Source organism: Micromonospora sp. NPDC005553 (assembly GCF_042871765.1).
Taxonomy (GTDB): Bacteria; Actinomycetota; Actinomycetes; order Mycobacteriales; family Micromonosporaceae; genus Micromonospora.
The window spans coordinates 1-55344 of the sequence record NZ_JBIAJD010000008.1 but is presented as its reverse complement, the minus strand read 5'-3'; the positions used below and the strand labels follow the sequence as shown (position 1 = coordinate 55344).

At 69.8% G+C, this 55344-nt stretch carries 56 protein-coding genes and 1 other RNA gene (1 of these 57 only partly in view); 35 read left to right on the top strand and 22 right to left on the bottom strand.

The genetic code is table 11. From position 1 onward, the window contains the following. The 5 genes in view from ACFYPG_RS28795 to ACFYPG_RS28775 are tightly spaced (at most 49 nt apart) and all read left to right on the top strand, a layout consistent with a single transcriptional unit that may run on beyond the window. Positions 1-1023: the 3' portion of a DUF1800 family protein gene (locus ACFYPG_RS28795; RefSeq protein WP_355008841.1), read on the top strand. 1059 nt of this gene lie to the left of the window's left edge; only the last 1023 of its 2082 coding nucleotides appear in the window; its start codon lies beyond the left edge, outside the window; its stop codon occupies positions 1021-1023. Between the two features lie 8 nt (positions 1024-1031). Beyond that, the gene (locus ACFYPG_RS28790) at positions 1032-2414 is read left to right on the top strand and encodes a DUF1501 domain-containing protein (protein WP_387354457.1); all 1383 of its coding nucleotides are present in this window, start codon (positions 1032-1034) and stop codon (positions 2412-2414) included. Then, the gene (locus ACFYPG_RS28785) at positions 2411-3829 is read left to right on the top strand and encodes a ferric reductase-like transmembrane domain-containing protein (protein WP_387354456.1); all 1419 of its coding nucleotides are present in this window, start codon (positions 2411-2413) and stop codon (positions 3827-3829) included. The genes ACFYPG_RS28790 and ACFYPG_RS28785 overlap by 4 nt, the downstream gene beginning before the upstream one ends. Before the next feature lie 13 nt (positions 3830-3842). Beyond that, positions 3843-4433: an FMN-binding protein gene (locus tag ACFYPG_RS28780; RefSeq protein ID WP_387354455.1), complete on the top strand. Its 591-nt coding sequence runs from the start codon at positions 3843-3845 to the stop codon at positions 4431-4433. 49 nt (positions 4434-4482) lie between these two features. Beyond that, positions 4483-5205, top strand: a complete 723-nt coding sequence (locus ACFYPG_RS28775; protein WP_387354564.1) for an FAD:protein FMN transferase — start codon at positions 4483-4485, stop codon at positions 5203-5205. 441 nt (positions 5206-5646) lie between these two features. Here ACFYPG_RS28775 and ACFYPG_RS28770 read toward each other — a convergent pair whose 3' ends face one another. Next, on the bottom strand, positions 5647-6318 hold the full coding sequence (locus ACFYPG_RS28770; RefSeq protein WP_355008894.1) for a bifunctional DNA primase/polymerase: 672 nt from the start codon (positions 6316-6318) through the stop codon (positions 5647-5649). Positions 6319-6566: 248 nt separating this feature from the next. Here ACFYPG_RS28770 and ACFYPG_RS28765 point away from each other — a divergent pair, with 248 nt between their 5' ends. The 7 genes from ACFYPG_RS28765 (at position 6567) to mctP (ending at position 13291) form a co-directional block, all read left to right on the top strand. Then, complete coding sequence (locus ACFYPG_RS28765) at positions 6567-7796, top strand: helix-turn-helix domain-containing protein (protein WP_355008845.1); 1230 nt, start codon at positions 6567-6569, stop codon at positions 7794-7796. Positions 7797-7812: 16 nt separating this feature from the next. Beyond that, positions 7813-8385, top strand: a complete 573-nt coding sequence (locus tag ACFYPG_RS28760; protein ID WP_355008846.1) for a flavoprotein — start codon at positions 7813-7815, stop codon at positions 8383-8385. Positions 8386-8503: 118 nt separating this feature from the next. Continuing rightward, entirely contained in the window at positions 8504-9340 is an 837-nt protein-coding gene (locus ACFYPG_RS28755) for a Nif3-like dinuclear metal center hexameric protein (RefSeq protein ID WP_387354563.1), read from the top strand. Continuing rightward, entirely contained in the window at positions 9330-10067 is a 738-nt protein-coding gene (locus ACFYPG_RS28750) for a C4-type zinc ribbon domain-containing protein (protein ID WP_355008848.1), read from the top strand. Before ACFYPG_RS28755 ends, ACFYPG_RS28750 begins: the two co-directional genes overlap by 11 nt. A gap of 3 nt (positions 10068-10070) precedes the next feature. Then, positions 10071-11246, top strand: a complete 1176-nt coding sequence (locus ACFYPG_RS28745) for a bifunctional RNase H/acid phosphatase (protein ID WP_387354454.1) — start codon at positions 10071-10073, stop codon at positions 11244-11246. 153 nt (positions 11247-11399) lie between these two features. Continuing rightward, positions 11400-11642 carry a DUF3311 domain-containing protein gene (locus tag ACFYPG_RS28740; protein WP_091409411.1) on the top strand — a complete coding sequence of 81 codons (243 nt, stop codon included), beginning with the start codon at positions 11400-11402 and terminating at the stop codon, positions 11640-11642. Then, the gene (mctP, locus tag ACFYPG_RS28735) at positions 11642-13291 is read left to right on the top strand and encodes a monocarboxylate uptake permease MctP (protein ID WP_387354453.1); all 1650 of its coding nucleotides are present in this window, start codon (positions 11642-11644) and stop codon (positions 13289-13291) included. Before ACFYPG_RS28740 ends, mctP begins: the two co-directional genes overlap by 1 nt. A gap of 154 nt (positions 13292-13445) precedes the next feature. On the opposite strand, the gene ACFYPG_RS28730 is transcribed toward mctP, so the two are convergent. Continuing rightward, the gene (locus ACFYPG_RS28730; RefSeq protein ID WP_355008851.1) at positions 13446-13988 is read right to left on the bottom strand and encodes a helix-turn-helix domain-containing protein; all 543 of its coding nucleotides are present in this window, start codon (positions 13986-13988) and stop codon (positions 13446-13448) included. Positions 13989-14074: 86 nt separating this feature from the next. Between ACFYPG_RS28730 and ACFYPG_RS28725 the strand changes: the two genes are divergently transcribed. Then, positions 14075-14965 (top strand): NmrA/HSCARG family protein, encoded by an 891-nt coding sequence (locus ACFYPG_RS28725; protein ID WP_387354452.1) that lies wholly within the window; start codon positions 14075-14077, stop codon positions 14963-14965. 178 nt (positions 14966-15143) lie between these two features. Here ACFYPG_RS28725 and ACFYPG_RS28720 read toward each other — a convergent pair whose 3' ends face one another. Continuing rightward, positions 15144-15605, bottom strand: a complete 462-nt coding sequence (locus ACFYPG_RS28720) for a MarR family winged helix-turn-helix transcriptional regulator (protein WP_387354451.1) — start codon at positions 15603-15605, stop codon at positions 15144-15146. A 54-nt stretch (positions 15606-15659) separates the two neighbouring features. Here ACFYPG_RS28720 and ACFYPG_RS28715 point away from each other — a divergent pair, with 54 nt between their 5' ends. Continuing rightward, entirely contained in the window at positions 15660-16883 is a 1224-nt protein-coding gene (locus ACFYPG_RS28715; protein WP_355494128.1) for an MFS transporter, read from the top strand. A gap of 4 nt (positions 16884-16887) precedes the next feature. Here ACFYPG_RS28715 and ACFYPG_RS28710 read toward each other — a convergent pair whose 3' ends face one another. After that, positions 16888-17649: a sulfite exporter TauE/SafE family protein gene (locus tag ACFYPG_RS28710; protein ID WP_387354450.1), complete on the bottom strand. Its 762-nt coding sequence runs from the start codon at positions 17647-17649 to the stop codon at positions 16888-16890. A 92-nt stretch (positions 17650-17741) separates the two neighbouring features. Here ACFYPG_RS28710 and ACFYPG_RS28705 point away from each other — a divergent pair, with 92 nt between their 5' ends. From ACFYPG_RS28705 to rnpB, 3 genes are all read left to right on the top strand, one after another. Continuing rightward, positions 17742-18026 carry a hypothetical protein gene (locus ACFYPG_RS28705; RefSeq protein ID WP_387354449.1) on the top strand — a complete coding sequence of 95 codons (285 nt, stop codon included), beginning with the start codon at positions 17742-17744 and terminating at the stop codon, positions 18024-18026. Next, entirely contained in the window at positions 18023-18409 is a 387-nt protein-coding gene (locus ACFYPG_RS28700; RefSeq protein ID WP_387354448.1) for a hypothetical protein, read from the top strand. The genes ACFYPG_RS28705 and ACFYPG_RS28700 overlap by 4 nt, the downstream gene beginning before the upstream one ends. Positions 18410-18559: 150 nt before the next feature. Further along, positions 18560-18975, top strand: an RNA gene (rnpB, locus tag ACFYPG_RS28695) — RNase P RNA component class A. Between the two features lie 785 nt (positions 18976-19760). Here rnpB and ACFYPG_RS28690 read toward each other — a convergent pair. From ACFYPG_RS28690 to ACFYPG_RS28675, 4 genes are all read right to left on the bottom strand, one after another. Next, positions 19761-20000 carry a hypothetical protein gene (locus ACFYPG_RS28690; RefSeq protein WP_387354447.1) on the bottom strand — a complete coding sequence of 80 codons (240 nt, stop codon included), beginning with the start codon at positions 19998-20000 and terminating at the stop codon, positions 19761-19763. A 63-nt stretch (positions 20001-20063) separates the two neighbouring features. Next, positions 20064-20282, bottom strand: a complete 219-nt coding sequence (locus ACFYPG_RS28685) for a DUF397 domain-containing protein (RefSeq protein WP_387354446.1) — start codon at positions 20280-20282, stop codon at positions 20064-20066. A 122-nt stretch (positions 20283-20404) separates the two neighbouring features. Then, the gene (locus tag ACFYPG_RS28680; RefSeq protein WP_387354445.1) at positions 20405-20596 is read right to left on the bottom strand and encodes a DUF397 domain-containing protein; all 192 of its coding nucleotides are present in this window, start codon (positions 20594-20596) and stop codon (positions 20405-20407) included. Next, positions 20583-21389 (bottom strand): helix-turn-helix transcriptional regulator, encoded by an 807-nt coding sequence (locus ACFYPG_RS28675; RefSeq protein ID WP_387354444.1) that lies wholly within the window; start codon positions 21387-21389, stop codon positions 20583-20585. Before ACFYPG_RS28675 ends, ACFYPG_RS28680 begins: the two co-directional genes overlap by 14 nt. A gap of 241 nt (positions 21390-21630) precedes the next feature. Here ACFYPG_RS28675 and ACFYPG_RS28670 point away from each other — a divergent pair, with 241 nt between their 5' ends. Then, positions 21631-21930, top strand: coding sequence for a hypothetical protein (locus ACFYPG_RS28670; RefSeq protein WP_387354443.1), 300 nt, complete (start codon positions 21631-21633; stop codon positions 21928-21930). Beyond that, positions 21927-22181 (top strand): hypothetical protein, encoded by a 255-nt coding sequence (locus ACFYPG_RS28665; protein WP_387354442.1) that lies wholly within the window; start codon positions 21927-21929, stop codon positions 22179-22181. Before ACFYPG_RS28670 ends, ACFYPG_RS28665 begins: the two co-directional genes overlap by 4 nt. Positions 22182-22242: 61 nt before the next feature. On the opposite strand, the gene ACFYPG_RS28660 is transcribed toward ACFYPG_RS28665, so the two are convergent. From ACFYPG_RS28660 to ACFYPG_RS28635, 6 genes are all read right to left on the bottom strand, one after another. Continuing rightward, positions 22243-25038, bottom strand: coding sequence for a TIM-barrel domain-containing protein (locus tag ACFYPG_RS28660; protein WP_387354441.1), 2796 nt, complete (start codon positions 25036-25038; stop codon positions 22243-22245). A gap of 1011 nt (positions 25039-26049) precedes the next feature. Continuing rightward, positions 26050-26406, bottom strand: coding sequence for a hypothetical protein (locus ACFYPG_RS28655; protein WP_387354440.1), 357 nt, complete (start codon positions 26404-26406; stop codon positions 26050-26052). A gap of 32 nt (positions 26407-26438) precedes the next feature. After that, positions 26439-30944: a trypsin-like peptidase domain-containing protein gene (locus ACFYPG_RS28650; protein WP_387354439.1), complete on the bottom strand. Its 4506-nt coding sequence runs from the start codon at positions 30942-30944 to the stop codon at positions 26439-26441. 53 nt (positions 30945-30997) lie between these two features. Then, a complete protein-coding gene (locus ACFYPG_RS28645) occupies positions 30998-31276 on the bottom strand; it encodes a CU044_2847 family protein (RefSeq protein ID WP_387354438.1) in 279 nt (92 codons plus the stop codon). Positions 31277-31691: 415 nt separating this feature from the next. Continuing rightward, a complete protein-coding gene (locus tag ACFYPG_RS28640) occupies positions 31692-32162 on the bottom strand; it encodes a hypothetical protein (protein WP_387354437.1) in 471 nt (156 codons plus the stop codon). 180 nt (positions 32163-32342) lie between these two features. Continuing rightward, positions 32343-33269 (bottom strand): expansin EXLX1 family cellulose-binding protein, encoded by a 927-nt coding sequence (locus ACFYPG_RS28635; protein WP_387354436.1) that lies wholly within the window; start codon positions 33267-33269, stop codon positions 32343-32345. 316 nt (positions 33270-33585) lie between these two features. Between ACFYPG_RS28635 and ACFYPG_RS28630 the strand changes: the two genes are divergently transcribed. Next, positions 33586-34113 (top strand): cupin domain-containing protein, encoded by a 528-nt coding sequence (locus ACFYPG_RS28630; protein WP_387354435.1) that lies wholly within the window; start codon positions 33586-33588, stop codon positions 34111-34113. Positions 34114-34170: 57 nt separating this feature from the next. Here the strand turns inward: ACFYPG_RS28630 and ACFYPG_RS28625 are convergent, their stop codons facing one another. Continuing rightward, the gene (locus tag ACFYPG_RS28625) at positions 34171-34773 is read right to left on the bottom strand and encodes a TetR/AcrR family transcriptional regulator (RefSeq protein WP_387354434.1); all 603 of its coding nucleotides are present in this window, start codon (positions 34771-34773) and stop codon (positions 34171-34173) included. A gap of 118 nt (positions 34774-34891) precedes the next feature. Between ACFYPG_RS28625 and ACFYPG_RS28620 the strand changes: the two genes are divergently transcribed. Continuing rightward, entirely contained in the window at positions 34892-35725 is an 834-nt protein-coding gene (locus tag ACFYPG_RS28620) for an SDR family oxidoreductase (protein WP_387354433.1), read from the top strand. Positions 35726-35814: 89 nt separating this feature from the next. On the opposite strand, the gene ACFYPG_RS28615 is transcribed toward ACFYPG_RS28620, so the two are convergent. Continuing rightward, on the bottom strand, positions 35815-36456 hold the full coding sequence (locus tag ACFYPG_RS28615) for a TetR/AcrR family transcriptional regulator (protein WP_355008873.1): 642 nt from the start codon (positions 36454-36456) through the stop codon (positions 35815-35817). 143 nt (positions 36457-36599) lie between these two features. Between ACFYPG_RS28615 and ACFYPG_RS28610 the strand changes: the two genes are divergently transcribed. The 3 genes from ACFYPG_RS28610 (at position 36600) to ACFYPG_RS28600 (ending at position 39778) form a co-directional block, all read left to right on the top strand. Next, on the top strand, positions 36600-37379 hold the full coding sequence (locus tag ACFYPG_RS28610; protein WP_355008874.1) for an SDR family oxidoreductase: 780 nt from the start codon (positions 36600-36602) through the stop codon (positions 37377-37379). 230 nt (positions 37380-37609) lie between these two features. Further along, complete coding sequence (locus tag ACFYPG_RS28605; RefSeq protein ID WP_387354432.1) at positions 37610-38836, top strand: epoxide hydrolase family protein; 1227 nt, start codon at positions 37610-37612, stop codon at positions 38834-38836. Further along, positions 38837-39778, top strand: a complete 942-nt coding sequence (locus ACFYPG_RS28600) for a redoxin domain-containing protein (RefSeq protein ID WP_387354431.1) — start codon at positions 38837-38839, stop codon at positions 39776-39778. Here the strand turns inward: ACFYPG_RS28600 and ACFYPG_RS28595 are convergent. Next, a complete protein-coding gene (locus ACFYPG_RS28595) occupies positions 39765-40649 on the bottom strand; it encodes a transglutaminase domain-containing protein (RefSeq protein WP_357194504.1) in 885 nt (294 codons plus the stop codon). The two genes, ACFYPG_RS28600 and ACFYPG_RS28595, sit on opposite strands and share 14 nt — an antisense overlap. A 66-nt stretch (positions 40650-40715) precedes the next feature. Here ACFYPG_RS28595 and ACFYPG_RS28590 point away from each other — a divergent pair, with 66 nt between their 5' ends. Next, positions 40716-41306, top strand: a complete 591-nt coding sequence (locus ACFYPG_RS28590) for a GNAT family N-acetyltransferase (RefSeq protein WP_387354430.1) — start codon at positions 40716-40718, stop codon at positions 41304-41306. A gap of 14 nt (positions 41307-41320) precedes the next feature. Here the strand turns inward: ACFYPG_RS28590 and ACFYPG_RS28585 are convergent, their stop codons facing one another. Then, positions 41321-41839: a hypothetical protein gene (locus ACFYPG_RS28585; protein ID WP_387354429.1), complete on the bottom strand. Its 519-nt coding sequence runs from the start codon at positions 41837-41839 to the stop codon at positions 41321-41323. Positions 41840-41878: 39 nt separating this feature from the next. Further along, complete coding sequence (locus tag ACFYPG_RS28580; RefSeq protein WP_387354428.1) at positions 41879-42517, bottom strand: GrpB family protein; 639 nt, start codon at positions 42515-42517, stop codon at positions 41879-41881. A gap of 140 nt (positions 42518-42657) precedes the next feature. Between ACFYPG_RS28580 and ACFYPG_RS28575 the strand changes: the two genes are divergently transcribed. From ACFYPG_RS28575 to ACFYPG_RS28560, 4 genes are read left to right on the top strand one after another with little or no spacing between them, the layout of a single operon-like run. Then, the gene (locus ACFYPG_RS28575) at positions 42658-43530 is read left to right on the top strand and encodes a GyrI-like domain-containing protein (protein ID WP_387354427.1); all 873 of its coding nucleotides are present in this window, start codon (positions 42658-42660) and stop codon (positions 43528-43530) included. A gap of 20 nt (positions 43531-43550) precedes the next feature. Next, entirely contained in the window at positions 43551-43883 is a 333-nt protein-coding gene (locus ACFYPG_RS28570; RefSeq protein WP_355008881.1) for a helix-turn-helix transcriptional regulator, read from the top strand. Then, the gene (locus ACFYPG_RS28565; protein ID WP_387354426.1) at positions 43877-44902 is read left to right on the top strand and encodes a hypothetical protein; all 1026 of its coding nucleotides are present in this window, start codon (positions 43877-43879) and stop codon (positions 44900-44902) included. Before ACFYPG_RS28570 ends, ACFYPG_RS28565 begins: the two co-directional genes overlap by 7 nt. Before the next feature lie 28 nt (positions 44903-44930). Further along, positions 44931-45887, top strand: a complete 957-nt coding sequence (locus tag ACFYPG_RS28560) for a hypothetical protein (protein WP_387354425.1) — start codon at positions 44931-44933, stop codon at positions 45885-45887. A gap of 3 nt (positions 45888-45890) precedes the next feature. On the opposite strand, the gene ACFYPG_RS28555 is transcribed toward ACFYPG_RS28560, so the two are convergent. After that, a complete protein-coding gene (locus tag ACFYPG_RS28555; protein ID WP_355008883.1) occupies positions 45891-46388 on the bottom strand; it encodes an NUDIX domain-containing protein in 498 nt (165 codons plus the stop codon). Between the two features lie 174 nt (positions 46389-46562). Between ACFYPG_RS28555 and ACFYPG_RS28550 the strand changes: the two genes are divergently transcribed. The 4 genes from ACFYPG_RS28550 (at position 46563) to npdG (ending at position 50039) form a co-directional block, all read left to right on the top strand. Next, positions 46563-46766 carry a hypothetical protein gene (locus ACFYPG_RS28550; protein WP_091409533.1) on the top strand — a complete coding sequence of 68 codons (204 nt, stop codon included), beginning with the start codon at positions 46563-46565 and terminating at the stop codon, positions 46764-46766. Between the two features lie 82 nt (positions 46767-46848). Beyond that, on the top strand, positions 46849-47682 hold the full coding sequence (locus ACFYPG_RS28545) for a histone (protein WP_387354424.1): 834 nt from the start codon (positions 46849-46851) through the stop codon (positions 47680-47682). Between the two features lie 80 nt (positions 47683-47762). Beyond that, positions 47763-49193, top strand: a complete 1431-nt coding sequence (locus tag ACFYPG_RS28540; RefSeq protein WP_387354423.1) for an RNB domain-containing ribonuclease — start codon at positions 47763-47765, stop codon at positions 49191-49193. Positions 49194-49340: 147 nt separating this feature from the next. Next, positions 49341-50039 (top strand): NADPH-dependent F420 reductase, encoded by a 699-nt coding sequence (gene npdG, locus ACFYPG_RS28535; RefSeq protein ID WP_091409546.1) that lies wholly within the window; start codon positions 49341-49343, stop codon positions 50037-50039. A 62-nt stretch (positions 50040-50101) separates the two neighbouring features. On the opposite strand, the gene panB is transcribed toward npdG, so the two are convergent. Then, positions 50102-50947: a 3-methyl-2-oxobutanoate hydroxymethyltransferase gene (panB, locus tag ACFYPG_RS28530; protein WP_124855798.1), complete on the bottom strand. Its 846-nt coding sequence runs from the start codon at positions 50945-50947 to the stop codon at positions 50102-50104. A 209-nt stretch (positions 50948-51156) separates the two neighbouring features. Further along, positions 51157-52914, bottom strand: a complete 1758-nt coding sequence (locus ACFYPG_RS28525; RefSeq protein WP_355008886.1) for an NAD+ synthase — start codon at positions 52912-52914, stop codon at positions 51157-51159. A gap of 320 nt (positions 52915-53234) precedes the next feature. Here ACFYPG_RS28525 and glnA point away from each other — a divergent pair, with 320 nt between their 5' ends. Beyond that, the gene (glnA, locus tag ACFYPG_RS28520; RefSeq protein ID WP_355008887.1) at positions 53235-54584 is read left to right on the top strand and encodes a type I glutamate--ammonia ligase; all 1350 of its coding nucleotides are present in this window, start codon (positions 53235-53237) and stop codon (positions 54582-54584) included. A gap of 89 nt (positions 54585-54673) precedes the next feature. Next, positions 54674-55099 (top strand): DUF350 domain-containing protein, encoded by a 426-nt coding sequence (locus ACFYPG_RS28515; protein ID WP_355008888.1) that lies wholly within the window; start codon positions 54674-54676, stop codon positions 55097-55099. Positions 55100-55344: the final 245 nt, after the last annotated feature.

Genomic DNA, 55344 nt, shown 5'->3' with positions numbered 1-55344 from the left:
GAGATGCTGGTCGCCGCGAACAAGCACCCGGCGCTGCTGATCTACCTGAACCAGAAGGACTCCCGCAAGGACGCGATCAACGAGAACCTCGCCCGGGAGAACCTCGAGCTCTACTCGGTCGGCGTCGACGGCGGCTACAAGGAGCCCGACGTCCGGCAGGCCGCCATGTTGCAGACCGGCCGCGGTGTCGACGACAAGGGCAAGTACGTCTTCCGCCCCGAGCAGCACTACGTCGGCAAGGTGAAGATCCTCGGTTTCACCCACGCGAACAACTCGGCTGACCCGAAGAAGGCCGAAGCGGCGATCGACGCGTACATCACCTACATCGCGACGCACCCGTCGACGGCGAAGTACGTGGCGCAGAGCCTGGCCACCCGGTTCGTCTCGGACACCCCGCCGAAGTCCCTCGTGGACCGGCTGGCCAAGACGTACACGACGAACAAGGGCATGATCAAGCCGGTCCTGATGACGCTGTTCTGCTCCTCGGAGTTCTGGGCCGGGGTGGGCCAGAAGGTGCGCCGGCCGATGGAGTACCTGGTCGCCACGTACCGCACCCTGGGCGTCTCGCCGGAGGCGTCGCCGAAGCACAACAACGGCGACAGCAAGCGCACCGCGTACGCCCGGGGGCTGCGCCAGATCCACGACAAGATGCGCGAGCTGGGCCAGTCCCCGATGGGTCACCCGACCCCGGACGGCTACCCGGACGTCTACGTCGCCTGGACCTCGGCCGGCACGATGGTCAACGGCTGGAACGAGGCGGGCGAGATCCTCGCCGGCTACCGCACCACCTTCACGTACACGGCGCCGGAGAAGCTGGTCGCCAAGCCACCGGCGACGGCCGGGGCGTACGTGGACGCGCTCTCCCAGCGGCTGGTAGGCCAGAAGTTGAGCACGCGGGAGAAGAACCTCATCCTCGGCGTGGCCGGTGTGGCGGCGACCACCAAGGTCGACGCCACGTTCAACGGGGCCATCACCGCCGTCGCGCGGGCGATCCTCGCTTCCCCCCAGCACCACCTCCGGTGAGGCACCCGATGGAGAAGACTGTGTACAACTCTTTCCCCCTGCACCCCGAATGCCCCGACGTGCGCCGGCTGGCCGACAACCCGGCCGAGGCTCTGCTGCGCGCCGAGGCGGACATCGTCGCCGCCGAGAACGCCGCCGAGTTCGACAGGTACCGCACCCTGGAGAACCTGGAGGAGGCCCAGCAGGACGGTCGCGGCGTGACCCGGCGGACCTTCGTCGCCGGTGCCGCGGCCACCGCCACCGCGCTGGCCACCGCCCAGTTCGTCACCACCTCGGCGTCGTTCGCGGCGACCAAGACCGGCACCCTGATCCACGTCTTCCTCTACGGCGGGCTGGACGGCCTGAGCCTGATCGCGCCGGACAACGACGCGGTGCTCAACAAGGCCCGGCCCGACCTGCTGCTCGGCAACGACTCGCTGTCCCTGGGCCGCGGCTTCAAGCTGACCAGCGCGTTCAAGCCGCTGGAGAAGTGGCTCACGGCCGGTCAGCTGGGCTTCATCCCGGCGGTCTCCGACGAGCGGCTGTCCCGCAGCCACTTCCAGGCCGCCGACGCCTGCAACCTGGGCGGGCTGCCCAACGAGACCGGCGGTCGGGGTTGGCTCGACGGTCTGGTCGACAACCTGGGCAAGGGCACCGCGTTCCGCAGCGTCGGCATCGGCAGCACGCTGCCCCGCTCGCTGGTCGGCAACAACGGCGCGCTCTCCCTGAACAACGTCGGCTCCCTGCGGCTCAACGGTGACGAGCGGTTCCGGGCCGCCACCGAGAAGGCCATCAAGGGGCTCTTCACCGGGATCAACCACCCCGTCGAGGAAGCCGTGCAGGAGGGCATGGGCGCGCTGGCCACCGCCCAGAAGCTCGCCGCCAAGCCGTACCAGCCCGCCGAGGGCGTCAAGTACGAGGGCGTCGGCAACGCGTTCCAGCAACTCGCCCAGCTGATCAAGGGCGGTGCCAACGTCCGGGTCGCCACTGTCGGCATGGGTGGCTACGACACCCACGAGAACCAGGGCACCCGCGAGGGCGGCCAGCTGCACCGCCGGCTCAACGAGCTGGCCAACGCCATGGCCGCTTTCTTCACCGACCTCGGCCCGAAGGCCGCCGACGTGACGATCATGGTGTCCAGCGAGTTCGGCCGTCGGGTCGGCTCCAACAACAACGGCACCGACCACGGGCACGGCGGCGTGGTCACCCTGCTGTCCGGCAAGAAGCTGGCCGGTTCGCTGCTCGGCACCTGGAACGGTCTGGACAAGCTGGACTCCGGTGACGTGCCGGAGTACAACAACATGTTCAACGTCTACGGCGCGGTGGCGCAGGGCCGGTTCGGGCTCACCAACGCGGAGGTCGACAAGGTCTTCCCCCGCCAGAAGTACGCCCCGATGAAGCTGTACGCGTGACGTACCCGCACACCCACGCCGCCGGCCGTCGTACCGGGACCTCGTCCCGGCACGGCGGCCGGTCGGCTGCGCCCGTACCCCCGCAGATCCCGGCCCGGCGCGGGCCCGGCGGCCGACGGTTGCTGGGCGTGCTGCTCCTGGTCGGCCTGCTCGCCAGCGTGGTGCCCTGGTGGCTGGGCACCCCGGCCGGATCGCTGCGGACCACAGCGGCCACCGTCACCTCTGCCGGCCGGATCACCGGCCTGGTCGCCGGCTACCTGCTGCTGGTGCAGGTGCTGATGATGAGCCGACTGCCGGTGCTGGAACGGTGGATCGGCGGCGAGCACATGGCCCGCTGGCACCGGGACATCGGCGCCACCCTGCTGGTCACCGTGCTGGCGCACATGTCGCTGATCCTGGTCGGCTACGCCGACCTGCGTAATCAGTCGATCCTCGCCGAGGTCGGCACGTTGCTCGGCGACTACGAGGACATGGTCTCGGCGTTCGTCGCCACCGGCATCATGATGCTCGTCGGGTTCAGCAGCATCCGGGCGATCCGGCGGGCGCTGCCCTACGAGATGTGGCACCTGCTGCACCTGTCCAGCTACCTGATCCTGCTGCTCGGCTTCGGCCACCAGTTCACCCACGGCGCGCAGCTCTACCGGCCCGGCCCGGTGCGCACCGGCTGGATCGCGCTCTACCTGCTGGTGGTCGCCGCCCTGCTCTGGGGCCGCGTGATCGCACCGCTGGTGTTCAACCTGCGCTACAAGCTGCGGGTCGCCGACGTGGTAGCCGAGAGCACCGACACCATCTCCATCTACCTCACCGGGGAGCGGCTCGACCGGCTGGCGATGCTCGGCGGCCAACACTTCCGCTGGCGGTTCCTCACCCGGGGCTGCTGGTGGCAGTCGCACCCGTTCTCCGTCTCCGCCGCCGCCAACGGCCGCTGGCTGCGCGTCACCGTCAAGGTGGTCGGCACCCACACCGCCGACCTGCGCGACCTGGAACCGGGCACCCGGGTCTGGGCCGAAGGCCCGTCGGGAACCTTCACCGCCGCGCACCGGCTCGGGGAGCGGGCGCTGCTGATCGCCGGTGGCAGCGGCATCACGCCGATCCGGGCCATGCTGGAGGAGCTGCCGCCGGGCGCGGCGCTCATCTACCGGGCCCGCACACCGGCCGACGTGCTGCTCAGCCGCGAGTTGGACTGGCTGGCCCAGGAACGCGACACCTCCGTCTGGTACGTCATCGGCTCCCGCGACGACCCCGGCCCCCGCCAGCTGATGAGCCCGGACGGGCTGCGGCAACTGGTGCCCGACGTGGCCCGGCGCGACGTCTACCTGTGCGGGCCGCCCGGTCTGGTGGAACAGTCGGTGCGGGCGCTGCGGCGGGCCGGCGTCCCCCGACGGCAGATCCACCTCGCCACGTTCGAGCTGTAGGAAGGGCATCCCCATGCGTCGCGCGCTCCTCGCGATCACCGGCCTGGCCGCCAGCACCACCGCGCTCGTGGTGTTCAAGGGCTCGCCAGGCACCAGCCAGGTCGCCCAGAACCTGCCGACCGCCCAGCCGGTCAACCCCACCCCGCAGGATGTCGAGCCGAGCGCCGACCCGGCCGTGCCGGGCGGTGCGCCTACCCCGTCGAAGACCGCCGACGCGCCGGTCTCCCCCAAACCCGGCAAGACCACCGCCCGCCCGTCGTCGGGCACCAAGACGACGAAGGCCCCCAGCGCTCCGCGGACCACTACCAAGGCACCCCAGTCGACCACCCGTCGGGTCCTGGGGGACGAGGTCAAGAACGAATACGGCTATGTACGGGTGCAGATCGTCGTCTCCGGTAACCGGATCGTCGACGCCGTCGCGGTGTCGCTGCCCAGCGGGGGTGAATCCGACATCCACAGCGGCGACGTGCGCAGCTCCTACGACGGCAGCGGCGGCCAGGTGGTGCAGAAGCAGAACGCGAACCTCAACACCGTCTCCGGCGCCACCGAGACCAGCAACTCCTACAAGCAGTCGCTGCGGTCCGCCATCGAGCAGGCATTCTGACGTGCGGGCCACGCTGACCCGACCCGGGCTGTGCCGGGTCGAACAGATCATGGGTACGACGATCACACTGGACCTCGCCGACGATCTGCCACCGGCGACGCTGCGCGAGCTGGCCGACGAGGTCTTCGCCTGGATGCACGAGGTGGACGCGCGGTTCAGCACCTACCAGCCGGACAGCGAGGTCTGTCGCTTCGACCGTGGTGAGGTGCTGCTCTCCGAAGCGTCAGCTGACCTGCGGTTCGTGCTGGAGACCTGCGCCGACCTCTGGGGTGCCACCGACGGGTTCTTCGACGCGTACGCCACCGGTCGGCTCGACCCGTCCGGCTTCGTCAAGGGCTGGGCCGCCCAGGTCGCCTCGGACCGCCTCGTCGCCGCCGGTGCCGTCAACCACTGCGTGAACGCCGGCGGCGACGTACGGGTGCGGGGTCTGTCACCGTCCGGGGAACCGTGGCGCATCGGTATCCGGCACCCGTGGGACGCGATGGCGGCCTGCCTGGTGCTCAGCGGGACCGATCTGGCGGTGGCCACGTCCGGCGTGTACGAACGCGGCCGGCACGTGCTGGACCCGCGCCGGGGCGCACCGGCCAGTGGGCTGCGCTCGGTGACGGTGGTCGGCACCGACCTCGGGGTGGCCGACGCGTACGCCACCGCCGCCCTGGCCATGGGCACCCCCGGCCTCAACTGGCTGGCCCGCCTGGACGACCACACCCACGCGGCAATAACCGACAACGCCCGCGAGTACCACTCGTTCGAACTCCCCCTGACCGACTAGCCCGCGCCCCACACGCCCCCGCGCCCCCCGCACGCCCTCTCGCGCCCGCGATCTTGCATTCTCGGTTGGTGTTCTGTGCCTTTGCGTGGAGATTGTCGGGACAGCAAGTGCAAGATCGCGGTGAGCGGGGGCGGGCGGGCGGGCAGGGCTGGGGGAGAGGGTTGCGGCGGCGGACTAGCGGAGGGGGCGGTGGGTGCCGGCTGGGCGGGAGCCGGTGGGGCGTGGGCGGCCGGGGCGGGACCCGGACGGTCGGGTGCCGGCCCAGCGGCGCCCCCGGTGGCTGCGCCGGGGCGGCTCGGTGCCGCCGGGGTGAGGCGCTCTGTCGTTTGTGGACATCGTTCCCCCGTTCGTGGCGCGCGTTCGCACCGTCCCCCTGTCAACGAGGACCGACGCCTCGGCGACGCTGTCGGGCACCGGATCGAATCCTCGACCGGGCCGGTTTCACATGCCGCGTCGGGGCAGCGGCAGGTGACCGGGGAGCAGGTCGGGGGCGAGCGTCACCCCGGTGGCGCGCAGCGCCCCGATCAACGTGTTCTGCACGAGGTACGAATCCGGAAGCTGCCAGCGCGCCTGCTCCGGGGCGACCGCCCAGCGGACCGTGCCCTCCGGCAGCCGGGTGGGCGGCGCGGGGATCCACGATCCCGGCCCGTGCCGGACCACGTGGAAGCAGTGCTCCAGCTCCGGCCTGAGCGGGTCGCCGGGGCGGACCAGGAACATCCACCGCCCGGTGGGAGTGACCAGCACCGGTCCGCGTACGCCGGTGCCGGCCGGGTGGATCTGGATCGCGTCGAGCACGTGCCGGCCGAGGTGGGCGGGCACCTCCAGCACGTCGAAGGCCCGGCCGGTGGGCAGCAACACCCCGTGCGGTCGGTTCCGCCACCAGGTCGCCACCCGGGCCGGGTCGGCGCTGGCGGCCAGTTCCCAGTTCTCCAGGGCGGGGTGGCAGCCCACTGTGGGGCAGCCGGCCCGCCCGCAGACGAAGCGGCTACGGGCCAGACAGGCGCCCGGGGTGACTTCCCAGCCGTGTACCGCGTACCGGATGGCGACCCGGCGCAGCCGGACCCGTTCCAGCGGCGACAGTTCGGCAACGCGCGGTACGACATTCCCCCACATGTGTGCCAACTCCTCTCGTCGGGCCCGGCGTTCGCCAGGTCGCATGTCGAGCACCGTCACTGCCGTAACCCACGATCGTTGAGGTTGACGAACGGCCCGTGCAACTTGCACGAAAAGTACGAGGACTAGCTGTCCGGCTGACGTACATCCTGTGCGACCAGCCAAAACCTGAACACGAACGGCAGTCGCCGCACCCGCGGACATCGCCCCGACTCGATTGGTTGTCGGTGGCAGGGGAGGATGGGGAGATGGACGAGCTACCCATAGGACGGCGAGTTGCCTACTGGCGGGGGCGGCGCAAGATGTCGCAGCAGGTCTTCGCGGACCGGCTGGGCAAGTCCAAGAGCTGGGTGGACAAGGTCGAACGTGGCGTCCGCCGGTTGGACAAGTTCTCCGTCCTCTACGAGATCGCCGACATCCTCCAGATGGACGTGCAGCTGCTGATGGGCAAGGACCCGGAGCGGCGCGCCGACGCCCTCAACTGCATCGACCAGGTCGAGGTGCAGGAGATTCGGGCGGCGCTGGAACGCTACGACTCGATGAGCGCGTACTTCGACGCGGCGCCGTACCCGCCGCCGATGGACGACATGCGCAAGGCCGTCAACCACGCCTGGCTCACCTACCAGTACGGCCGCTACGGGATGCTCACCCGGGCGCTGCCGAAGCTTCTGCGCGACGCTCAGGCGGCCGACGCCGCCTACGGCGGTGAGCAGGCCGCCGAGGCGGCCCACCTGCTCGGGCAGGTCTACCAGATCGCCTCCTCGGTGCTGCGCAAGCTCGGCGAGTGCGAGCTCGCCTGGTTGGCCGCCGACCGGTCGATGGCGGTGGCCCAACGGGCCGACGACCCGCTGCTCGCCGGGATCGCCACCACCCGGGTGTGCAACGCCCTGGTCGCGATGGGGCGCGCCCGTCCCGCGCTGGAGCTGAACGTCCAGATCGCCAACCGGCTGGCACCGGGTGGAAGCAACGCGGTCTCCCCGGCCCGCCTCTCCGTCTACGGGATGCTGCTGCTCCAGGGTGCGATGGCCGCGTCCCGCATCGGTGACTCGGCCAGCGTCGACGACCTGATCAACTGCGCGCAGGAGGCCGCCACACTGCTCGGCGGCGACTACAACCACTACTGGACGTCGTTCGGCCCGACCAATGTCGAACTGCACCGGGCCGCCGCCGCCGTGGAGCTGGGCGACGGGGGGCGGGCCGTGGAGGTGCACCAGCTGCGCATCGCGGAGCCCGCCTTCAACGCGCTGCTGCCCGAGCGCCGCGCCCACCACCTGCTCGACATCGCCCGCGGTTACGCCCAGATAGGTGACGTGGCGAACGCCGGCGAGATGCTGCTGCTCGGTGATCGGCTCGCCCCGTCGGAGATCCGCTGCCGGCCGATCGCGCACGAGGTGATGTCCGACATCCTCCGTCGCACACGTGGTGCGCCGCCTTCTCCGGTAGCGGAGTTGGCTGAGCACATGGGAGTAGGGGTATGAGCGCGGAGCCGGTCTGATGGCCGGTACAGCGCACAACAGCGGGCACCGTGAGGTGCTCTACGTCATCGCCTGCGGCTCGCCGCTGGCCCGGCACGTCGGTCGTCTGGTCGACCTCGCCCAACAGGACGGTTGGGACGTCTGCGTGGTCACCACGCCGGACGGCGCGAAGTTCGTCGACCAGTCGGCCCTGATTCGGCAGACCGGTCACCCGGTGCGGACGCACTACAAGAACCCCGGTGACCCGGACGTGCTGCCGCCCGCCGACGCCATGATCGTCTGCCCGGCCACCGTCAACACGGTCAACAAGTGGGCCGCCGGGATCACCGACACGCTGGCGCTCGGGCTGCTGGTCGAGGCGCAGGGCAAGGGAGTCCCCATCGTGGCGGTGCCGTACACGAACGCGGCGATGGCCTGCCACCCGGCGTTTCGTGCCGGGGTGGCCCGGTTGGCCGAGTGGGGCGTCACGGTGCTCTTCGGCGACGATGTGATCGCCCTGCACCCGCCCGGAACGGGGGAGCAGCACCTGCACGCCTTCCCCTGGGCGATGCCGCTGGCCGCATTGCAGACCGTCTCCTGGAGCGCCGCGTAGCGCGTCCGGCAGATCTTCCACCCGACGCGGCCGGGCCGGGTGTCACCGCCCGGCCGCCCCGACGCCGGTAAGCTGGCCCGCCGTGAGCACAAGCGGATCCGCCCCCACAGTCAGCGACGTGGTGGCCGCGCTGGAACGGCGCTTTCCGCCGGTCTGGGCGGAGGAGTGGGACCGGGTGGGCCTGGTGCTCGGTGAGCCGGCCGCTCCGGTCCGCCGGGTGCTCTGCGTGGTCGACGTGGTGCCCGAGACGGTCGACGAGGCCCTGGCCGCCGAAGCGGACATGATCGTTTCGCATCACCCGCTGCTGCTGCGCGGGGTGTCGTCGGTCGCCGCGACGACGTTCAAGGGGCGGATCATCCACCGGTTGATCCGGGCCGGGACGGCGCTGTACGCGGCGCACACCAACGCCGACGTGGCCTCCCCGGGCGTCTCCGACGCCCTCGCCGCCCGCTTCGGGCTCACCGGTCTGCGCCCACTCCAACGACCCGCGCCCGGCTCGCCCGCTCACGGCGACGACAGGGGTTTCGGCCGGGTCGGCGAACTGCCCCAGCCGATGACCCTCGCCGAGCTGACCCGGCACGCGGCGGCGGTGCTCCCCGTCACGTCCTGGGGAGTTCGCGCGGCGGGGGATCCCGGGCGTATGGTTCGTACCCTCGCCGTCAGCGGCGGGTCGGGGGACAGCTTCCTCGGCGCCGCGACCGCCGCCGGGGTGGACGCGTTCCTCACCGCCGACCTGCGGCACCACCCGGCCGGCGAGCACCTCGCCGCCGATGGTCCCGCCCTGATCGACGCCGCCCACTGGGCGACCGAACGACCGTGGCTGGACGACCTGGCCGCCTTCCTCAGGGAGGCGCTGGACGTCGAGACGCTGGTGTCCGACCTGGACACCGACCCGTGGACCGTGCACGCCGCCGCACCCGTTGTGGACGACAAGGAGCCCGACCGTGAAGGCTGACCCTCAGGTGCAGCGCCGCCTGCTCGACCTCCAGGCGATCGACACCAACCTCGCCCAGCTCGCCCACCGTAGGCGAACGCTTGCCGAGCGGGCCGAGCTGGAGTCGCTGGCCCGGGAGCTGTCGTCGATGGAGGACGAGCGGGTTCGCGCCCAGGTGGCGGTGGACGACCTGGACCGGGACATCGCCCGGTTGGAGAAGGACGTCGAGCAGGTCCGGGCCCGCAAGGAGAAGGACGAGAACCGGCTGGCCGCCGGCACCGGCCCGGCCCGCGAGCTGGAGGCGCTCCAGCACGAGCTGGTCTCGCTCAAGCGCCGCCAGGGCGACCTGGAGGACGCCGAGCTGGAGCTGATGGAGCAGCGGGAGACCGCGCAGGGCGTACTGGACGGCGTGGAGCAGCGGCTGGCCGAGACCCGGGACAAGCGGGCCGCGACCGAGCAGCGCCGCGACGAGGCGCTGGCCGAGATCGCCAAGGAGGAGGAGTTCAAGCGGGGCGCCCGTCAGCCGCTCGCCGGCGATCTCCCGAGCGATCTGGTCAACCTCTACGACAAGATCCGCGAGGACACCGGGCTGGGTGCCGCGCTGCTCACCGGGGGCCGCTGCGGCGGGTGCCGCCTGGACCTGTCCGGCGCCGACCTGGCCCGGATCCGCAAGGCCGCCCCCGATGACGTGGTCCGCTGCGAGGACTGCCGACGGATCATGGTCCGTACCAACGAGTCGGGCCTGTAGGTCGTGGCGCCGCGCGTGGTCTCCATGGAGGCCGACGGTGGGTCCCGGGGCAACCCCGGCCCCGCCGGCTACGGCGCTGTGGTCCGCGACCCGGAGACCGGCGAGGTGCTCGCCGAGCGCTCCGAGTCGCTCGGCACGGCCACCAACAACGTCGCCGAGTACCAGGGCCTGATCGCTGGGTTGACCGCCGCCGCCGAGCTGGGCGCCGCCGAGGTGGACGTCCGGATGGACTCCAAGCTGGTGGTCGAGCAGATGTGCGGCCGGTGGCAGATCAAGCACCCCGGCCTACGGCCCCTCGCCGCCCAGGCAGCCGCGCTGGTGGGCCGGTTCACCGCGGTCCGGTTCAGCTGGATTCCGCGCGAGCAGAACCGGCACGCCGACGCCCTCGCCAACGCCGCCATGGACGCCGCCGCAGGTCGTCCGTCGGCGACCGCGGCCCCCGGCCGTCCCGAGACGACGCCGGCCGCCGGCCAGCCCTCGACGACGCCCGCCGCCCCGATCGTCGGCAGCGACCCGGCGACCGCGCCGGCGTCCTGGGAGCCACGGCCGACCTTCACCGCCACCCGGCTGATCCTGGTCCGGCACGGCGAGACCCCGTACACCGAGCAGGGGCGTTACTCCGGGCGCGGCGACGTGCCGCTCTCCGAGCGTGGCCGGGCCCAGGTGCAGGCGACGGCCGCCCGGGTGGCCGAGCTGGCCCCGTCCGTCGCGGCTGTGCTCAGCTCACCGTTGTCCCGGTGTACGGCCACCGCGGCGTCGATCGCCGGGGCGCTCGGTGACGTGCCGGTCCGCACCGAGGACGACCTGATCGAGTGCGACTTCGGCCAGTGGGAGGGGCGCACCTTCGCCGAGGTGCGCCAGCAGTGGCCGGGGGAGATGGACGCCTGGCTCGCCTCACCCCGGATCGCGCCGCCGGGCGGGGAGTCGTTCACCCAGGTCGCCGAACGCGCGCACCGCGTCATCAGCGGGCTGCTCACCGCGTACCCCGGTGAGACGGTGGTGGTCGTCTCGCACGTCTCGCCGATCAAGCTGGTGCTGCGTGACGCCCTCGCCGCCGGCGACGGCTTCCTGCACCGGCTCTTCCTGGACGCGGCCGGCATCTCGGTGTTCGACATGTGGCCGGACGGCGGCGTGGCGGTGCGCACTGTCAACGACACCGCCCACCTCGCGGCCCTCTGAGCCGGTAACCCTTCGGCTGGTGGCCTGCGCCGTTCGGCGCAGGCCACCAGCCGTTCGGCGCAGCACCTTCTAAACGGGTCACGTGACGCCCATCACAAAGTCATAGCCTCCGGCCGTTGCATCGAAAGCCACGACTCCCCGGAGGTGTGTCAGATGGCTGCACCCGAACCGGAGGCGCCGCCCACGGCGCCGACCAGGGCGAAGGACCACAGCCCCTGGAACTGGTTGCTCTTCATCCCCATCGTGGTGCCGCTGATCCCGGCGTTCTTCAATGGCGACTCGCCCCGGGTCTTCGGCTTCCCGCGCTTCTACTGGCTGCAACTGGCCTTCATCCTGCTCGGCGTCGGCACCACCACGTTGGTCTACCAGATGACGAAGAAGCGGGGAGGCCGCTGATGTGGCGCGACCATCTCACCGAGATCATCGTCTTCTCCCTGCTGTTCCTCCTGGTCAGCGTGATGGGCTTCGTGGCGGCCCGGTGGCGGGCACCGAAGGACATGGCGCACCTGGACGAGTGGGGGCTGGGCGGGCGCAGCTTCGGCGGCTGGATCACCTGGTTCCTGGTCGGTGGTGACCTCTACACCGCGTACACCTTCGTGGCGGTGCCGGCGTTGATGTTCGGTGCCGGCGCGGCCGGGTTCTTCGCGGTGCCGTACACCATCGTCATCTACCCGCTGGTCTTCCTGGTGCTGGTGCGGCTCTGGTCGGTGTCGCACCGGCACGGGTTCGTCACGCCGGCCGACTTCGTCCGCAACCGGTTCGACTCGCCGGTGCTGGCGCTGCTGATCGCGATCACCGGCATCGTGGCCACCATGCCGTACATCGCGCTGCAGCTGATCGGCATCGAGGCGGTGCTCAAGACGATGGGCGTCACCGGCGACAACGCGCTGGCCCGACACCTGCCGATCATCATCGCGTTCGCCATCCTGGCCGCCTACACGTACCAGTCGGGGTTGCGCGCGCCCGCGTTGATCGCGTTCGTCAAGGACAGCCTGATCTACATCGTGATCCTGGTGGCGGTCATCTACCTGCCGTACAAGCTGGGCGGCTGGGGTGACATCTTCGCCGCCGCGGACGCGAAGTTCGACGCCTCGCCCAACCCGAACGACGGCATCCTGCTCAACGGCAACAACCAGCTTCAGTACGTGACGCTGGCGCTCGGCTCGGCGTTGGCGCTCTTCCTCTACCCGCACAGCATCACCGGTGTGCTGGCCAGCCGGAACCGCGACGTGATCAAGCGGAACATGTCGGCGCTGCCCGCGTACAGCCTGCTGCTCGGGTTGATCGCGCTGCTCGGCTACATGGCCATCGCGGCCGGCGTGAAGCCACTGCCCGGCGCCAAGGAAGGCACTGTCGACAGCAACACCGTCGTGCCGTTGCTGTTCGACCAGCAGTTCCCCGACTGGTTCGCCGGTGTCGCGTACGCGGCGATCGGCATCGGTGCGCTGGTGCCCGCGGCGATCATGTCGATCGCGGCGGCGAACCTGTTCACCCGCAACATCTACAAGGAGTACCTGAAGCGGGACGCCTCCCCGGCCCAGGAGGCGAACGTCTCGAAGATCACCTCACTGGTGGTGAAGGTCGGCGCGGTGGCCTGCATCGTCTTCCTCGACCCGCAGTTCTCCATCGACCTCCAACTGATCGGTGGCGTGATCATCCTTCAGACGCTGCCGGCGGTGGCGCTGGGCCTCTACACCCGTTGGTTCCACCGCACCGGCCTGATCGTCGGCTGGGTGGCCGGCATGGGGCTGGGCATGTGGATGCTCTACCAGGTGGCCAGCCCGACCCGGAAGCACTTCGGCGGCTCCGCGTTCCCGCTGTCGGAGTTCGGTTTCGACACCACCAAGACGATCTACGTCGGCATCGTGGCGGTGGCGGTCAACCTGGCCGTGGCGGCGCTGGTGACGCTGGCACTGCGGGCTGCGAAGGTCGAGGAAGGAGTCGACGGCACCGAGCCGGACGACTACTTCGCCGACGAGGGCGACCCCCGCGTCACCCCGGGCACCGAACGCGACGCCGACCCAACCCGAGAACCAGTCGCCTAACCCCAACCCCGGGGCCCCGGGCCCGGCCCGTCTGCGGCCGGTCCGCGCTCGGTCCTTCCGCGTCGATCATGGAGTTGTGGTGCCTGGTTGATGACTGTTCACGGCAGTCGTCCCCCACCACAACTCCATGATCGACGAAGTCTGCGGCGGACAGCTACGGTCGGCCGGCTGACCCGATGCCCCTGAGGGCGAGGGTCAGCAGTTGTTCCGCCTTGGGCGCGCCCATCGGTTGCGCCGCTAGTGAGATGCCGTTGGCGAGGATCATCAGGTCGGCCATGGTGACGTCGGGCCGTACCGAACCCTCGTCGATGGCTCGGCCTAGCAGCGGTTCACCGGCGGAGACGAGCATCGCGCCGCAGGCATCGGTCTCCTCGGGGGGCTCGTTCAGGAGGGATTCCGCGAGGCCGCGGGTTGTCGTGGCGTACGCGGTGACCTCGTGCAGCCAGGTCGTCAGCCCGTCGAGGGCGTCCGGCGCGGCGAGCAGATCTCCGGCACGCGCCGCCAGGTTGCGGACGCACCCGCGGAAGACCGCCTGAAGCAGCGACCACCGGGTGGGGAAGTGCCGGTGCAGGGTCGCCGAACCGACCCCGGCGGATCGCGCGATCTCCTCCAGCGAGGCGTACGCGCCGTCGCGGGCGATCGCCTCGGAGGCTGCCGTGACGACGAGGTCGTAGTTGCGCTGCGCGTCCGCTCTCATGGCCCGCCTTGCAGAAGTGGGGTGGTCCCCCGTATCGTAGCCGACTGGAAGTGGGGGATCACCCCACTTGTTTCTCAGGAGGCATCGTGGCTGTTCTCGTCATCGGCGCGACGGGTAAGCAGGGCGGGGCTACGGCCCGAGCACTGCTCGACAAGGGCGTCCGGGTCCGTGCCCTGGTCCGCGATCCCGGCGCCGACAGCGCCCAGGCTCTGCGGGATCGGGGTGCCGAACTGGTCACCGGCGACCTGGACGACGCGGAGTCGCTGTTCGCCGCGGCCGACGGCATGGATGGCCTCTTCTCCATCCCGTACCCCGACGTGACGGACATGCAGGGCGACGCCGAGGTGACCCGCGGCCGCAACGTCGTCGAGGCGGCGCGCCGGGCCGGTGTGTCGCACGTCGTGCACAGCAGCGTCTCGGGTGCCGGCGACTACCACCGCAACCAGCCCGGATGGGCCGAGGGCCGGTGGGACCGGCACTACTGGGAGAGCAAGGCGGCCATCGACGAGATGGTGCGCTCTGCTGGCTTCGCGCACTGGACCATCCTGAAGCCCTCGACCTTCATGGAGAACCTCGTCGGCTGGTCCTACCTCTTCGGGGACTGGTCCAGCGGCACGATCATCACCGGCTTCGCCGCTGACACGCGGATGCCGTGGATCGCCGTCGACGACATCGGTGAGGCTGCGGCGATCGCGTTCACGAACCCGGGGAAGCTCGACGGCCAGGACGTCGAACTCGCTGGCGACCTGCTCACCATGACCGAGGTCGCGGCCACCCTGAGCGAGGTCACCGGCCGGGAGATCACCGCTCCCGTGCTCACCCCGCAGGAAGCCGTCGAGCGCGGCCTGCTGCCCGCCATGGTCAAAGCGGTCGAGCAGATCAACGAGAACGGAAGCCCGGCCCGTCCGGAGATGACCCGCGCCCTCGACCTGCCCACCACCGACTTCCGCACGTGGGCGCGGCGAACGTTCGCCTGAGAACCGGTCGGGCCGGCTCGGCGGGTTCACCGCCAAGATCGTGCTCGATCATTGTTGTAGTGGTGTCAGGCCGCGCGGCAGGCCACTACAACAAGGATCCTGCGCGATCTTGGTTGTAGAAGAGCTTCTCGGGCGGCCCGACCGGCGCGGTGAGCCAGACGACGAGACCGCCGCGCGCTCAGCGGCGGCGGTTGCGATCCACCAGGGCCTGGTTGAGGCGGCCCAGCAGCCGTGCCAGGGTCTCCCGGTCATCGGTGGTCCAGTCGGCGAGCATGTCCCCGTAGAGCCGGGTGCGGGCGGCCTGGACGGCCGCCATCCGTTGCAGACCGGTCGAGGTGGGGGAGATGACGGTGCCGCGGCCGTCGGACGGGTCCGGGGTACGGGTGATCAGGCCGTCGCGCTGAAGCGCGGAGACCTGTCGGGTGACTGTCGAGCCGTCCAGGTTGAGGCGGGAGGCGAGCGCCGAGACGTTCTGCGGGCCGGCGTCGGCCAGGTGGCGCAGGATGACGTACGCCGCGCGGTCCAGCACCCGGTGCTCGGCGGTGCCGGTGGCCCGTCGGGTGGCCTCGCCGAAGCGCATCAGCAGGGCCACCTCGGTCTCGATCTGGCCGAGGGTGCTCTCGTCACTGCCATCGCTCATAGCTGTATCATACAGAATAAATACCTGTACGATACAGCTATCTGAGGAGTCGGAGTGGATCGGCGTTCCGAACCGAACCGCAGTGCCATCTACGCCACCACGCTGGTGGCCTTCCTCGCCATCGCCGGCATCGCCGTCGTCGACCCGATCCTGCCCGCCATCGGCGAGGCGATCGGCGTCACCGCCTGGCAGGTCGAGCTGCTGTTCACCGCGTACATCGCGGTCATGGCCCTTGGCATGATCCCGGCGACGCTGGCCAGCGGCCGGTTCGGCTTCAAGCCGGTGCTCATCACCGGCGTCTCCGTGGTCGGCCTCGCCGCGATCCTCGCCTCGTTCAGCGACAACATCGTCCAGCTCTCCGTGCTGCGCGGCGTCTGGGGGCTGGGCAACGCGATGTTCTTCGCCACCGCCATGGTGGTGCTGGTCAACCTGGCCGTCGACAGGGAATGGGTGGTGGGCCTGTTCGAGACGGCGCTGGGCCTCGGCTTCGCCGTCGGACCGCTGATCGGCGGCCTGCTCGGCGAGGTCAGCTGGCGGCTGCCGTTCTTCGTCTGCGGCGTCTTCATGGTCCTCGCCCTCGGCGTGGCCTCCCGCAAACTCCGCGAGCCCACCAACCGGCAGGCCCCGGTACGCGTCGGCCAGATCTTCGCCACCTACCGCCGCCCGGCGTTCATCGCCCTCTGCGTGGTCACCGCCGCGTACAACTTCGTGTTCTTCGTGGTGCTCGGCTACACGCCGCTCTTCCTCGGCCTGGACGTCATCCCGCTGGGGCTCGCCTTCACCGGCTGGGGTCTCGGCCTGGCCGCCGGCATCATGGTGATCGGTCACCGGCTGGCCCACCGCATCGGCGCGGTACAGACCGTCGGCGTGGCCATCGCCGGGCTGCTGGTCTGCATGGTCCTCTTCGCCACCTCCACCAGCACCGCCGAGGCGCTCGTGGTGCTGGTGCTCGCCGGACTCTGCATGGGCCTGGCCAACGCCAACCTCACCGACCTGGCGCTCGGCCTCGGCTCCAGCGACCGGCGCGTCGCCACCGGCGCGTTCAACCTGGTCCGCTGGGGCGCCGCCGCGCCGGCACCGATCATCTCCGGCAAGCTCGCCGAGCAGTCCCTGGCGCTGCCGTTCTGGGTCGGCTTCGGGGTGCTCGCCGTCGGCGTGCTCGTCTACCTGGCCTTCGCGCACCTGATGGCCGCCGGCTACGGCGAGCGGGTGCTCTGGTCCCGCTGGAACCGCGCCGCCGCCGACACCGAACACGAGCCCGTCGGCGAGACCTACTGACGGGTCAGTGCAGGGCGCGCCAGAGCAGGTAGAGGCCGATCGTCGTACCGAACACCACGATCACCGTCTTGAGCACCACCGGCGGTAGCCGGCGGACGAGCCGCGCGCCCGCGTACCCCCCAATGAGGGTGGCGGGCGCGACCACCGCGACCGCCGCCCAGTTCAACGGGCCGAACAGGGCGAACACCACGAGCGTCGTCAACCCCACCACCGCGGAGAGCAGATTCTTGATGGCGCTCACCCGGGCCAGGGTCGCGTCCAGCACCAGGGCCAGCCCGGCCACCAGCATCACCCCGAGCGCCGCACCGAAGTAACCGCCGTACACCGCGCCGAGCGCGACCATTGTCTGCACCGCGACCGTCCGTCGGCGTGGCGACAGGTCCCGGGGGTGACCGACCAGCCGGCGCAGCGGGTCCTGGAAGGCCAGGACCGCTGTCGCGCCAAGAACCAGGAAGGGTACGACCACCTCGAACGCGCGGGCCGGAGTGGCCAACAGCAGCAACGCCCCGACAATCGTGCCCACGATGGTGGTAGGAACGAGCGTGGCCAGCGCCCGGGGACGCGGCAGATCCTGCCGGCTGCCCGCCACGCTGGCCAGGTAGCCGGGGAAGACCGCGACGGAGTTGCTGACGTTCGCCGGCACCGGGGGCAACCCGATCGCGATCATCGCCGGAAAGGTGATCAACGATCCGCCACCGGCCACCGCGTTGACAGTGCCAGCGGCGAGACCGGCGGCGAGCAGCAGCGCGGCGTGGGAGAGATCCATAGCCCCACGAGGCTAGTACGCGCGCCGAACCCGTCGTGAGCTGGCCGGCGAGGCGGAACAGGGCGGCGGTATACCGGTCGCATACTCCGGTCGTGGATACCACGATCAAAGTCGACACCAAGGTACGCGACCGCTTGGCGCTCCTGGCGAACGAACGTGGAACGACAATGCGGGACCTCGTCGCCCAACTCACCCGGGCGGCACTCACCGCCGACGAACTGCGCGACCGCGCGGCGCGCGCAGAGCAGTACGTCCGACTCAAGATCGCTTCCGACCTCTGCGCCGACGACCTCACCCGGGGCGAGGACGTCTGGGCGGCCGTCGAGGCTGGCAATGTCCCGGGATCTCTAGCCGAAGATGACCGGCGGGCGGTGTGACCGAGGCCGCGGTCATCCCCGACCACACGGCGCTGGTCGCGCTCGGTGCCGGCAACCCGGCGCTCTCCGGGCTCGTGGTCACCGCACACAGGGACGCGGGGCGGCACGTCCACGTGCCGGCACTCTGCCTTGCCGCGGCCACCTCCGCCCGCCCGGCCCTGGGAGAGCACATCGGTGCCCTACCAGCGCTGGAGGTCGTCGAGCTGGGCTACGCGACCGCTCTGCTGGTGGGGCGTCTGCTACGTCAAGGTGTGGACTGGCAGCTAGCCCATGCCGCCGCGCTGGGACGTCCCGACGCCGAGTGGCCCACCGGGCGTCCGGTCCTCACCGAGTTGCCGAAGGCGTACGCCGGAACCGGAGTCGTGACAATCAGCGTGAACTGACTGCTCGCTACCCAATGTCCGTCTCCACGCGTGCTGCCGTGCGGGCCGGGCTTGTCGAAGGCCCGACTGCGGCGCAGGTCCGCGCGGGCACCCGCCTGCGGGGCGGCAATAGGCGTGCCGGCGGCGTCGTTAGGATGAGAGCGCGACGGACGAGTCGACCGGGCGGCCGCGTCGGCGGGCTTCGGCCCGCCGCCGAGGAACGTCCGGACTCCACAGGGCAGGGTGGTTGTTAACGGCAACCCGGGGCGACCCGCGGGACAGTGCCACAGAAAACAGACCGCCGACCCCAACGGGGACGGTAAGGGTGAAACGGTGGGGTAAGAGCCCACCAGCACCCCGGGTGACCGGGGTGGCTTGGTAAACCCCACCCGGAGCAAGGCCAAGCAAGGGCCGTAACCGCAAGGTGACGACCCGGCGCAGACGCTTGAGGGCTGCCCGCCCGATGTCTGCGGGTAGGCCGCTGGAGCCTGCCGGCAACGGCAGGCCGAGATGGATGGCCGCCGCCGGCGCAAACCCCTCGGGGTACGCGCCGCGCACAGAATCCGGCGTACAGGTCGACTCGTCCGTCGCCCTACATCTGGGAGCCTCGACTGCGGCTTTGAATGGCCGATTGTTGGGTGCCGTTGGTTGGCCTCGTCATCGTTGGTTGGCGTCTGACCGCCTGGGACGGACTGGCCACTGCCTGGGCGCTGGGTCAGTTCGCCTGGCCTCGGTCTGCCGCGCTCTGCTGCCTGAAGGCCTCTTCCGGACGAGGGCTTGGTGGTCTGAGTCGGTACTGCCACGCTTCTGGCTTGCCGCTGCCTGGGCTCCACTGTTGGCCGATATCGGTGCCTGCATTGCCACGCGGTCTTTCGAGGCGAGCAGTCATCAACTAGCCTCCATGACGGAGGCGATGTCCATGTCGTTGTATGGCCGAGATGATGACACGTGGGAACGGCTGACCACAGCCGGGCTCGACTTCATCGTTCAACGTGCACGGCTTGAAAATGTTACGACCTATACGGAGCTAAACGCCACGTTGGTGCACCGAACAGGGATCCCAGGTTTCGACTTCGACCGTGAGGACGAGCGAGCTGCTATGGGACACCTACTGGGCTTAATCGTGGAGCGAAATTATCCCGCTACGAATTTGATGATCTCTGCTCTAGTGCGGTACCTCGATGCCAACGACGCAGGTCCTGGGTTCTACGCACTTGCGATCAGGATGCAGTTACTTGGAAGGAACCCATCGAAGTCGGCGAAGATGGACTTCTGGGTGGGTCAGGTCAAGGCGGCGTATCGGTACTACTCGCGATCTCCGAACCCGCTAGCGTCCTGAATGCTGCCGCCAATTACAAATGCTTGCACTCGGTCATTTCCGCAACACGTCTGCTGCGGCGTCGACGCCGGTTCGCCTAGGAGGATATGCGGAGATGAGCACATCGAAGAGCGAAGCCGGGAAGAGGAAGCCCTCACCGCTGCGGGGGCTCCTAGTTGGCATCGTCATCCTTCTGCTGATTCCCGGTACCCGGGGCGTGGTAATCGACCTCGCAATAAACGTCGGCTGGGTGATCTTGGCGATCTCCTTCTTCGCCCTAATCGTGATCGCCATGTTTAAACCGCGGTAGCAACAGCACAATCAGCCCAACCCGAAGCGCGCCCGCCTTGGACAGATTCAATTGCTCCTATATTCCTGGGTCGTTAACGGCCGCTTGGCGAGCTGCGAGACGAACGCAGCCCAAGCGGCCTGGGCGAAGGTCAGTGATGGTCCGGCGATGTCTTTCGAGTCGCGGACGGCCACTGCGCTGGGCAGGTTGCTTGCCACCTCGACGCAGTTCCCGCCGCTCGCGCCGCTGCGGCTGGACTTGCGCCATCTGGCGTTACTGAGGTCCATGAGGGCTCTCACACTTCCTTCAGCAGGTCGATGGATTGCCGGCGCAGCAGCGCGGTGATCTGGGACGTGGTCGGTTGCGGCACTTTGACCCGGCGCAAAGCCCTTCGCGCGCTTGACCTTGCTTAGGGCCGCGCGCCGACCTGAGCGACGAACGCCCGCCAAGCCGCCGGTCCGAAGGTCAGTGCCGGGCCCGCAGTGTCCTTGCTGTCCCGTACACCAACTACACCGGGCAGGTTGTCGGCGACCTCGACGCAGTTGCCCCCGGACGATCCGCTGCGCCGGGACTTGCGCCAGATGGCGTTAGTGAGGTCCATGATGGCTGTGCACTTCCTTCATCAGCTCGTTGGACTGTCGGCGCGGGAGTGCTTCGTTCCTCACGTTCTCCCACCTCGTCTGAAGAGTATGTAGCCCATCTTCGGTGTCAACTACGATCCCGCCCAGCTGATTTTCGAGGTGCCCGATCCAGGCCCCGTCGCCGGCCCGCGCCAACGCGAAAGGCCCGGACAGCCCGATGTGCAGGCCAGCGCCCGCCGGAACCACGTGGACGTGAACGTGGGGCAGCTCGGCGACGGTGATGAGGTGAGCGACCTGCTCGGCCATGATGCCGGCGTGCTCGTCCCCCGCGCGGCGAAGCGTGGACTCATCCAGCACTGCCACCACCTGCGGTGGGCTGTCACCGGTGAGGATCTTGTGTCGGCTCATGCGAGCGCCTACCTGCTGGTCGACCTCAGTGGCGGACATGAGGTCGTTCAACCGCATCACGACGCGGGCGTAGTTTTCGGTCTGGAGTAGGCCCGGGATCAGTAGTGGCTCGAAGAGGCGAAGCTGTCGAGCGCCGCGTTCGGCGTCCAGCCACGGCAGAAACCAAGACGGTGCGCCGAGTTTCACCACCAGGCGTCCGAACAACCCATCGTTGTTGAACGCGCGGTCGGCTCCCCGGATGAAGTCCATCGTCAGCGCTCGGGTGCCGCTCTCCACAGCGCTGACATGAGAGGCGCTGAAGCCCGCTGCCCGGCCGAACGACTCTTGTGTCATCCCGGACGCTCCACGAGCGCGGCGGATCTCGCTCACGATGAATTCTGCGAGGGGACTCGGTACGTCAGCCACGCAACGCTCCTCAAATCGGAGATCGACTACCCGGCATGCCACACGTCTGGGACCTGTTCTGCCAGCTCTGGCCCGGACGCCGGAAGCACCTTCCGAGCGTAGTGGTCTCCGCAGCAGAGTGTCACCAGGCGGCGCGGCTGGCAGGCCCACGAGATCCGGTGGTCGCGTTCGCAGCGGGGCCGCTCCCGGCGGGCGAGCACTCACGGGAGCGGCCCCTTCCCAACGGCACCAAGGGGAGACCGTGCCCGACGACAAACCCGAGAAGATCGGGAAGATGAGGGCCGGCGACGTCATCCACCTGACCGCCGCCGCGAGCGTGCAGTTCCTGCGACCGATTTTCGTACGCGTCATTCGCGAGTTGCCCGAGCGGCACACGTACCACGGTTGGGTCTGGGTTGAGGGTTACCAGCTGAACGCGGCGGGCGACGCGGTCGCCCACCGCGAGTTGTACGTGATGCGTGCCGGCGTGCGGCTGCAACCCCTGCCCATCACACCGACCAGGCCGGCCAGACGCCGCCGACGTCCGGTGCGGGTCGGATGACCCCGCACCTGCCGATGCGCCCGGCGTGGCTGTGTCGCAACTGCGCCGCGCCCTGGCCGTGTGGCCCGGCTCAGCTCGCCCTCGTGACCGAGTTCTACGGTCATTCGATCGCGCTGGCGTTCTACCTGGCCGCGTCGATGCAGGAGGCGACCGACGACATGTACGGCCTGGGGCTGCGCCCGGACCTGCCCGCGCTGCACGCCAGGTTCCTCGGCTGGTTGTCGCGGGCCCGCCGGTCCCACGGACGTTGAACGAAAGGACGCCGGCCGGGTGGGTTGCCCCCACCCGGCCGGCGTTCGGATCCCTGGAACGTCAGTGCTTCTTGAACACCGGCATGGTGTCCAGCGTGGTGGTGATGTTCTGCGTGGTACCGCCCCGGTACGTCTTCCCGGTGAAGATGTCCGTCCAGTTGTCGCCCGGCGGGAACCACACCGACGTGGTGGCGGTGGTGCCGGGCGTCGTCACGGGTGCCACCAGGTAGTCCGGGCCGTAGAGGTACTGGGAGCCGGCGGTGGCGTACGCGGCCTGCTCGTTCGGGTACGCGAGGTACATCGAGCGGACGATGGGCGTACCCGTGCGGGTGGCATCCTTGGCGGCGGCGTAGGTGTACGGCTGCAGTTCCTTGCGCAGGTTGAGGAACTTCTTGGCCGACTTGTTGGCCTCCGGGCCGTACTGCCAGGGCAGCCGGTCGCTGTGGTTGGAGTGCAGCCGGTCGATGGGCTGGAACGTGCCGAACTGGACCCACCGGGTGTAGAGGTCGTCGGGCAGCTTGGTGCTGCCCGGTTCGCTGCCCGGCTCCTGGAGGCCGCCGGTGTGCCCGCCGATGTCGTGGCTGACCGCGGCGAGCCCGGTCGCGGCCGACTCGCCCGGCGTGTAGCCGACCTCCATCTGGAGGGTCGACCAGTCGGAGGTGGTGTCGCCGGTGAAGTGCAGGGTGGTGCGCTTGTCGGCCCACGGGCCGGTCGACACCGGGGTGGGGCTGCTGTAGCCGCCGGCCTGCAACGAGCCGTACGCCCGGGAGAAGGCGAAGCCGGTCTTGTCGGCGTACTGCTGGTTGATCCACGCGTCACCGGTCACGCCGGCGAGCGACGACGTCGTGTTGTCGCAGCACCAGTCCAGCCACCACAGGTCCGGGCCCTTGCTGCCCTTCGGGATCATCCCGTCGTGCAGCTGCATGTATGCAGTGAGCTGGTCCGGGTCGCCGAAGTCGAACGTGTAGCAGTCGGGGCCGCCGTTGCAGCCGACGCGCTGGAGCTTGCCCTTCGCGGTGGCCTGCGCCTGCGCGAACTTCGGGTCCGAGCCGAGGATGCTGGGATGGATGTTGATGCCGGTGTGCAGGCCCTGCTTCCTGGCCCAGTCGAAGAACGCCTTCGGGTCGGGGATCCGGGTGGGGTCGATGCTCCAGCCGTTCCACTTGTCCGGCGCCTTGACGTCCGTGTCGAGAACAAGAACATCAAGGGGTACGCCTTCGGCCTTCGCCCGGGCCACCAGCTCCTGGAACTCGGTGGCGGTGCGGTCGTAGTACTCGGAGTACCACACCCCGTACGCCCACTTCGGCAGCAGCTTCGTGGGCCCGGTCAGGGTCGACAGGTCCTTCAGGCCACGGGTGAAGTCCTGCCCGTACGCGAAGACGTAGCCGTCCTGCTCGGGCGCGGGCCGGGGCTTGGTGGTGCTCAGGGCCGAGGCTGAGTCGTCGAGCAGATACCAGCCGTCCTGGTACAGCAGGCCCGGGGCGGTGAGCGCGGAGCCGGTCACGCCGTCCAGGCCCCGGCGGTAGCCGCCGAGCGGTGCGTGCGGGGCGAGCAGTGGGAAGCCCTTGCCCGTGACGGCGACCGTGTCGACGTTGACGTTGCAGCTGGCGTCCGTGGGGCAGCCCAGCGTCACGGTGTTGGTGCCCCGGTCGAGGTGGACCGGCACGGAAACGGTGTTCCAGTAGTCCCACCCGCTGGTCGGCGGAAGGGTCGCCGTGACCGGAGCGGCCGTTCCCGCGGTGACCGACATGGTGCGTGTCTGGCTCGGCTGGGCACCGGCCTGACCGTTGGCGTAGCGGATCTGCACCTGGTAGTCACCGGCGGACGGAACATCCGTGACGGTGAGCGCGTCGGCGGAGGTGGTGCTCTCCAGGCCGGCCAGGAATCCCGTACCGGATGCGCCGTTGTGGTCGTTCGCGGGCCTCGCGCCGCCGGTCAGCGCGCCGGTCTCGGCCTCTCCCAGCGTGCCGAACCGCAGGGGTTGCGGCTGGGGCGGGGTCGGTGCCGGGAACGGATCACCCGGGTTGACCACCGCGAGGCTGTCGACGTTCACGTTGCCGGAGTCGTTGGGACCCCGCACGACGCTGATCTCGTGCCGGCCTGCGGTGAGGTCGACCGGCACGGTGGCCAGGCCCCAGGTGTCCCAGTTGGCGGTGGGCGGCAGCGTCAGCGTGTGGCCGGCGTCGCCGTCGACCCGAACAGTCAGGGTGCGGTCCACGTTCTGGCCGTCGCCGCCGGTGCTGTTGGCATAGCGGACGGTGAGCTGCTTCGTGCCGGCCGCCGGGGCGTCGAGCGCGAAGGTGACCGAGTCGCCGGCCGCGGCGAAGCCGGCCGCGAAACCACGCCCGGTGTGCCCCTTGTGGTCGGTGGCCACGCCGGGGCCGTTGAGCTGTAGCGACTCGGCCTCGCAGAGCGCGCCGAACGCGCAGGCCGGGGCGGTGTGGCCGGCCCACGGCTGGCCCTGCACGGTCTGCTTGCCGGCCCTGAGCTGCACGGTGAGGTTGTCGGCGGTGAACGCGCCCGAGCCAACCCGGTACCGCACCGTCATCGCGCCGGTGTCGATGGTGAGCCAACCGTGGTCGACGCGCTTCGTGAACCGCGTCCGGGGGAAATCATCGCGCCCGACGGCGTTGAAGGTGGCGGCGTCGGTGAACCTGCCGTCCTTCTGGTACTCGGTGCGGATCAGCGTCGGGGACAGCACCTCGAAACGTGCGTCACCCGAGCGTACGGCGTCGTCCTGGGCCCGGTGGCGGCTCGCCTGCGCCGGCGCGGACGGGGCGAGCGCCAGTCCGGTGATGAGGATGCCGGCTGCGGCGGCTGCTGTCGCGCGGCGACGGTGTGAGTTCCGATAGAGCAAGATGCGCTCCTCGTCTCAAATGGAGGAAATGAGTCGATGACAACGCTGTCACTCGCTCGAAACGCATGTCAACGGGCCTCGGAGGGTGTCCCTTCTCTCTTTCGTCACCTGCCGTACTCATCCGGCAGGCGTCCGCTGCGCACGGTGACGACAGCGGGTCGTGGGGAGGGCCCCTGCCGCTGCCAGGTCATCCAGACTGGCGACGGAGTGGGATGCGGGTCATGGCGGTTGTCTGCTGCCGCAATCGAGCATGCGGCTGGCGCTGGTCCTGAGTAGAGAAGTTCATTGTCAATGTTGATCGTTGCCACTTCCTGGCATCAGCCTCAGACTGGAGGCAGGTGGGCAAGCCGAACGAGTGTGGGAGGCTCAATGGCTCTTTGGGACTCCCTTTTGTCGGCTGGAGTTGGTGGCCTGATCGGAACCACGGGAACTCTGCTCGCTTGGCGTACTCAAGCCAAGGAGGCTCGGCGCATACGTGACGAGCAGTGTGACCGGGAGGATCGGTTTAGGCTCCACAAGGAGAGGATTGAGGCATATTCTGCGTTCTATGTCGCCGCTGGTCACGCTCGTCGGGCGCTGAGAATTCATCCGACAGATGAGACGGCGGCGGATGCGCGGGACGAGGTCTGGCATGCGTTTACGCGAGTCCTCCTTATTGGAGACCGACCCGTTCTGGATGTAGCGAGCGATATTCTCATGTATGTAACCGCAGTTGCCTATGAAGGGAGAGAATTCGATGCAGAGGAGTATGGCGAACTGATTTGGCGACTGCAAGCCACGGCGAGAGCGGACATTACCAGCGCTGATCTCTTGCCCGTCCCTAAGACGTCAACAAGCTCCAGCCCTATCGGCACCGAACCCAAGGACTGAGGAACTTGCCATCGTCGCGGGGGTGAGCAGCCCATGCGGCACAGGTGCAACGACCCTTCCGTTACACCGGCCAATGCTAGACGCCGGCCCGTCCGCTACCACAGCTCTCATCCGTGGCATCGACGCCGCGTTGTGCATCCTTCAGACTTCGGGCTGTTCGGCGTCCCAGCCCAGCTTCTCGAGTGCCCGCAGGACCGCGCCGACGCGGGGAGTCCAGAAGAGCAGGACCTGGTCGCGCTCCTCGACCTCGAAGGCGACGGCGGTCGCCGGCAGCGGGAACCGCCGGTGAAACGGATGGTGCGCCACCGCGGCGACGTAGAAGTGCTCCAGGGTGTCCGACCCGGTACGCGACGTGAAGGTCACCGTGCTGTGGTCGGCGTGCAACCGCACCGTCGGCCAGACCATTCGTTGGACAGCCCTGAGCGTGTCGCCCCGGGTGAAGTCGAGGCGGTCAACGTAGGTGAGTCCGCCGCGCGTATCGAAGGTCTCCGAGATCATCGCTGGATGGTACGGCGCGTCGTGAGGCCATGTCATTGCCCGCAGAGCTCCCGGTAGGGGTAGGCGGATGGCAGTCGTTGCCGCCATTCCTGCTCGCGGAGGCCACCCCCGACGAGTCGACAGGCGTAGTCGGGTGCCTCGACGACCATTTCGGCGAGCTCACGGACGGACCATGCGGCCGCCCGGCGATTGCCGTCCGTAGCGGTGAGCAGCAGCCCGGTGTGATCGAACGCTACCGACGCCACACCGTCCAGCGGCCCGTGCAGTGTTCCCAACAGGCGAGGCTCCATGGTGTCTGAGGAGTCCCACAGGCTGATTGCGCCGCCGCTGTCGGCGGTGGCGAGCAGGGGGGTGGCGGCGCTGTACGCGGCGGCTCGGATGTCGCGGTTGGCGCTGTCAAGCGGTACGACGATCGGTGCTATCTCGGCGGGCGGCAGTGACGTGGGTTCGGAGCGAGCTGTTGCGGTCGGCGTTGCGGCGGAAGAAGCCTGCGACGGGCTCGGCGCGCCGGTCGCAGTCGGCGGACTGGGCGAAGGTGCAGCGGGTATGTCCCGACTGCGGTAGATCCACAGAGGGCCGTTGCTGCTGCCGGCCAGAAGGGCGCTGTCGTCCGGACTGAAGCGAAGCGCCCGGACGGTTCCCCCCGGCCCGGCCAGGCGGGCACGCAGTCTCGGCTTGCGTACGTCGGTGATGTCGTACACATAGATCCCGAAATTTCCTGTGCCGACGGCGAGCATCTGCCGATCATGGCTGAGGGACACCTGCTCCAAGACCCACGACGGCAGCGTGGTCTGGCCGGAATTGAAGACGACGCCGAGGAATGGGTTGACCCCTCCGAGCTGCTGAGGCCGCCGAGGATCAGTGAGGTCGATCAGCGATGCCCCGCCGGTTCTCGTGCCGACGGCGAGTAGCGTGCCGTCGGCGGTGAGGTCGAGCGCGGTGACCTCGTCCTGGTCCTTCAACTCCGCCAGCGGCCGGTTGCCCGGATCGGTGCTCCACACGCTCAGCCCGGTGTTGCCGATGACCGCGAGCCGTCTCTGCGGCGCTTCGGTCGCCACTGTCGGTGGCCCTCCTTTGGAGTAGTACTTCGGCAAGCTGTGTCGAGTGGGGTTGGCCGGCATCCAGGCCAGGCGAGCGCCTTCTGGAAGCAGGACCGTCGTCAACCGGGTAGCGACGCCCTCCGTCCGGTAGCGGGCGATCGCGCCGTCGGGCTGCCGGACGTACAGCGTGCGTCCGTCGGCACTGAACGACGGCACAGCCGCAGTGTCCAGGCCGGCGTTCGCCAGCGTGTTCACGCGCCTGGGCTGCGCCAATTCCGCTACCTCCCAGACGCTGATTGTCTGGTCGGCGCCGGTCATCGCCAGGAAGCGGCTGTCGTCGCTGAACGACAGTGCCTGCACATCGGGGTTGTACTTCCCGAACAGACCCAGCACGCTTGTCGGCTTGTGCAGGGCCTCCTTGCTGGTGGCAGCGACGAGCATGGCAGAGGTGTTTCCGCCGATGGCCACGCTCCTGCCATCCGGTGCCAGCCGCATTGCCTTGACGACGGGTTCGCCTGCACTGTCGGTGCTGGACCTCTCGGCCGCCGACAGTGGCGGCAGGAGGCGTGTCCCGCTCGGCCTGATCCGGCCGGCGGCAGACACCGACCACGTGGTGGCAGCCCCGGATATGACGGATGGGACCTGCCCGCCGTCGCGCCGGCTGGCTCTGTTACCGGTGGTCACGGTGACCAGGGTCCGACCATCGGGGCGAACGGCCATGTCGGTCACGGCGGGCGTGTCGGTGGTGCTGCTGACGCTCATGGAACCGCCGTCCATTCCCGCGTGGGTTCGAACCCTGACTGCGGGGTCGGCACGGCTGCCGGACAGGCGTTCAGGCGCCGCTTCACGCTCGATCGTCCACGCCGACACCGCGCCGTGCTCATCGCCGAGGAAGAGCCGGTTCCCGTCTGGAGCGGCGGCGATCGCGGTGATCCCGTCGTCGGTTGCCCGGGTACTGACCAGGCTGGGCTGTGCCCGGTCGGCCAGGTTCCACAGCCGCAGGGTTCCGGTCGTCGACACCAGCGCGAGCAGCTTGCGGGGTGGGACAAATGTCGCGACGGCGAAGTCCTTCAGGTCAACCCCGAGATCGAACCGGCGTCCAACGTCCTCCTCGTCCCGCAGGGCCACGGTGCCATCGGTCTCGAGCACGAGTAACCAGTTCTGGCCCCCTGCACCCACCATCGCCTGTCGTTCGGCACCGGGCACCTGGCCGCGGTAGCTCGACGCGGCGAGTGACGAGACGAGTTCGCGGCGGGCCAGGTCGAGCTTCTCCCGCTGCCCAGCGTTGTAGGCCCAATATGCGGTCAGCCCCCACCGCACGGCCTCGCCGGGCTGGTCCAACCGGCGTGCGTCGGCTCCCTCGAGCAGCAGGTCACCGGCGGCCCTGACCAGCTCGGTGCGTTGTTGTTCAGCCTTCTGTTCCGTGATGATTCCGGTCGCGGCGATTCCGAGCGTGACGACAGCGACCGCGGCTGTGGCCGCACGGCGTCGGCGGCGCCGACGGTGGCGGCGGCTCTGGTCGACCAGGTCCGCCAGACCGGGCCGCAGGTCGCCGTGATCGCGCCACCGCTCAGCCTCGGTCAGGCGCCGACCCGTCAGCAGGAGATCGCGGCCTCGCCAGCGCCGGAACGTCGACCCGGGCTGGGCGTGCGTGTGGGCGAGCCAGTCGGCGAGCGCGGGCTCCATGCTGTCCTGCCACTCCAGGAATCGCTGATGATCGGTCAGCCATCCCCGAAGCTGCTGCCAGTTGGTGATGAGGGAGTCGTGGACCAGATCCACTACTGCGTCGCCGGCCGCGTTACGGCCGGTGACGACGATCCTCCTGTGGGTCAGGAGGTCGAGAATTCGGGCCGCGTCGATCGGAGGCGAAGCAGCTCGTTCACGCCGCCACGGCCGCCAGGTACGCACCCGACGCGAGTCCCCGGCGCCGATCTCCTGCAGCTCGGTCCTCGGCCGCGGCCGACGCACCATGGGCGCGCCGGTCAAGCGGTCAGGGGAGCGCACCAGCGCAGTCAGCATCCGGGCGGCAGCCGTGACCGTGTCGCCCTGCATCTCAGCGATCTCTGCCATCGTGTCGTCGCACCAGCGGGCCAGACACCCGGTTACGCCACCGAGTGCCTCGTAGCCGTCGTGGGTGAGCAGGCCGTGCCGACTCCGGTCGTGCCGCTCGTGCCACAACATGGTCAACGTGAACTCAAGCAGGGGCAGGACCGTCAGTGCGGCGACCCCGCTGACACCGACGGCTGGGCAGGCCGCGATGGCATCGCCGACGATCCGCTCGACGATGCCTGGCTCGACAAGCTCGGCGACGCCGTTACGGCCACCGACGATGGCAGTCAGCTCGGACCGGGTCAGCGCGGCCGCGACATCGACCTTGGCCCGCGTCAACACCGGCGCCGCCGCGGTCAACTGCGCATAGAAGTCGTCCCGGACGACGAGCAGGATCGTCACTGTCGGCGCCTGATCGGCGAGGTCGGACAGTTCGGCGAGGAACCGCGCGGCATCACCGTCGACCGGCTGTGCCAAGAGTTCCTCGAACTGGTCGAGCACGATCACCATCCGGTCGTGCCAGGGATGCGCCGCGAGCCAGGCCCGCGTGGCGGCGGCGAGGCCCTGCCCAGCCGGATCGTCCAGCCCAGCCTCGGCGAGTCGGGCATACGGATCGTCGGAGGTCCGGACGACGACTCGACCCCAGCTTGAACTGCCGGGTAAACCGTTTTCGGCCAGAGCGTGGCAGACGCCGGCGAGCGCCAGCGAGGATTTACCGCTGCCGGACGGCCCGAGCAGCGCAAGGAGTTGGCGACTGTGTCCGAGCGCTGTCAGGACATCGGACACCGCATTGTCGCGGCCGACGAACCAGGCCGCGCGATCCTCGGTGAACGCCTCGAGACCGTTGAACGGAGAGTGCGTCTCCGGGACCGGCAGGCCAGGCCACAGCTCCACCAGGGTCTGTACGGGCGTGACGTACGCCGTGGTCCTTCCACGGCCCAGCGGATCGCTCCCCGGTACGCTGTCGACCATCCCGATGACTCGACCGGTGACGCCATCGACCACGGGACCGCCGCTGAACCCGCTGGTGACCTCATGGCAGCCGGTGAGTTGGAGCAGTCGCTGACCCGCGTTTCCTGTGACGTCGCCGCCGACCGTGCCAAAGCCGTGGTGACCGCGGTCGAGCGCCTGCGTCGGGAAGCCGAAGAGAACTACGCTCCGGCCGTCGGCCGGCCGTCCGTGATCGAGCAGCAACGGCAGCATGCTGGTGGGCGCCCCGGCGACGGTGACGAACGCGACGTCCTCGTCCTCTGGCCCGCGCCACGACGCCGGGTCCACGACACCTGCCAACACTGATGTACCCGGATCAGCGGCATGTGGATAAGCGCGCAGGAGGATGTCCTGGCCCGGGCCACCACCGGCCTGCGCCACCACGTGGGCGCAGGTCACAATCAAGCCGGGCCGCGCCACCCACCCGGCCCCGACGACGGCGCCGGCAGCGTCGATCACCTGGACCACCCCGGGACGTACGTCGAAGGCGGGTCGGCCCGGCGGCGTTGTCGTCATCGGGCGGCGGGGGGTCTGGCTGTGTCCCACTGCACTGTCACTGTCAGATTCGCCTCGCTGGCGATCTTGCTGAGAACTATCCCGGATTCGGCGGTGAACTTGACACCGAACGCCACGCTGATCTCCCCGGGGTTGGACTCCCGCAGCTTGTCGGTGACGCCGGTGGCCATTCTGATAATTGGATCGAGCGCATCCTGAAAGGTCTGCGTCGCACGGGAGACAATCTTTTCCCGCCCCACCTTGACCGGCCCACCGTCGGGTTGATCGATCTCCACCAAGATCGATGTACCATCGTCAAGAGGTACCTCGAGTAACAAAGGAAACCCCCCCCTCGATTGACGCCACACTCCACCTTGCACGGCGGATGGTTTCACGGCGCGCGCTGATATGGAGAGGTTGAGTCGGTACCCCGACAGCGGCATTCATTACTGCGTCAGTCGCCAGTGGATGCCGAGGTGAAGCCTCTTCATCATTGTGCGGCTCGGTCGGCTTCAGCAATGCCTGCAGCAATCCTCCGGCCGTAGCCCGCTGTTGGGATTTACCGATCGAACTGATCGAACGCTGACAGTTGCGATATCCGTTCATCGACAACTGCGGTTCGCGCGTTTGTCGTCAAGCGCGGCAGATACCGTGCGGGAACGTCCGGTCGGAGACCCGGCGGGTACGGGGACTGAGGCGGGGCGGTCGCAGCTACCAGATGTGTGCGCGTTCGTCGATGAACCGGGTCGGTTCGCCGAGGAAGGTGTCAGCCGGAACAGCGCCATGGGCCAGGTTGAGCGTGTCCAAGCGGTACAGCCACGCACCACCACTCATCCCGACGAACCGGTAGTTGATCTGCCAGCGCAGCCATTCGCCCTCGGCGAGGCGCACCGCAGGCGGCCGGCGGTGACGGCGCGGCATGCCCCAGGCCGACGCCAGCAGGTCAACGCGGAGTCGGCCGTCGGCCAGCCGGAGACGCACCTCGCTCCGGTACGTCGGGCGGCTCAGGCCCTCGCGAGGCTCGAAGCCATCGGCCTCCGCCACGGTGATCTCCTGGGTGAGCGGCGCCGCCCGCGCCGGCAGGGGGAACGACACCGGTACGGCGTTACGCCGGGTCGCCTCGACTCCGCCGCGCGAACGTCTGGTCCACGACGTACGAACCCACTGCACCACGGCATCCACACGGCGATGCTCGGTCGCTACCGGTCCTGACGCAACCCAGATTCGCCCTGCCACTCGGCTTTCATGAGATCGGGGTGTCCGACGGCTGGGGAAGGGCCGACTTCCTGAAAGCCGAGTGGATCAACGGTCGCCCGGGCTCGACCGACGGCAAGGCGGTGGGCTCCCTGACCGTGCAGACGCTCAGCAGCGGGGGCGGTCGAGGGGCGCGGCACCGGCGAGGGCTTCGACTGTCGTCGTGGGTGCGACCGATTCCGTTGAAGTCGGTGAGGGCGCAGCGCTGGGGCTCGGCGGGGCCGACGGTGAGTCGCTGGGTGTGGGGGAGGCGCTGGCGAGGGTGGCCGTGCTGCGTTGCACCTGTTTGGTGACCAGGCGGATGCCGGTGGCAGTCGCCTGGCGTCCGTACACGTCGGTGACTTTGATGCTGTACGGCCCGGGGCCGATCCCGCCCTCGATGGCCCAGTGGTTGTCGCTCTGCCGGGCGGCCTTGCGGAAGCCGCCGCCCGGCCCTTTCGCCTCGACCGAGCGCAGTGGGTTGCCGTGGTTGCCGACCTGCACCGCGAACCAGTGTTTCGAGGCACCGCCCTTGATCCGGAAGGTGAGCCCTCCGTCGAGCGGTGGGTTCACCACCGCCCGGTACGTCACGGGCACGATGCCCTGAGAACGGTCCGCGATCCTGCTGAACGCCTCGGTGGACAGGTCGATCTTGCTGGGTCCGCAGCCGCCGCACTGGTCCATCACCATCACCCGGACCTTGCCCTTCGGGCCGCTCACCTCCAGGTAACTGCCGCAGGCCGCCGATCCGGAGTACTGGGATGCGCCGAGGGCCACGTAGAGGCGGTCCGCCGGCGGGCCGGGGAAGGAGCAGTTGCCGCCCGAGCGGCCCGCGTCGTAGAAGCTGGCCTTTCCTTTGTGGACGGCGTTGCCCGTCGGTGGCGCGGCGCAGGCCGGGGTGGCGCCTCCGCGCACGGCGAGGGTGATGCCCAGAACGGCGGCCAGGGCGGTGATGCCAGCACCGGCCAGCCAGTGCCGGACCCGCCGACTGAACCGAGGCCTGCCGGTCTCGCCGGCCGGGGTGTCGTTGTCCGGGGCCGTGCCTGGTGCCGTCACGGCGCCTGATGTTGCCGCAGCACGTCGCGGCAGCGCAACAACGCCCAAGCGGACCGTCCCGCTCAGTTCGGTTGCGGCACCTCGCCGTAACGGAGTCCCTAGGATGCGAGTCATGAGTGCAGCGCGCCCCTGGACCAACGGTGAGGCGTGCTCCTTGAAGCGCCGGCGTCGTGAACTGGGAGAAGGTCCTGACGGCAGCCTTGCCTACGTCGCAGCGCGACGTGACGGCTCCCACGGCCGCCAACCCCTGGCCTGACGCGCACTCCTCGTGCGCGAGCCCTCAATTCGAAGAACTACACCAAGGGGGACAAGCAGCATGACTGCCTTCGACAGCGCCATTCCTGGCATCCCGGACGACGACCCGACCCGAACACTGACGGTGGCCAGCCCCGACGACCCCGCGACCACCTACATCTCCCTCGCCGGGGGCAACTACGCCATCCTGATCACGGGCAAGCAGACCAACGGGCAGTACTGCCTCATCGACATGCGCGTGCCCGACGGCGGCGGCCCGCCGCCACACCGGCACGACTTCGAGGAGATGTTCACCATCCTCGAGGGCGAGATCGAGTTCACGTTCCGCGACGAGAAGCGCAGCGTGCGGGCCGGGTCAACCGTGAACATCCCGGCCAACGCCCCGCACAACTTCCGCAACGTCTCCGGCGCTCCCGCCCGCATGCTGTGCATGTGCACCCCAGCGGCTCAGGACGAATACTTCCTGCGCGTCGGCGACAAGGTCGCGAGCAAGGACGCGCCGCCGCCACGGCTCACCGACGATGAGAAAGCGGAACGCCGGCAGCGCGCAGCCGAGCTGGCTCCCGTATACCGCGCCGAAATGCTCTGACAGTTCGGCCGGCCGGCAGCGCGTGTGCTCCCCGACGTGTACGCGTCTCAGGGCTAGTCACTCGGCCGATCGGCGGGGGCGCAGTCCGTTGAGGGCGGTGGTGACGACGAGGTCGGCGTACTCGGCGGTGAGCGGCCCGCTGCGTTGCTGCCAGCGACTGAACAGCGGACCCCAGATGAGGTCCACCGCCACGTCGAGGTCGACGTCGTCGGCGAGTTGCCCGGCCTGCTGGGCGTTGCGTAGGCGTTGCCGTTTGGCCTCCTTCAGCGGCCCGTCCAACCGTTCGGCGTACGCCGCGGCCAGCTCGGGGTCGAGCGCGATCTCGGTGGCCAGCGCGCGCATCGGTTGCTCGTACCGGGGATCGTTCATCTCCTCGACCGTGGCGCGCAGCACCACTGTCAGGTCCGCCGCCAGGTCGCCGGTGTCCGGCAGCGTCGGCGGCCCACCCTCGGTGGCCTCGCTGAGCATGAGGAAGGCGTCGAAGATGACAGCGCCCTTCGACGGCCACCAGCGGTAGATGGTCTGTTTGCCGACGCCGGCCCGCGCGGCGATGCCCTCGATGCTGAGCTTCGCGTACCCCGTCTCCTGGAGCAGGTCGAAGGCCGCGGTGAGGATGGCACGCCGGGAGGTCTCCCGCCGCCGGGCCGTGTTGGGCGTCATGGGCCGAACGATATCAGTTCGCGAGACGAACCGTCTCGTCTTGACGGCGGTGTTGTCGCGCGCCTAGCCTCGGTCCATCGCGAGACGGACCGTCTCGTCTTGAAATGAGGAGAAGCGCATGCGTACCTGGTTCATCGCCGGCGCCAGCCGCGGCCTGGGCCGCGCCTTCGCCGCCGCCGCACTCGACCGGGGTGACCGGGTGGTCGCCGCCGCCCGGACCATCGCCCAGGCCGACTTCGACGAGAAGTACGCCGACCAGCTGCTGGCCCTGACCCTCGACGTGACCGACCGGGCGGCGGTCATCGCCGCCGTGGACACCGCCGTCGAGCACTTCGGCCGGCTCGACATCGTCGTCAACAACGCCGGCACCCTGTCCATGGGCATGATCGAGGAGTTCACCGAGGCCGAGGCACGCGCCCAGTTCGAGGTCAACTTCTTCGGCGCGCTCTGGGTCGGTCAGGCCGTGCTGCCGCACCTGCGCGCCCAACGGTCCGGCCACATCGTGCAGGTCTCCAGCATCGCGGCGCTCGGCGGCTTCCCGAGCACCGGCCTCTACAGCGCGAGCAAGTTCGCTTTGGAAGGCATGAGCGAGGCGCTGGCGGTGGAGGCGGCGACCTTCGACATCACCGTCAGCATCGTGCAGCCGGGCGGCTACTGGACCGACCTCTACACCAGTCTGAGCGCCACCACCCCGATGGACGCCTACGCGCCACTGCGCGCCGAACTGGAGCGCCAGTGGGCGGAAGGCTCGATCGACAGCGAACCCCGCCTGGCCGCCGAGGCGTTGCTGCGACTTGTCGACAGCGACGACCCGCCGCTGCGGCTCCTGCTCGGCAGCATGGTGTACGACCTGGCGTTCGACATCTCCCGTCGGCGGATGGACACCTGGGCGGGTTGGGAGCAGGTCAGCCGAGCCGCCGAACACGCGGTCGCTGCCCCTGGACGCCCGTGACCGGCCCGCAAATGTCCTTGTTGCCGACGGCCTCGATTGCGTTAGGCATCAGCTTTGTGGCTGCGGGGACTGTGTCGCGGTCAGCGGGATCAGTTGGTGGACGCCTCTGGTCCAGTCGTGGCGTACCGGGCGGCGATGGTGCGGACGGCCTCGTCGACTACCTGAGCGACGCGTTCAGCGCTCACCTCCCAGCCCGGCACCAGGAGTGTCGGCCAGAAGACGTAGTTGGAGATCATGCCCAGGAACTGGGTGGCTGCGAGGTCCACGTCCTCGACCCGCACCGTTCCCGCCTCGTGTTCTGTGAGGAGGTAGCTGCGTACGGACTCGAAGTAGGGCAACTTCCCGTGCGAGAACTGCGCCTGGGCCAGCTCGGGGAACCGCGGCAGCTCGGCGATGACGATTCGGAACAGGTCGGTCATCTGGGGCTGGCTCAACAGCTTGGCGTAGCGGCGACCGATGGTGCTGAGCCCGTCGACGACGTTGCCTGCTGGCGGCGGGTCCTCTTCGTCAGCTGTTGCCCAGGACTCGGTGACGATGGCGTCGAACAGGGCCGCTTTGCTCGGGAACTGCTTGAACAGCGTGGCCCGCGAAACGCCCGAGCGCTCCGCGATCTGCGCCAGCGACGTCCGGTCGTAGCCCAACTCGAGGAACAGCGCGGTCGCGGCCGTCACGATCAGCGCGCGCTTCTCCTGGGCGACGCGCTGGTGATACGTCGTCACGACCCTGCTCATGAACCGAGCATACGAGGTGAGTGGCTTGACTCGCCATTGCCGCCGACCTAGTGTCAGGGCAGTGGTGAGTCGCCTGACTCACCACTGGCCGCCGCCATCGCTGGTGATCCCGGTCATTCACCCAGGTACCGAAGGAACATCTGATGCCTCGCTTCGACAACCAGACCGTGCTCGTGACCGGTGGGACCGGCGGCCAGGGCTCCAGCCACGTGCGCGCTTTTCACGCGGAGGGAGCGAACGTGGTGATCGGCGGCATCGACGCGGAACGTGGCGCCGCTCTCGTCGACGAGCTCGGGACCCGCGCTCGCTTCGCCCGCCTTGACGTCACCGACGAGAGCTCGTGGTCCGCCGCTGTGCTGGCCGCCGAGAGCGCCTTCGGCGCCCTGAACGTGCTCGTCAACAACGCGGGCGTCCAAAATCCGCCGGCAACGATCGAAAACACGGAGCAGGCCACGTGGTCGCGCATCCTCGACATCAACCTCACCGGGACCTTCCTCGGCATCAAGGCCGCCGCCCCCGCGCTACGCCGCGCAGCAGGGGGAGCCATCGTCAACATCGCCTCGACGATGGGCCTGGGCGGTACGGCTCACTACGCGCCGTACGTCGCCAGCAAGTGGGCTGTGCGAGGTCTCACCCAAACGGCAGCGCTCGAGCTCGGCCGCGACCGCATCCGGGTGAACACCATCCACCCCGGCGTGATATCGACCGCCTTCATCCACGAACCGGCAGCTGGCGCAGTCGCGGCAATCGCCGACTTCTACTCACCCGAGCCGTTCGCCATCCCCCGGCTCGGGGAGCCGACCGACGTCAGCCGTCTTCTCCTGTTCCTCACGTCATCGGACGCGTCGTTCATCACGGGGTCGGAGTATGTCATCGACGGTGGGCTCCTCCTCGGTCCCGCCCTCCAGGCCGAGACCGCATGAGCACTCCAGACACGACCGACTCAGCACGGGACGTGTCTCTATCCCACCTGCCCGACCAAATCCGACGACTGAGCAAGTGTCAACTTCGCCGACCATCGCGGTCGGCCAACACTAGGCTCCGAGATATGGCGGCGGCGTGCCCAATCTCAATTGGCACATAAGTCCGGGCAGAGCCTTCACCCCATGATTTCTCCTCGCGAGGCGCAAACCTAGACGGAGAGGAAACACGCATGGCTGTCAAAACCAAGACCCGTCCGGGCACCACGGAGATTCGACCGTTCTCGGTCGACATTCCTCAGGCCGACCTTGATGACCTGAAGAGGCGCATCAAGGCCACCCGCTGGCCGGACAAGGAAACGGTGGACGACCAGTCGCAGGGCGTGCCACTCGCGACCATTCAGGCCGTCGCCCGCTATTGGGAGAAAGAGTACGACTGGCGCACTGTCGAGGCACGGCTGAACGCCGTACCGCAGTTCATGACCACCATCGACGGGGTGGACATCCACTTCATCCACGTGCGCTCGAAGCACGAGGACGCGATGCCGCTCATCGTCACCCACGGGTGGCCGGGTTCGGTGATCGAGCAGTTGAAGATCATTGAGCCGCTCACCGACCCCACCAAGCACGGCGCGAGCGCGTCGGACGCCTTCCACCTGGTGATTCCGTCGCTGCCCGGCCACGGCTTCTCCGGCAAGCCGACCGAGTCGGGATGGAACCCGCAGAAGATCGCGACCGCCTGGACGGAGCTGATGAAGCGGCTCGGCTACAACCGGTTCGTCGCGCAGGGCGGCGACTGGGGTGCGGTCATCGTCGACCAGATGGGCCTCCAGGCGCCTCCGGAACTGCTCGGCATCCACACCAACATGCCCGGTGCGATCCCCACCGAGATCGACCTGTTGTTCCAGGGCGACACCACCGGTGCGAACAACGCCATGGGCTCACTGCCGTCAGGGCTCTCCGACGACGAGATGCGCGCCGCCGAGGAAGCCAACTTCGTCTGGAAACACGTCGCCTACGCCCTCATGATGGCGACACGTCCGCAGACGCTGACCGGGCTGGCCGATTCTCCGGTCGGCCTGGCGTCCTTCCTGCTCGACCACGACGCGAAGAGTCTGGTCCTGATCTCGCAGGTGTTCGACGGGGCCACAGCGGGCCTCACCCGCGACGACATCCTGGACAACATCTCGCTCTACTGGCTGACGAACACCGCGATCTCCGCGTCCCGTCTGTACGCGGAGAACAAACTCTCGTTCTTCGCCGCCAAGGGCGTGAAGGTTCCGGTCGCCGTGAGCGTCTTCCCCGACGAACTGTACGAGGCGCCACAGAGTTGGGCCGAGCAGGCGTACTCCAACCTCATCTACTACAACAAGCTCGACGTGGGCGGGCACTTCGCAGCCTGGGAACAGCCGAAGATCTTCTCCGAAGAGCTTCGTACCGCCTTCCGATCGCTGCGCTAGATGGCCGTGCACCTGCCCCCGCTCAACGGGGCGGCCGAGTGGCTCAACTCCGAGCCACTCGGCCCCGCCGACCTGGGCGGACGCGTCGTCCTGGTCAACTTCTGGACGCTGACCTGCATCAACTGGCTGCGCCAGGAGCCGTACGTGCGTGCCTGGTCGCAGGCATACCGCGATGACGGGCTGGTGGTCATCGGGGTGCACACCCCGGAGTTCGGCTTCGAGCACGAGGTCGACTGGGTGCGGCGGGCGGTGGCGGCCCGATCGATCGACTACCCGGTGGCGGTCGACAACGACTACACCATCTGGAGCGCCTTCGACAACCATTACTGGCCGGCGCTCTACTTCGTCGACACCGACGGCGTCATCCGCGACGAGCACTTCGGCGAGGGACGCTACGAGCAGTCCGAGCGGGTGCTCCAGCAACTGCTCGGTATCGAGCGCGAACCCGTACCCGTCAACGGACTCGGCCCGGAGGCGGAGGCCGACTGGAACAACCTGCGGACGCCCGAGACGTACCTCGGTTTCAGTCGCGGCGAACACTTCGCGTCGCCGACCGGCCCGGCGCTCGACGAACGTCGCGCCTACCAGGTGCCGGAGAGCCTCGGCCTCAACCAGTGGGCGCTGGCAGGAGAGTGGACGATCGGGGCGGAGAACGTCGTGCTGGACCAGGCCGGCGGCGGCATCGCCTTCCGGTTCCACGCCCGCGACGCGCATCTCGTGCTGGCCCCCGGGGCGGGAGGGCCGATGCCGTTCCGCGTGCTGCTCGACGGCGACGCTCCCGGCCCGTCACACGGCGTCGACGTCGACGAGGACGGCAACGGCTTACTTCAGGACGGCCGGCTCTACCAGCTCGTCCGCCAGAACGGCGCGGTCGGGGAGCGGACCCTGGAGATCACGTTCGGCGAGCCCGGCGTGGAGGCGTACGCCTTCACCTTCGGCTGACGCGCAGATCGACAGTGCTGACGGTGCCGGAGACCGGCGAGATGCTGTGCACCTGCGGGCCGGGGCGGAGTCGGGCGTCGCTGGCGTACCGGTCGGCGAGGGCCTTCTCCGCGGTCTCGTCGCCGTCGTCGGCGGCGAGCAACAACGCGGCGATCTCGTCCACGAGCGTGAGGTCGGCGGTGGCGATGTCCTCGGTCATCGCGCCGAAGCCGTCCCAGAGCAGCAGCTCGTCCTTCTGCCGGTGGGCCAGCTCGATCAGGACGTAGTCGTGGATGAACCAGTCGCCTCGGATCGGCAGCTCCGGGCTGACGCCGTAGCGCTCGGGGTCGATCGTCCCGGCCCGGTACGCCGACCACACCCGCGCCGCCGAGTCGAAGAGCCCTGCCTTCGGGTCGATGTCGTAGCCGTCGAACCCCCAGTCGCCGGCTGGGTCGAGCTCCGGGTCGGCCCAGACCCACCGGTCGCCGTTCCAGTACTCCACCAGCACGTGGTCGTGGTGCCAGTCGGGCGCGAAGTACGAGGCGAAACCGACGCGGCTGCGGCTGGGAATGCCGTGCTGACGCAGCACCGCGACCGAGAGCAGCGTGTGGTCCCGACAGCAGCCTGCCACGCGGTCGACGGCCGGACGCTCCGCCGCGAGGGGCACCGGAAAGCGGGACTGGTCAGTGTCGAGGATGCGGTCCACCCAGCGGCAGTTCACCTCGTCGAGCCGGTCGTCGGGCAACTCGACGCCGCCGGCCCGGTAGTGAACGATCACGTTGCGGGCGGTCGCGGCCACGGTGGGGAAATCGGTCGCCACGGCGTCGAGGAGCCCGCCGTGCCGACCCGGGTCGCTGTACGCGGAGTGTTTCCGGTAGTCATCGAGGTCCATGCGGCCAGTCTCCGGCCCGCCACCGTGTCAGGGTCAAGGCGCTTTTCCCGACTAGTGTCGACTGCCGTGACAACGCCCGAGATCACCATCGCCACGCCCGCCGACCGCGCCAGAGTTGTGGACACGCTCGTCGCAGCGTTCGTCAAGGATCCGATCCTGCGGTGGCTGTTCCCCGACGAGGAGACCTATCCCCGGTACTGCGCCGCCTTCTTCGGGCACCTCTTCGACAAGCGGGTGCACCAGAAGTCGATCTGGACGATCGACGGGGGTGCGGCGGTCGCCCTCTGGGACCCGCCGACCGGGCAGTCGGCCGCGGTGCCGGCCGCTGCGCACGCGGTACCGGAGGTCTCTCCGTACCCGGCCGACGTGCTGGCCCGCGTGCAGGGCTACGACGACATCGTGCACGACGCCCTGCCGGCGTTCCCGTTCTGGTACCTCGGTGTCCTGGGCACCCACCCGGACAACGCCGGACGCGGTTGGGGTCGTGCCGTGATGCGGGCCGGGCTGGACCGCGCCGCCGCCGACGGCCTGCCGGCGATCCTGGAGACCAGCAACCCGGTCAACGTCGAGCTGTACCGCCGGGCCGGCTGGGAGGTGGTCGGCATCCTGTCGGAACCCGTACCCACCTGGCTCATGATGCAGCCGCCGCCGCGCTGATCACGCGGCGCGGCTCACCCGAGGGTGAGCGGGACCGGTTGCCCTTGGCGTACGTCGAGGACCGCTCGCTTGCCCAGCGGCTGTGCCAGATTGAGGGTCGCGGTTCGCGGGGAGCCCAGAAGGGGGCACACCTCGCTGTTGTTGTGGTGCTGCGCGATGACGATGACCACGACGGCATTGGCGGACTCGACCGACTCCGCGTGGTAATCGGCGCCACAGCGTCCGGTCGCCGGCCCGAAGACGCCGGTGAAGTCGACGGTCAACTGCGTACCGGCCCCGGTTGTGGTCGCCGACTCGATGGCGATACCCGGCGGGGAGTTCCACGGTGGTGGTGTCGGGGTGACGGCGCCAGCGCCGCCTGCGTCGACCACCGCCTGGTCGTATCGGGCCAGAGCCTCCCGTGCCTGCTGACGCAGCTCGCCGAGGCTCTCACCGCGGGGTAGCGCGGCGTCGACAGTGGCGTTCGCGTCGGTGTCACAACCAGCGAGCATCGCCACCGCCACAACCCCGACGACCCAGTGCCAGCGCGCCATCGAAGACCCCTTTGTCCGGCAGAGTGACCGCCAGGATTATCAACCCTCGGCCCGGGACATACCGCCCTCCTGCTCGACCTCGGCGTCCGAGCCGGCGAAGATGCGCGCGTAGATCTCGTCGATGACGTCGTTCTTCGCGAGGCTGTAGTCGCGGGGCCGGTGCGCGGTGTCCCGCGCGAGGCGGCGCTTGGTCGCGGCGTACCGCTCCCGGTCGTCCGGATGCGAGCGCAGCCAGTCGCGGAAAAGTTGGTGCCGGACCGGTTCCGGAGCACCCTGCGGCCAGACGTGCAGGTTGACGTCCTCGGCGGGGCTGAGCAGCATCCGGTGCCCGTGCCACCAGGGTTCCCGAAGGACGAGCCGGTACCCGAGCCGTTCCAGGGTGGGGAGGTAGGTGGCCTCCTCGGCGGTGTCCTCGATGACGAGGTCGACATCGATGACGGGCTTGGCCGCGAGCCCCGGCACCGCCGTCGATCCGACGTGTTCCACACCGATGACCAGAGCGCCGAGCGCCTCGGTGAGCGACGACCGGACGGCGATGAACCGCTGCGCCCAGGACCTGTCGTACTCCTCGATGACGACGGACTCCCACGTCCGCGGCGGCTCGCCCACCAGGCCGGCGTCGACCTGCTCGGGGGTGCCGTGGAAGCGCTGCACGACGTCCTGCGGATACTCGGCCACGTCGACCTCCTCGGGAAGCAAAGTCCGCCAGGCTACGACACGGCGGTCGCTGGCCGCACCCGACCGATGCGGGCATCGGATGTCGGGTGGGCGACCGACCCTGCGACCTAACGTCGGTGCTCGAAGGGAAGGAGGCCCGGGTGCTGGATCGGCTCAACGAGGCCATGACGTACATCGAGCGTCACCTCGACCGGAAGATCGAGGTGGCGGAGCTGGCGCGGATCGCGCTGACGTCGGAGTACCACTTCCGGCGGCTGTTCTCCGCGCTGGCCGGAATGCCGCTCTCGGAGTACATCCGTCGGCGTCGGCTCACCGTCGCCGGTGCGGACGTGCTGGCGGGGGAGCGGACGTTGCTCGACGTCGCTGTGCACTACGGCTACGGCTCGGCGGAGGCGTTCGCCCGGGCGTTCCACGCCGTGCACGGCGTGGGGCCAGGAGAAGCTCGGCGTACGCGGGCAGCGCTGCGTGCCCAGCCCCGGATGTCCTTCCGACTCACAGTCGAAGGGAGCGGCAGCATGGAGTACCGGATCGTCGACAAGGACGCGTTCGCGCTGGTGGGGCGCAAGGCCCGGGTCCCGCTGGTGCACGAGGGGATGAACCCGGCGATCGTCGCGTTCATCAGGAGCATCGACAACCAGACGACCGAGCGGATCGAGGCGCTCTCCGATCAGGAACCGAAGGGGATCGTCAACGTCAGCGACAACCTCGCCGACAGTCGGCAGGAGGGCACCGAGCTCGACTACTGGCACGGGGTGGTGACCGGCACCGAGCCGCCGGAGGACATGGACGCGCTGCCGGTGCAGGCGGGGTCGTGGGCGGTGTTCACCACCTCCGGCGCGTTTCCGCAGGCAGTGCAGTTCCTGTGGCGTGACGTGTTCACCCAGTGGTTTCCGTCCAACCCGTACCGCAGCCGACCTGGACCGGAGATCTCCCGGGTCCGGGTGTCGGCGGACGGAACCCAGGCGGACGCCGAGCTGTGGATTCCCGTCGAACGGGTACCCACCCCTATGTAGAGTTCCGATACAGTGGTCGGATGCGGATGACCATTCCGGTCGCGAAGGTGCTCGCGGCGCTGCTCGCCGAACCCGACGAGCAGCGCTACGGGCTCGACCTGATGCGATTGACCGGCCTGCCCAGCGGCACCCTCTACCCGGTGCTGCACCGGTTGCAGGGGGCCGGCTGGCTGGCCGCCGACTGGGAGGCGATCGATCCCGTCGCGGCCGGGCGGCCGGCCCGCCGCTACTACCGACTGACCGCCGTCGGGGTGACGCAGGCCCGCCAGGCGCTCGCCGACCTGCGGGCCGCTATCCCCGACGGCCGTCGCTCGTGGGGCGGCACCGAGCCCACCGGAGCACCGGCGTGGTGACCCGCCGGGCCGCCGAACTGCTGTTGGAGTTGGCCGCGCGCCGCTGGCCGGCCGAGGTTCGCGACGACCTGCGCCGCGAGTGGGCCGCCGAGCTGCACGTGCTGGCCGAGAGCGGTCACCGGACGAGAATGCTGGGCTTCGCGGTGAGCCTGGCCGTCAGTCGGACCGGCGCCCCGATCGTCGACCGCTCAGTGATGCGCGGTCGGGCCGGCCGCACCGTCGCCGCACTACTGCTGTCCCCGATCGTCTGCGTCGGGATCGTGCTCGCCAGTGCGTACGCCCTGTACCCGATCGAGCGCGTGTTGGCCGAGAGTTGGTCGGAGCGGGCGCAGAGGCCGCTCTGGGCGGCGTTCACCGTCGGGTTGGGGCTCTTGCTGGCGGTGTTCGCCGCGCGCTGGGCTCGGCAGACCGCACTCGACGGCCCGCTCCGCATCGCGCTCGGGGTGGTGCTCCCCGTCGGGGTGGCCGCAGTCGTGTTCCTGTACGTCCTCTACCCGGATGACCTGGCTTCCACCCTGCCCGGTCTGCTGCTCTGGTTGGCCGGTCTGACGCTGGCCCTCTGGGCCGCGGCAAGCCTCGCCGCTCGGCATCGCCTCCGCGTGGCCTGGGTCGTGGGCGTCCTCGGCGCACTCGCCGCCGCCGACCTCGCGATGATTCTCGCCGTTGTCGACGCGATCTCGGCGGGCTATCGCGCTGGCCCGGTCATCGGTCCGACACCGGTGGAGAGCATCGACCGGATCTCCGCGCCGCTGTGGCTCCTCGCCGCCTGGACAGACTGGAACATCGGCCTACCCCGACCCACGATTCCATGGGAGATCTTTGGAATCATCAGCAACCGGGTGCCGACGGAACCCATGCTCTACCTGGCCTGCACGCCGTACGCGCTCGCGTACACCATTCGGGCGGCCCGGTCCGCGCCGACCGCGCCGGTCGCTCTGGTCCAGATGCGCAGCGGCACGGGCTGGACATACAAGGCGAGCGGAGAGCCCCATCGGGATCCCCGAGCGGCGAACGGGTGAGGACAACGGGAGCAAGCGGAGCGCCGGCATGGTGACCCGACGGATCGCCGAGCTGTTGCTGGAGTTGGCCGCGCGCCGTTGGCCTACCGACGTCCGCGACGACCTGCGCCGTGAGTGGGCCGCCGAGCTGCACGTCCTGGCCGAGAGCGGTCGCTGGACGACGATGGTCGGCTTCGCCATGAGCCTGGCCGTCAGTCGGGCCGGCGCCCCGCTCCTCGACCGCCGCATGATGCATCGGCGGACCCGCCGTACCGCCGCCGCCCTGCTACTGGCCCCGCTCGCCTGCGCCGGGATCGTGGTCGTCAGCGCGCTGACCATGAATCAGGTCTACAACTGGCTGTCGATGCGGGTGAGCTGGTCGACTGCGGCGCAGTTGCCGCTCTGGTCGACGCTGACCGTCGGCTTCGCGGTGCTGTTGGCGAGGTACACGTCACGGTCGGCCCGGCATACCGCACTGCACGGCCCGCTGCGCATCGCGCTCGGTGTGGTGCTTCCCGTCGGTGTGGTCGTACTCGTGCTCATGTCCGTCATCAACGGCACTGGTTTCGGCCGTTCCGTACCCGGTCTGCTGCTCTGGTTGGCTGGCCTGACGCTGGCCCTGTGGGCTGCGGCGAGCCTCGCCGCCCGGGGTCGCGTTCGCGTCGCCTGGTTGGTTGGCCTCGTCGGCGCGCTCGTCGCGGCCGACCTGGCCGTGATTCTCTTCGTGATCCAGACCATTCCGGGGCCTGGCACCGTTGCGGCCGACGCGATGACACCGGACAGCGTCGACCGGATCTCCGCGCCGCTGTGGCTCCTGGTCTGCTGGACCGACTGGAACTTCGGCCTGCCCCGCCCCACGTCGTGGGAGATCTTCCTGATCACCGACCAGTTGTTGCTGGAGCCGATGTTCTACCTGGCCTGCGCGCCGTACGCGCTCGCGTACACCATCCGGGCGGCCCGGTCGGCCCCCGCCGAGCCGGTCGCCCTCGCGCCGACCCCGGTGTGAACCTCAGTCGGGTACGTCGTCCCACGTCGTGCCCGGCTCCAGGTAACCGGCCACCTGCTTCTCGCGCAACGCGTACGCGATGACCAGCAGGGCGTGCTTGTCCAGCTCGGGCAGCTGGTCCAACGGGAACCACCGCACGGCCAACGACTCGTCGTCGTTGACCCGGGCGGTGCCGCCGATCGCCCGGCACAGGAACCCCATGTTCAGGTATTCACAGCGGTCCCCGTTCGGGTACGTGTGCGGGTGCGACACGGCGCTGGACATCCGCACCGGCGCCACCTCCACGCCCGTCTCCTCGCGCACCTCGCGGACCAGCGCGGTGGCCGGCTGCTCGCCCGGCTCGACGAAACCGCTGATCACCGACCACCGCCCGTCGTCGGCGCGCTGACCGAGCAGCAGCTCACCGGCGTCGTTGCGGACCACCGCGCTGACGCTCGGCAGCCAGAGCAGGTCGTGGCCGACGTGTTTGCGCAACCCCAGGATGTAGTCCGGTATCGCCATCCCGCGATCATAGAGGTGCCCACAGCAGGGCTCACCTGCGCATCTTCTGGTGTTCCAGTCCCACGCGTTTCGCCATTTCGGCCCGACGAACGCAATGCATATCTACTGTGGAGATCGTCGGCGACTTGTGCGATCCGGTGGCGGCCGGCCGGTTCGCGGTGCACAGTGATTCCCATGAGCGACAGCGGACGTGGTGGGCAGTTCTACTGGTGCACCCGGCATCACCGGGTCGAGACGGACTCCAACGTGTGTCCGGCGAAGCACGTTCTCGGCCCGTACGACTCGGCGGCCGACGCGGAGAACGCCCTGCAACGAGTGCAGGAGCGGAACGAGGCGTGGGATGCCGAGGACGCTCGTTGGGCCGGGGACGACAGATAGGCGGCGCGGGACGGCTCGCGCCGAGGTTTTCGTGCTCCGCGAGGACGCACGCGAGAGCACGTCCCCCAAGGAGGGAACCACGATGGCCGAAGCACAGCAGGCCACCAAGCGCCCAGCCGCCCGACGCACCACCGCGAAGAAGACCGCCGCGGCGGAGCGGAACACCGCGGCGAGCCGGACCACCCCCGTGCGCAAGTCCACCACGGCTGCCGCGAAGGCACCGGCCCGCAAGGCCGCCGGCGGGGCGGGCCGCGCCCCGGCCAGGAAGACCACCACGGCGGCTACGAAGGCCCCCGCGAAGAAGACCACGACCAAGACCACAGCAGCGGCCAAGAAGGCCCCCGCGAAGGCCTCGACCACCACCCGCAGGACGACCGCCGCCGCCAAGCGGGCCCCGGCGTCCACCGCGCGCAAGACGACCACCGCCGCGAAGAAGACCACAGGCACGGCGAAGAAGACGGCGAGCGCGGCGAAGAAGACCACCGCCAGCGCGGCGAAGAAGACCACCACCGCCGCGAAGGCCTCGGCGCGCAAGACCACCACCGCGGCGAAGGCACCGGCGCGCAAGACCACCAGCGCGGCGAAGGCCCCGGCGCGGAAGGTGGCGACCACGGCGTCCGCCGCCAAGAAGACAGCGACGAAGAAGACGGCGGCGGCGAAGAAGACCGCGTCGACCCGCCCCAGCGGCGGGGCCCGCAAGGCTCCGGCCAAGAAGGCCCCGGCCGCGAAGGTGTCGGGTACCTCGTCGACCACCGCCCGTAAGGCGGCGGCGAAGAAGGCACCGGCGAAGAAGACCGTCGCGGCCAAGGCACCGGCCCGCAAGGTGACCGCCCGCAAGTCGCCGGCCCGCCCGGTCGCCGCCCGAGCCACCGCCCCCAGGGGGGCCCGCAGCGCCGCCCGCAAGGCGACCGGCTGAGCGCGGAGCATCCCCACAGCGTGCGGATTTCCGGCCGGTCACCGGAAGCGGATCACCCGTGGCGCTGTCAGGATTGACCCGTGGTCATCCGACGCGTACTCGCGCCCCGCATCGACTTCGGCGCGTTGCGCCGCGAGCTCGGCCTGCCCGAGGAGTTCCCGGCCGACGCCCAGCGTGAAGCCGACGAGGCGGCTGCGGCACCGCCGCAGCCGCCCGTCGACCGCACCGACATACCGTTAGTCACCGTCGACCCCGCCACCTCGCGGGACCTGGACCAGGCGATGCACCTCGCCCGCCGCCCCGGTGGCGGCTACCGGGTGCGGTACGCGATCGCCGACGTCGCCGCGCACGTCACCCCGGGCGGGGCGTTGGAGGCGGAGACCTGGCGGCGGGGGCAGACCATCTACCTGCCCGACGGCAACGTGCCGCTGCACCCACGCACCCTCAGCGAGGGTGCGGCCAGCCTGCTGCCCGACGACGACCGGGCCGCGGTGCTCTGGACCATCGACCTGGACGCCGACGGCGGCACCGTTGCCGTCGAGCTGGAACGCGCCCTGGTCCGCAGCCGCGCCAAACTCGACTACACCGGGGTGCAGGCGGCAGCCGAGGCCGGGCGGCTACCCGACCCGATCGCGCTGCTGCCGGAGATCGGCGACCGGCTGACCGCCCGTGGGCTGAGCCGGGGCGCCATCAACCTGCCGCTGCCCGAGCAGGACCTGGAACCCGACGGTGAGGGCTGGCGGCTGGTGCTGCGCGCGCCGGTGCCGATGGAAGAGCACAACGCGCAGATCTCCCTGCTGACCGGAATGGCTGCCGCCGACATCATGCTGGCCGGCCGGGTGGGTCTGCTGCGGACGATGCCGGCGCCCAAGCCGGAAGCGGTGCAGCGGCTCCGGGCCGCCGCCGCGCCGCTGGGCGTGCACTGGCCGGACGACGTGGGCCCGGGTCCGGTCATCGCCGGACTGGACGCCGCCCAGCCGCGCGCCGCCGCGTTCATCGACCAGGCGGCCGAGCTGATGCGCGGTGCCGCGTACACCGCCTTCGACGGGGAGCTGCCGGAGCATCCGGAGCACGGTGGCGTGGCGGCCGCGTACGCCCACGTGACGGCACCGTTGCGGCGGCTGGCCGACCGGTACGCCACCGAGGTCTGCCTGGCTCTGCACGCCGGCCAGGCGGTGCCCGACTGGGCCCGCGCCGCGTTGCCCCGGCTGCCCGAGGTCATGGCGAGCACCGACCGGGTCGCCTCGGCGGCGGCTCGCGGCGCCGTCGAGTTGGCCGAGGCGGCGGTGCTGGAGCACCGGGTGGGCGAGACCTTCGACGCGGCCGTCCTCGACGTCGACGCCCCGCCCAACGGCAAGTCCCGGCCCCGACCGCCCGGTGGCACCGTCGCACTGGACGCCCCGCCGGTCCGCGCCCGCTGCCTTGGCCAACTGCCGCTCGGCGAACGGGTCCGGGTCCGTCTGGTCACCGCCGACCCGGCGGCCCGTACCGTCCTGTTCGAGCTGGCCTGAGCGGGCCGCCGTCGCGGGACCGATCCTCCCCGTGGGAGGGGTCGCCCGCCCTGGCTCGGTCCTCGGCGGCGCTGTCGCTCGCGGCAGCGGGGATTCTCACAGCGCTCGGCGCTGCTGACGGGCCGGGCGGTTTGCGAGGATGAGGCCATGGCATACGACGCGAGCACGCTGCCCGACGTGTCCGGGCTGACGGTCGGCATCATCGGCGGCACCGGCGACCAGGGGCGGGGCCTCGCCTACCGGTTCGCGCGGGCCGGCCAGACGGTGCTGATCGGATCCCGGTCGGCTGAGCGGGCCGCCGAGTCCGCTGCCGAGATCGCCGCCCTGCCCGGGGTGCCGGCTGGCGGCAGCGTCACCGGCGCGGCCAACGACGAGGTGGCCCGACGCAGCGACGTGGTGATCATCGCGGTGCCGTGGGACGGGCACGCCGCCACCGTCGCCGCCCTCGCCGAGCCGCTCGCCGGCCGGATCGTCGTCGACTGCGTCAACCCGCTCGGCTTCGACAAGCAGGGCCCGTACGCGCTGACCGTCGCCGAGGGCAGCGCCGTGCAGCAGGCCGCCGCGCTGCTGCCCGACTCCCGGGTCTGCGCCGCGTTCAACCACGTCAGCGCTCCGCTGCTGGCCGACCCCGAGGTCGACCGGATCGACCTGGACGTGCTGATCTGCACCGAGGACCGTGAGCTGGTCGACATCGTCGGCGCGCTCGCCGCCCGGATCCCCGGCATGCGGGGCATCTACGCCGGGCGGCTGCGCAACGCCCACCAGATCGAGGCGTTCACCGCCAACCTGATCGCGATCAACAAGCGCTACAAGGCACACGCCGGCATCCGCGTCACCGATCTCTGACCCCGAGCGGCGTGATCCGCCCCGGTTCCACGGAACCGGAGCGGATCACGCCGTGCCCGGTCCTAGAACGTGTGCTCGGCGGCGGGGAACTCGCCGCCGCGGACCTCGTCGGCGAAACGGCGGGTGGCGTCGGTGAGAGCACCGGCCAGATCCGCGTACCGCTTCACGAAGCGCGGCGCCTTGCCCGTCCGCAGCCCGGCCATGTCCTGCCAGACCAGCACCTGCGCGTCGGTGTCCGGGCCCGCGCCGATGCCCACGGTGGGGATCGGCAGCTCGTGGGTGATCCGCTTGGCCACCTCGCCGGGCACCATCTCCAGCACCACAGCGAACGCGCCCGCCTCCGCCACCGCCCGCGCGTCGGCCAGCACCTCGTCGGCGGCGTCGCCGCGACCCTGCACGCGGTAGCCACCCAGGGTGTGCTCGCTCTGCGGGGTGAAACCGATGTGCGCCATCACCGGGATGCCGGCACCGACGATCGCGGCGATCTGCGCGGCGTTGCGGCGGCCACCCTCCAACTTCACCGCGTGACAGCCACCCTCCTTCATGAACCGGACGGCGGTGCGCAGCGCCTGGGCCGGGCCCTCCTCGTACGAGCCGAACGGCAGGTCACCGACGACCAGCGCCTGCCGGGTCGCCCGCACCACGGCCCGGACCAGCGGCAGCAGCTCGTCGGCGGTGATCGGCAGCGTGGTCTCGTAGCCGAACACGTTGTTCGCGGCCGAGTCGCCGACCAGCAGCACCGGAACACCGGCCTGGTCGAAGATCGACGCCGTGTACTGGTCGTACGAGGTGAGCATCGGCCAGCGCTCGCCGCGCTCCTTGGCGGCCATCAGGTCGCGGGTGCGGACCCGTCGGGTGGCCGGGCCGCCGTACAACGCGGTCACCTCGTGCGGAGTGGACTCCACCATCTCTGTCTCCCTTCCTCGAGGCCGCCTGCGCGGTCCCCGGGTTCCGTCGCGATCGTCGCACCGCGAGACGGGCTGACGGCAGGGCCCAGTGCAAGATGTCACTCCACCAGCGCGAGGCCGCCCCAGCTGGCCACCCGGGACCGCCCCGCGCGTCCACCGCGCGGCGGCGCCGGGCCGCGCCACCGACCCGGCACCCCCAGGGGTACGGCTCAGCCGTGCTCGCGCCACCGGTTGGTGATCGGCAGACGGCGGTCCCGGCCGAACGCCTTCATGGAGATCTTCGTGCCCGGCGCGGACTGCCGTCGCTTGTACTCGGCGGTATCCACCAGCCGCAGCACCCTGTCCACCACGGCCGGGTCGTGACCCGACTCGATCAGCCCGTCGCGGCCGAGGTCACCGTCGACGTAGCCGATCAGGATCGGGTCCAGGACGTCGTACTCGGGCAGGCTGTCGCTGTCGAGCTGGCCCGGGCTCAGCTCGGCGCTCGGCGGCTTGCCGATCGAGTTCTCCGGGATCGGGGCGGTCTCACCGCGCCGGGCCGCGTCCCGGTTGCGCCACTTCGCGAGCCGCCAGATCAGCGTCTTCCAGACGTCCTTCACCGGGTTGAAGCCACCCACCGAGTCGCCGTAAAGGGTGGAGTAGCCGACCGCCAGCTCGCTCTTGTTGCCGGTGGTCAGCACCAGGTGGCCCTCCTGGTTCGACAGCGCCATCAGGATCACGCCACGGACCCGGGCCTGGAGGTTCTCCACTGCCACACCGGACAGCGACAGGTTGGCCAGAAAGCCGTCGACCATTGGCTGGATCGGCTCGACGCGGTAGTCCAGGCCGGTGCGCTTGGCCAGGTCGGCGGCGTCCTCCCGGGAGTGCTCCGAGGAGTGCTGGCTGGGCAGCGACACCCCGACCACCCGGTCCGGCCCGAGCGCGTCGACGGCGAGCGCGGCCACCACCGCCGAGTCGATGCCCCCGGAGAGACCGAGGACCACCGAGGGGAACCGGTTCTTGTTGACGTAGTCGCGCAGACCCAGCACCAGCGCCTGCCACACCTCGGCCTCGTCGGCCACCGGCTCGATCAGCCCGCCGGTGGCGGCCGGGCCGGACGGGGTGGGCGGAATGCCGTCGAGCGTGCTGTGCACGATCCGCATCCCGTCGGCCAGCGTGTCGGCGGGCGGCGGGGTGGCGGCGGCCGGCAGCTCGATGTCGTGCACGAGCAGGTGTTCGACGAACTGCGGTGCCCGGGTGAGCAGCTCACCGTCGGCGGTCACGATCATCGAGTCGCCCTCGAAGACCAGCTCGTCCTGGCCGCCGGTCATGTTGACGTACGCGATGGCGGCGCCCGCCTCGGCGGCCCGGCGGCGGACCAGCGGCAGCCGGATGTCGTCCTTGTTCAGCTCGTACGGCGAGCCGTTGATGTTGACGACCAGGCCGACGCCGGCCCTCCGGGCGGCGGCGAAGGGACCGCCGGCCTGCCACAGGTCCTCGCAGATGGTCAGCGCGACGTCCACGCCGCCGATCCGCACCACTGTCAGCGCGTCACCCGAGACGAAGTACCGGTCCTCGTCGAAGACCCCGTAGTTGGGCAGGTGGTGCTTGAAGTAGCGGGCGGCCACCACGCCCCGGTGCAGCAGCGCGGCGGCGTTGCGGGCGCCCCGGCCCGGCTCGGCGTCCCCGCTGACCTGCGGCGGGCCGTCGGCGTCCAGGTAGCCGACAACGACCGGCAACTCGCCGAGACCGTCGGCGGCCAGGTCGGCGGCCAGCCGCTCCACGGCGGCCCGGGACGCGGCGACGAAGGAACGCCGGAAGACCAGGTCCTCGACCGGGTACCCGGTCAGCATCATCTCCGGGAAGAGCACCAGTTGGGCGCCGGCATCGGCGGCCTGGCGAGTCCAACTGCGGACCAGATCGGCGTTTCCGGCGAGGTCGCCGACGCTCGGGTTGACCTGGGAAAGGGCGAGACGCAGGGTGGGCATACCTTCATCTTGCCCCAGCCTCGTCGCGACAGTCCGTACCCTCCGACGAGATGGCCGCCACCCGCCGCGACGGGCGTTCGCGAGGCCGCGGCGGCAGGTGCTCGGCCGTCGTGGCGGCCGTCGGTGGCGGCTCGGCCGTCGGTGGTGGTTCGGCCGTCGTGGCGGCAGGGCCGGGCCCCGCGCTCGCCCGGCGGGACACGAGGGGACGGCCGGCGGCTGTTCGCGTAACGTCTGCGTAACCAGGCCCGGGAACACTGGGCGATCAGGTCGGGTGCAGCCCGGCCAAGGCGGACAAAAGAGTGTCGCGAGGGGTTGGGGAAGTGGACCGTCAGCAGGAGTTCGTCCTCCGCACGCTGGAAGAGCGGGACATCCGGTTCGTCCGGCTGTGGTTCACCGACGTTCTGGGCACGCTCAAGAGCGTTTCGGTGGCACCCGCCGAGCTCGAGGCGGCCTTCGAGGAAGGCATCGGCTTCGACGGCTCGGCGATCGAGGGCTTCGCCCGGGTCTTCGAATCGGACATGGTCGCCATGCCCGACCCGACCACCTTCCAGGTCTTCCCCTTCGAAGGCGGGGTCAGCGGCGAGAGCGCCCGGATGTTCTGCGACATCCTGCTGCCCGACGGCGGGCCGTCCTGGGCCGACCCCCGGCACGTGCTGCGCCGCGCGCTGTCCAAGGCGGCCGAGAAGGGCTTCACCTTCTACACCCACCCCGAGATCGAGTTCTTCCTGCTCGAGAACGGGCCGCAGGACGGCACTGTGCCCACCCCGGTCGACACCGGCGGCTACTTCGAGCACACCACCCACGCCGTGGCCCGGGACTTCCGCCGTCAGGGCGTACTCGCGCTGGAACGCATCGGCATCTCGGTGGAGTTCAGCCACCACGAGGTCGCACCCGGCCAGCAGGAGATCGACCTGCGGTACGCCGACGCGCTCACCACCGCCGACAACATCATGACCTTCCGGCACGTGGTCAAGGAGGTCGCGCTCTCCACCGGTGTGCAGGCCAGCTTCATGCCGAAGCCGTTCACCGACCAGCCGGGAAGCGGGATGCACACCCACCTGTCGCTGTTCGAGGGGGAGCGCAACGCCTTCCACGACAGCGGCGACCCGATGAAGCTGTCCAAGGTGGCGAAGTCGTTCATCGCCGGCCTGCTGGTGCACGCCCGGGAGTACACGGCTGTCACCAACCAGTGGGTCAACTCGTACAAGCGGCTCTTCCCGCAGCACCTGCCCGACCGGATCACCGAGAGCCCGGCGTACGTCTGCTGGGGTCACCTCAACCGGTCCGCGCTGGTCCGGGTTCCCGCGTACGGCAAGCCCAACTCGGCCCGGGTCGAGGTCCGCTCGCTGGACTCGGCGACCAACCCGTACCTCGCCTTCGCGGTGCTGCTCGGCGCCGGCCTGAAGGGCATCGAGGAGGGATACGAGCTGCCACCGGGCGCCGAGGACGACGTCTGGTCGCTGACCAGCGCCGAGCGGCGTGCCATGGGCTACGAGGCGCTGCCGGAGAACCTCGCCGAGGCGATCGACGTCATGGCGGAGTCCGAGCTGGTCGCCGAGGTGCTCGGCGAGCACGTCTTCGACTTCTTCCTGCGCAACAAGCGGGCCGAGTGGGAGCAGTACCGCCGCGAGGTCACCCCGTACGAGCGGCAGCGCTACCTGGCCCTGTAGACGCAGGGGCTGACGCCGTTGCGCGCTGCCGCTATCGTCTCGATCACCGCGCCGGTACCCCTCCGGGCGGAGAGTCGGGAGGCAAGTCGGTGCTGGAGGATCTGTTCAGCGGTGCCTGGCAGAGCGTCGTGTTCGGGATCGTTGGCGTCGGCCTCATGGCCGCCGGCTTCGGGCTCGTCGACCTGCTCACCCCGGGCCGGCTGCGAGACCTGATCTGGGTCGAGCGCAACGCCAACGCGGGGTTGCTGCTCGCCGCCAACCAGCTCGGCATCGCCGGGATCGTCTTCACCGCGATCCTGACCAGCTACAGCGACTTCGGCAAGGGGATCGCCTCCACCGTGGTCTTCGGCCTGGTCGGGTTGGCGATCATGGCGCTGGCCTTCGTGGTGCTGGACCTGCTCACCCCCGGCAAGCTCGGCGAGGTCATCTGCTCGCCCGAGCCGCACCCGGCTGCCCGGGTCAGCGCCGCCACCCACTTCGGGGCCGCGCTGATCGTCTGCGCCTGCATCGCCTGACGGCCGCTCTCCGCGTCACCCCGCGGGCGGTGCGCCTGCGTTCCGTCGTGCGTGGCTGGTCGTGCGTGGCCGGTCGTTGACAGGCGGCGGGTCGTCCGTGGGTGGGCGTCCGTGGGTGGGCGTGCAGATCTTGGACACTTACCGCCGACCGGCGGGCTCAACCGATGGTTGCAACACCCTTCCGTGATTTTCGTTGGGGTGGTTATGGCGTTGAGGTTGAGCCCGCTGGAGCGGGAGCAGATCGG

What these genes read in the sequence shown, in the direction of transcription:
- ACFYPG_RS28720 (WP_387354451.1), bottom strand. Translation starts at nt 15,605, where the DNA reads ATGAGCGATGGCAGTGACGAGAGCACCCTCGGCCAGATCGAGACCGAG.
- ACFYPG_RS28525 (WP_355008886.1), bottom strand. Translation starts at nt 52,914, where the DNA reads ATGCCCACCCTGCGTCTCGCCCTTTCCCAGGTCAACCCGAGCGTCGGC.
- ACFYPG_RS28550 (WP_091409533.1), top strand. Translation starts at nt 46,563, where the DNA reads ATGAGCGACAGCGGACGTGGTGGGCAGTTCTACTGGTGCACCCGGCAT.
- ACFYPG_RS28545 (WP_387354424.1), top strand. Translation starts at nt 46,849, where the DNA reads ATGGCCGAAGCACAGCAGGCCACCAAGCGCCCAGCCGCCCGACGCACC.
- ACFYPG_RS28770 (WP_355008894.1), bottom strand. Translation starts at nt 6,318, where the DNA reads ATGTGGGGGAATGTCGTACCGCGCGTTGCCGAACTGTCGCCGCTGGAA.
- ACFYPG_RS28615 (WP_355008873.1), bottom strand. Translation starts at nt 36,456, where the DNA reads ATGAGCAGGGTCGTGACGACGTATCACCAGCGCGTCGCCCAGGAGAAG.
- ACFYPG_RS28730 (WP_355008851.1), bottom strand. Translation starts at nt 13,988, where the DNA reads ATGAGAGCGGACGCGCAGCGCAACTACGACCTCGTCGTCACGGCAGCC.
- mctP (WP_387354453.1), top strand. Translation starts at nt 11,642, where the DNA reads ATGTGGCGCGACCATCTCACCGAGATCATCGTCTTCTCCCTGCTGTTC.
- panB (WP_124855798.1), bottom strand. Translation starts at nt 50,947, where the DNA reads ATGGTGGAGTCCACTCCGCACGAGGTGACCGCGTTGTACGGCGGCCCG.
- ACFYPG_RS28655 (WP_387354440.1), bottom strand. Translation starts at nt 26,406, where the DNA reads ATGATCTCGGAGACCTTCGATACGCGCGGCGGACTCACCTACGTTGAC.
- ACFYPG_RS28685 (WP_387354446.1), bottom strand. Translation starts at nt 20,282, where the DNA reads ATGGACCTCAGTAACGCCAGATGGCGCAAGTCCAGCCGCAGCGGCGCG.
- ACFYPG_RS28790 (WP_387354457.1), top strand. Translation starts at nt 1,032, where the DNA reads ATGGAGAAGACTGTGTACAACTCTTTCCCCCTGCACCCCGAATGCCCC.
- ACFYPG_RS28625 (WP_387354434.1), bottom strand. Translation starts at nt 34,773, where the DNA reads ATGACGCCCAACACGGCCCGGCGGCGGGAGACCTCCCGGCGTGCCATC.
- ACFYPG_RS28620 (WP_387354433.1), top strand. Translation starts at nt 34,892, where the DNA reads ATGCGTACCTGGTTCATCGCCGGCGCCAGCCGCGGCCTGGGCCGCGCC.
- ACFYPG_RS28665 (WP_387354442.1), top strand. Translation starts at nt 21,927, where the DNA reads ATGACCCCGCACCTGCCGATGCGCCCGGCGTGGCTGTGTCGCAACTGC.
- ACFYPG_RS28600 (WP_387354431.1), top strand. Translation starts at nt 38,837, where the DNA reads ATGGCCGTGCACCTGCCCCCGCTCAACGGGGCGGCCGAGTGGCTCAAC.
- ACFYPG_RS28775 (WP_387354564.1), top strand. Translation starts at nt 4,483, where the DNA reads ATGGGTACGACGATCACACTGGACCTCGCCGACGATCTGCCACCGGCG.
- ACFYPG_RS28680 (WP_387354445.1), bottom strand. Translation starts at nt 20,596, where the DNA reads ATGGACCTCACTAACGCCATCTGGCGCAAGTCCCGGCGCAGCGGATCG.
- ACFYPG_RS28595 (WP_357194504.1), bottom strand. Translation starts at nt 40,649, where the DNA reads ATGGACCTCGATGACTACCGGAAACACTCCGCGTACAGCGACCCGGGT.
- ACFYPG_RS28630 (WP_387354435.1), top strand. Translation starts at nt 33,586, where the DNA reads ATGACTGCCTTCGACAGCGCCATTCCTGGCATCCCGGACGACGACCCG.
- ACFYPG_RS28605 (WP_387354432.1), top strand. Translation starts at nt 37,610, where the DNA reads ATGGCTGTCAAAACCAAGACCCGTCCGGGCACCACGGAGATTCGACCG.
- ACFYPG_RS28570 (WP_355008881.1), top strand. Translation starts at nt 43,551, where the DNA reads ATGCGGATGACCATTCCGGTCGCGAAGGTGCTCGCGGCGCTGCTCGCC.
- ACFYPG_RS28765 (WP_355008845.1), top strand. Translation starts at nt 6,567, where the DNA reads ATGGACGAGCTACCCATAGGACGGCGAGTTGCCTACTGGCGGGGGCGG.
- ACFYPG_RS28560 (WP_387354425.1), top strand. Translation starts at nt 44,931, where the DNA reads ATGGTGACCCGACGGATCGCCGAGCTGTTGCTGGAGTTGGCCGCGCGC.
- npdG (WP_091409546.1), top strand. Translation starts at nt 49,341, where the DNA reads ATGGCATACGACGCGAGCACGCTGCCCGACGTGTCCGGGCTGACGGTC.
- ACFYPG_RS28610 (WP_355008874.1), top strand. Translation starts at nt 36,600, where the DNA reads ATGCCTCGCTTCGACAACCAGACCGTGCTCGTGACCGGTGGGACCGGC.
- ACFYPG_RS28740 (WP_091409411.1), top strand. Translation starts at nt 11,400, where the DNA reads ATGGCTGCACCCGAACCGGAGGCGCCGCCCACGGCGCCGACCAGGGCG.
- ACFYPG_RS28585 (WP_387354429.1), bottom strand. Translation starts at nt 41,839, where the DNA reads ATGGCGCGCTGGCACTGGGTCGTCGGGGTTGTGGCGGTGGCGATGCTC.
- ACFYPG_RS28690 (WP_387354447.1), bottom strand. Translation starts at nt 20,000, where the DNA reads ATGGCGATCACGATTAGGGCGAAGAAGGAGATCGCCAAGATCACCCAG.
- ACFYPG_RS28555 (WP_355008883.1), bottom strand. Translation starts at nt 46,388, where the DNA reads ATGGCGATACCGGACTACATCCTGGGGTTGCGCAAACACGTCGGCCAC.
- ACFYPG_RS28780 (WP_387354455.1), top strand. Translation starts at nt 3,843, where the DNA reads ATGCGTCGCGCGCTCCTCGCGATCACCGGCCTGGCCGCCAGCACCACC.
- ACFYPG_RS28710 (WP_387354450.1), bottom strand. Translation starts at nt 17,649, where the DNA reads ATGGATCTCTCCCACGCCGCGCTGCTGCTCGCCGCCGGTCTCGCCGCT.
- ACFYPG_RS28760 (WP_355008846.1), top strand. Translation starts at nt 7,813, where the DNA reads ATGGCCGGTACAGCGCACAACAGCGGGCACCGTGAGGTGCTCTACGTC.